The 57,671-nt window shown below is 70.1% G+C and carries 48 protein-coding genes and 3 pseudogenes (1 of these 51 running past the window's edge); 21 read left to right on the top strand and 30 right to left on the bottom strand.

Features of this window, described 5'->3' with window-relative positions; all coding sequences use genetic code 11:
- Positions 1-1,335, top strand: a 1,335-nt coding sequence (locus tag FE633_RS09645) for an outer membrane protein assembly factor BamB family protein (protein WP_171059879.1), incomplete at its 5' end; no start/stop codon positions are given.
- A 79-nt stretch (positions 1,336-1,414) separates the two neighbouring features.
- Here FE633_RS09645 and FE633_RS09650 read toward each other — a convergent pair.
- From FE633_RS09650 to FE633_RS09665, 4 genes are all read right to left on the bottom strand, one after another.
- Positions 1,415-2,008, bottom strand: a complete 594-nt coding sequence (locus FE633_RS09650) for a hypothetical protein (protein WP_138044704.1) — start codon at positions 2,006-2,008, stop codon at positions 1,415-1,417.
- Between the two features lie 94 nt (positions 2,009-2,102).
- Positions 2,103-2,879, bottom strand: a complete 777-nt coding sequence (locus tag FE633_RS09655) for an enoyl-CoA hydratase/isomerase family protein (protein ID WP_138044705.1) — start codon at positions 2,877-2,879, stop codon at positions 2,103-2,105.
- Positions 2,876-3,334, bottom strand: a complete 459-nt coding sequence (locus FE633_RS09660) for a Zn-ribbon domain-containing OB-fold protein (protein WP_138044706.1) — start codon at positions 3,332-3,334, stop codon at positions 2,876-2,878. The genes FE633_RS09655 and FE633_RS09660 overlap by 4 nt, the downstream gene beginning before the upstream one ends.
- A gap of 9 nt (positions 3,335-3,343) precedes the next feature.
- Positions 3,344-4,510, bottom strand: coding sequence for a lipid-transfer protein (locus FE633_RS09665; RefSeq protein WP_138044707.1), 1,167 nt, complete (start codon positions 4,508-4,510; stop codon positions 3,344-3,346).
- Positions 4,511-4,650: 140 nt separating this feature from the next.
- Between FE633_RS09665 and FE633_RS09670 the strand changes: the two genes are divergently transcribed.
- Entirely contained in the window at positions 4,651-6,285 is a 1,635-nt protein-coding gene (locus FE633_RS09670; protein WP_138044708.1) for a FadD3 family acyl-CoA ligase, read from the top strand.
- 167 nt (positions 6,286-6,452) lie between these two features.
- Here the strand turns inward: FE633_RS09670 and FE633_RS09675 are convergent, their stop codons facing one another.
- Positions 6,453-6,674 (bottom strand): hypothetical protein, encoded by a 222-nt coding sequence (locus FE633_RS09675; RefSeq protein WP_138044709.1) that lies wholly within the window; start codon positions 6,672-6,674, stop codon positions 6,453-6,455.
- Between the two features lie 268 nt (positions 6,675-6,942).
- Positions 6,943-9,921 carry an SARP-family global regulator AfsR gene (afsR, locus tag FE633_RS09680; protein WP_138044710.1) on the bottom strand — a complete coding sequence of 993 codons (2,979 nt, stop codon included), beginning with the start codon at positions 9,919-9,921 and terminating at the stop codon, positions 6,943-6,945.
- A 211-nt stretch (positions 9,922-10,132) separates the two neighbouring features.
- Between afsR and FE633_RS09685 the strand changes: the two genes are divergently transcribed.
- The 3 genes from FE633_RS09685 to FE633_RS09695 all read left to right on the top strand — a co-directional run bounded on the left by FE633_RS09685 (position 10,133) and on the right by FE633_RS09695 (position 13,191).
- Positions 10,133-11,365 carry an amidohydrolase family protein gene (locus FE633_RS09685; protein WP_138044864.1) on the top strand — a complete coding sequence of 411 codons (1,233 nt, stop codon included), beginning with the start codon at positions 10,133-10,135 and terminating at the stop codon, positions 11,363-11,365.
- Positions 11,366-11,394: 29 nt separating this feature from the next.
- Positions 11,395-12,297 (top strand): TIGR03619 family F420-dependent LLM class oxidoreductase, encoded by a 903-nt coding sequence (locus FE633_RS09690; protein WP_138044865.1) that lies wholly within the window; start codon positions 11,395-11,397, stop codon positions 12,295-12,297.
- A 135-nt stretch (positions 12,298-12,432) separates the two neighbouring features.
- Entirely contained in the window at positions 12,433-13,191 is a 759-nt protein-coding gene (locus FE633_RS09695) for a response regulator transcription factor (protein ID WP_138044711.1), read from the top strand.
- A gap of 61 nt (positions 13,192-13,252) precedes the next feature.
- Here FE633_RS09695 and FE633_RS09700 read toward each other — a convergent pair whose 3' ends face one another.
- Complete coding sequence (locus tag FE633_RS09700; RefSeq protein ID WP_138044712.1) at positions 13,253-14,044, bottom strand: hypothetical protein; 792 nt, start codon at positions 14,042-14,044, stop codon at positions 13,253-13,255.
- A 76-nt stretch (positions 14,045-14,120) separates the two neighbouring features.
- Positions 14,121-14,858: a hypothetical protein gene (locus tag FE633_RS09705; RefSeq protein ID WP_138044713.1), complete on the bottom strand. Its 738-nt coding sequence runs from the start codon at positions 14,856-14,858 to the stop codon at positions 14,121-14,123.
- Positions 14,859-15,105: 247 nt separating this feature from the next.
- On the opposite strand from FE633_RS09705, the gene FE633_RS09710 reads away from it, so the two are divergent.
- From FE633_RS09710 to FE633_RS09725, 4 genes are all read left to right on the top strand, one after another.
- Positions 15,106-15,861, top strand: a complete 756-nt coding sequence (locus FE633_RS09710) for an SDR family NAD(P)-dependent oxidoreductase (protein WP_138044714.1) — start codon at positions 15,106-15,108, stop codon at positions 15,859-15,861.
- Between the two features lie 114 nt (positions 15,862-15,975).
- Complete coding sequence (locus FE633_RS09715) at positions 15,976-17,094, top strand: LLM class flavin-dependent oxidoreductase (RefSeq protein ID WP_138044715.1); 1,119 nt, start codon at positions 15,976-15,978, stop codon at positions 17,092-17,094.
- 80 nt (positions 17,095-17,174) lie between these two features.
- A complete protein-coding gene (locus tag FE633_RS09720) occupies positions 17,175-18,950 on the top strand; it encodes an N-acyl-D-amino-acid deacylase family protein (RefSeq protein WP_281291162.1) in 1,776 nt (591 codons plus the stop codon).
- Positions 18,951-18,958: 8 nt separating this feature from the next.
- On the top strand, positions 18,959-20,416 hold the full coding sequence (locus FE633_RS09725) for an aldehyde dehydrogenase family protein (RefSeq protein ID WP_138044717.1): 1,458 nt from the start codon (positions 18,959-18,961) through the stop codon (positions 20,414-20,416).
- Between the two features lie 57 nt (positions 20,417-20,473).
- Here the strand turns inward: FE633_RS09725 and FE633_RS09730 are convergent, their stop codons facing one another.
- Positions 20,474-21,418 carry a GlxA family transcriptional regulator gene (locus tag FE633_RS09730; protein ID WP_425473170.1) on the bottom strand — a complete coding sequence of 315 codons (945 nt, stop codon included), beginning with the start codon at positions 21,416-21,418 and terminating at the stop codon, positions 20,474-20,476.
- Positions 21,419-21,616: 198 nt separating this feature from the next.
- Between FE633_RS09730 and FE633_RS09735 the strand changes: the two genes are divergently transcribed.
- Entirely contained in the window at positions 21,617-22,933 is a 1,317-nt protein-coding gene (locus FE633_RS09735) for an MFS transporter (RefSeq protein WP_138044719.1), read from the top strand.
- Here FE633_RS09735 and FE633_RS09740 read toward each other — a convergent pair.
- Both FE633_RS09740 and FE633_RS09745 read right to left on the bottom strand, forming a co-directional pair.
- The gene (locus tag FE633_RS09740) at positions 22,902-23,357 is read right to left on the bottom strand and encodes a LysE family translocator (protein WP_138044720.1); all 456 of its coding nucleotides are present in this window, start codon (positions 23,355-23,357) and stop codon (positions 22,902-22,904) included. The two genes, FE633_RS09735 and FE633_RS09740, sit on opposite strands and share 32 nt — an antisense overlap.
- Before the next feature lie 55 nt (positions 23,358-23,412).
- Complete coding sequence (locus FE633_RS09745) at positions 23,413-23,808, bottom strand: nitroreductase/quinone reductase family protein (protein ID WP_138044721.1); 396 nt, start codon at positions 23,806-23,808, stop codon at positions 23,413-23,415.
- Positions 23,809-24,043: 235 nt separating this feature from the next.
- Here FE633_RS09745 and FE633_RS09750 point away from each other — a divergent pair, with 235 nt between their 5' ends.
- Positions 24,044-24,430, top strand: coding sequence for an SH3 domain-containing protein (locus FE633_RS09750; protein ID WP_138044722.1), 387 nt, complete (start codon positions 24,044-24,046; stop codon positions 24,428-24,430).
- A gap of 335 nt (positions 24,431-24,765) precedes the next feature.
- Here the strand turns inward: FE633_RS09750 and FE633_RS09755 are convergent, their stop codons facing one another.
- On the bottom strand, positions 24,766-26,310 hold the full coding sequence (locus tag FE633_RS09755) for a CehA/McbA family metallohydrolase (protein WP_138044723.1): 1,545 nt from the start codon (positions 26,308-26,310) through the stop codon (positions 24,766-24,768).
- Positions 26,311-26,568: 258 nt separating this feature from the next.
- On the opposite strand from FE633_RS09755, the gene FE633_RS09760 reads away from it, so the two are divergent.
- From FE633_RS09760 to FE633_RS09775, 4 genes are all read left to right on the top strand, one after another.
- Positions 26,569-27,414, top strand: coding sequence for an LLM class F420-dependent oxidoreductase (locus tag FE633_RS09760; RefSeq protein WP_138044724.1), 846 nt, complete (start codon positions 26,569-26,571; stop codon positions 27,412-27,414).
- Between the two features lie 45 nt (positions 27,415-27,459).
- Positions 27,460-30,045, top strand: coding sequence for a bifunctional FO biosynthesis protein CofGH (locus FE633_RS09765; RefSeq protein WP_138044725.1), 2,586 nt, complete (start codon positions 27,460-27,462; stop codon positions 30,043-30,045).
- A 123-nt stretch (positions 30,046-30,168) separates the two neighbouring features.
- A complete protein-coding gene (locus FE633_RS09770; RefSeq protein ID WP_138044726.1) occupies positions 30,169-30,642 on the top strand; it encodes a carboxymuconolactone decarboxylase family protein in 474 nt (157 codons plus the stop codon).
- 95 nt (positions 30,643-30,737) lie between these two features.
- Positions 30,738-31,319: a hypothetical protein gene (locus FE633_RS09775; RefSeq protein WP_138044727.1), complete on the top strand. Its 582-nt coding sequence runs from the start codon at positions 30,738-30,740 to the stop codon at positions 31,317-31,319.
- A gap of 61 nt (positions 31,320-31,380) precedes the next feature.
- On the opposite strand, the gene FE633_RS09780 is transcribed toward FE633_RS09775, so the two are convergent.
- The 3 genes and pseudogenes from FE633_RS09780 to FE633_RS09790 form a co-directional block, all read right to left on the bottom strand.
- A complete protein-coding gene (locus FE633_RS09780; RefSeq protein ID WP_138044728.1) occupies positions 31,381-32,115 on the bottom strand; it encodes an ABC transporter ATP-binding protein in 735 nt (244 codons plus the stop codon).
- 11 nt (positions 32,116-32,126) lie between these two features.
- Positions 32,127-32,711 (bottom strand): hypothetical protein, encoded by a 585-nt coding sequence (locus FE633_RS09785; RefSeq protein WP_138044729.1) that lies wholly within the window; start codon positions 32,709-32,711, stop codon positions 32,127-32,129.
- A 255-nt stretch (positions 32,712-32,966) separates the two neighbouring features.
- A pseudogene (locus FE633_RS09790) lies at positions 32,967-34,997 on the bottom strand (S8 family peptidase); the annotation flags it as partial.
- 174 nt (positions 34,998-35,171) lie between these two features.
- Between FE633_RS09790 and FE633_RS09795 the strand changes: the two are divergent.
- A pseudogene (locus tag FE633_RS09795) lies at positions 35,172-35,465 on the top strand (aldehyde dehydrogenase family protein); the annotation flags it as partial.
- A gap of 71 nt (positions 35,466-35,536) precedes the next feature.
- Here the strand turns inward: FE633_RS09795 and FE633_RS49180 are convergent.
- The 6 genes and pseudogenes from FE633_RS49180 to FE633_RS09830 all read right to left on the bottom strand — a co-directional run.
- Positions 35,537-35,602: pseudogene (locus FE633_RS49180) on the bottom strand (AsnC family transcriptional regulator); the annotation flags it as partial.
- Positions 35,603-36,046: 444 nt separating this feature from the next.
- A complete protein-coding gene (locus FE633_RS09810) occupies positions 36,047-37,018 on the bottom strand; it encodes a succinylglutamate desuccinylase/aspartoacylase family protein (protein ID WP_138044732.1) in 972 nt (323 codons plus the stop codon).
- Between the two features lie 19 nt (positions 37,019-37,037).
- Positions 37,038-38,177 (bottom strand): N-methyl-L-tryptophan oxidase, encoded by a 1,140-nt coding sequence (solA, locus tag FE633_RS09815; protein WP_138044733.1) that lies wholly within the window; start codon positions 38,175-38,177, stop codon positions 37,038-37,040.
- Between the two features lie 234 nt (positions 38,178-38,411).
- Positions 38,412-39,071: a HisA/HisF-related TIM barrel protein gene (locus tag FE633_RS09820; RefSeq protein WP_138044734.1), complete on the bottom strand. Its 660-nt coding sequence runs from the start codon at positions 39,069-39,071 to the stop codon at positions 38,412-38,414.
- Positions 39,072-39,116: 45 nt separating this feature from the next.
- The gene (gene pdxA / locus FE633_RS09825) at positions 39,117-40,106 is read right to left on the bottom strand and encodes a 4-hydroxythreonine-4-phosphate dehydrogenase PdxA (RefSeq protein WP_212747192.1); all 990 of its coding nucleotides are present in this window, start codon (positions 40,104-40,106) and stop codon (positions 39,117-39,119) included.
- Positions 40,103-41,296 (bottom strand): four-carbon acid sugar kinase family protein, encoded by a 1,194-nt coding sequence (locus FE633_RS09830; protein ID WP_138044735.1) that lies wholly within the window; start codon positions 41,294-41,296, stop codon positions 40,103-40,105. The genes pdxA and FE633_RS09830 overlap by 4 nt, the downstream gene beginning before the upstream one ends.
- A 110-nt stretch (positions 41,297-41,406) precedes the next feature.
- Here FE633_RS09830 and FE633_RS09835 point away from each other — a divergent pair, with 110 nt between their 5' ends.
- Positions 41,407-42,309 (top strand): LysR substrate-binding domain-containing protein, encoded by a 903-nt coding sequence (locus FE633_RS09835; protein ID WP_138044736.1) that lies wholly within the window; start codon positions 41,407-41,409, stop codon positions 42,307-42,309.
- Positions 42,310-42,778: 469 nt separating this feature from the next.
- Here FE633_RS09835 and FE633_RS09840 read toward each other — a convergent pair whose 3' ends face one another.
- The 5 genes from FE633_RS09840 to FE633_RS48200 form a co-directional block, all read right to left on the bottom strand.
- Entirely contained in the window at positions 42,779-43,201 is a 423-nt protein-coding gene (locus tag FE633_RS09840; RefSeq protein ID WP_212747193.1) for a hypothetical protein, read from the bottom strand.
- Positions 43,198-45,327, bottom strand: a complete 2,130-nt coding sequence (locus FE633_RS09845; protein WP_246113528.1) for an integrase — start codon at positions 45,325-45,327, stop codon at positions 43,198-43,200. Before FE633_RS09845 ends, FE633_RS09840 begins: the two co-directional genes overlap by 4 nt.
- Positions 45,324-47,072, bottom strand: a complete 1,749-nt coding sequence (locus tag FE633_RS09850; RefSeq protein ID WP_138044737.1) for a hypothetical protein — start codon at positions 47,070-47,072, stop codon at positions 45,324-45,326. Before FE633_RS09850 ends, FE633_RS09845 begins: the two co-directional genes overlap by 4 nt.
- A gap of 61 nt (positions 47,073-47,133) precedes the next feature.
- Entirely contained in the window at positions 47,134-47,862 is a 729-nt protein-coding gene (locus FE633_RS48195) for a hypothetical protein (RefSeq protein WP_246113529.1), read from the bottom strand.
- A complete protein-coding gene (locus FE633_RS48200) occupies positions 47,859-48,629 on the bottom strand; it encodes a site-specific integrase (protein ID WP_246113530.1) in 771 nt (256 codons plus the stop codon). The genes FE633_RS48195 and FE633_RS48200 overlap by 4 nt, the downstream gene beginning before the upstream one ends.
- A gap of 307 nt (positions 48,630-48,936) precedes the next feature.
- Here FE633_RS48200 and FE633_RS49450 point away from each other — a divergent pair, with 307 nt between their 5' ends.
- Positions 48,937-49,320 (top strand): hypothetical protein, encoded by a 384-nt coding sequence (locus tag FE633_RS49450; RefSeq protein ID WP_171059880.1) that lies wholly within the window; start codon positions 48,937-48,939, stop codon positions 49,318-49,320.
- Positions 49,321-49,452: 132 nt separating this feature from the next.
- Here FE633_RS49450 and FE633_RS09865 read toward each other — a convergent pair whose 3' ends face one another.
- Positions 49,453-49,983, bottom strand: coding sequence for a DUF2165 domain-containing protein (locus FE633_RS09865; protein WP_138044738.1), 531 nt, complete (start codon positions 49,981-49,983; stop codon positions 49,453-49,455).
- A 105-nt stretch (positions 49,984-50,088) separates the two neighbouring features.
- On the opposite strand from FE633_RS09865, the gene FE633_RS09870 reads away from it, so the two are divergent.
- Both FE633_RS09870 and FE633_RS09875 read left to right on the top strand, forming a co-directional pair.
- A complete protein-coding gene (locus FE633_RS09870; protein WP_138044739.1) occupies positions 50,089-52,638 on the top strand; it encodes a tetratricopeptide repeat protein in 2,550 nt (849 codons plus the stop codon).
- 168 nt (positions 52,639-52,806) lie between these two features.
- The gene (locus tag FE633_RS09875; RefSeq protein ID WP_138044740.1) at positions 52,807-53,922 is read left to right on the top strand and encodes an ADP-ribosylglycohydrolase family protein; all 1,116 of its coding nucleotides are present in this window, start codon (positions 52,807-52,809) and stop codon (positions 53,920-53,922) included.
- 46 nt (positions 53,923-53,968) lie between these two features.
- Here the strand turns inward: FE633_RS09875 and FE633_RS09880 are convergent, their stop codons facing one another.
- A complete protein-coding gene (locus FE633_RS09880) occupies positions 53,969-55,540 on the bottom strand; it encodes a sodium:solute symporter family protein (protein ID WP_138044741.1) in 1,572 nt (523 codons plus the stop codon).
- 262 nt (positions 55,541-55,802) lie between these two features.
- Positions 55,803-56,588: an SDR family oxidoreductase gene (locus FE633_RS09885; protein WP_138044742.1), complete on the bottom strand. Its 786-nt coding sequence runs from the start codon at positions 56,586-56,588 to the stop codon at positions 55,803-55,805.
- An 80-nt stretch (positions 56,589-56,668) separates the two neighbouring features.
- On the opposite strand from FE633_RS09885, the gene FE633_RS09890 reads away from it, so the two are divergent.
- On the top strand, positions 56,669-57,508 hold the full coding sequence (locus FE633_RS09890) for a hypothetical protein (protein WP_138044743.1): 840 nt from the start codon (positions 56,669-56,671) through the stop codon (positions 57,506-57,508).
- Positions 57,509-57,655: 147 nt separating this feature from the next.
- Here the strand turns inward: FE633_RS09890 and FE633_RS09895 are convergent, their stop codons facing one another.
- On the bottom strand, positions 57,656-57,671 hold the final stretch of the coding sequence (locus FE633_RS09895) for a DUF397 domain-containing protein (protein ID WP_119102032.1). Its footprint extends 185 nt past the window's final position; the window shows 16 of its 201 coding nt (coding positions 186-201); its start codon lies off the right edge, out of view; it ends in the stop codon at positions 57,656-57,658.

The raw sequence follows: 57,671 nt of genomic DNA on the forward strand, positions 1-57,671 counted from the left end.
GCGCCCGACACCGGGCCGGTGCGGCTGGCCGGCGTCCAGGTGCCCATCGGGCCCGGTCCGCGCGTCGCCGACGCCCGGGCCGCCGCCGTGAAGGCACCTCCTCCCGAGGCGGGGCTCGCCGCCTCCTGGTCCCGGCCACGTCCCGGTGTCAACGGCGCCGACCCCGCCGTGGCCGCGCCCGTGGCCGCTCCCGAACCCGATGCCGGCGCGTCCTGGCGGCCGTGGCGCTTCCGCATGTCGAACGATGTGTGGGGCACGCCCGCCGTCGCCGGCGACCTCGTCTACGTCACCTCCTTCGAGGTCCACGCCCTGGACGTGGCCACCGGCCGGCGCCGCTTCAAGACACGGGACGTCGCCTGGTCGATGGCCGTCGCGGACGGCCGTATCCACGCCTCCGACGGACCCACCCTCTTCGCCCTGGACGCCCGCGAGGGCACCGACCTGTGGCGGCTGGCGGCCGACGCCTGGGTGTACTCGCTCAAGGCCGACCACGGCACCGTCGTCACCGGCACCCGCGGCGGCGGCGTACAGGCCTGGGAGGCCTCGGGCGGTCAGAAGCTGTGGGAGATCACCGGAGCCCAGACCGACTTCGAGTCGCCCGAGGCCGGGCCGGTCGTCCAGGACGGCACGGTGTACGTGTGGCAGGACGCCCGCCTGCGCGCCCTCGAAGCGCGCACGGGCGAGGAGCGCTGGTCGTACCCCATCGGCGACGCGGCCTCCTGCGGCGGCGTCCCGGTCCGCCTCACCCAGGCCGACGACGGATACGTGTACGTGTCCGCCGGCACCCGTGTCCTCGCCATCGACATCGCGGGCGGGCACGTCCGCTGGCACTTCGAGGCGCCCGCGGTGTTCCTCAGCCCGCCCACGTTCGCGCCCGGCCCGGCGGTCACGGGCGGCGGGGTCTACCTCGCCGACTACCTCGGCACGGTGTACGCCCTCGACGCCACTGACGGCCGGGACCGCTGGCGCATCGCCACGGAGTCCCGCGCCTCGATCGATCCGGTCCTCGTCTCGGCCGGGCACGTCCACGTGGGCAGCGGCAAGGGCCTCTACACGCTGGACGCCGTCACCGGCACCCCGAAGTGGCGCTTCCAGGCGGGCGGCGAGATCGTGGGCGCACCCGCGGTCTCCGACGGCCGCATCCACTTCGGCTCCACGGACCACCTGCTCTACACCCTGAAGGCCGACGACGGCCGCCTGCGCTGGAAGCTCGCCACCGGCGGCGAGATCACCGGGGCACCGGTCGTCAAGGACGGGGTCGTGTACGCCTGCAGCAAGGACCGGTGCGTGTACGCGCTGGACGCGGAGAAGGGGACGGGGACGGCGCGGACGTAACCGCACCCGGCGCGGCGCCAGGGCCACGGGCTGCGGGGCATCACGTGGCGGGCGGCCGCACGCGGTGGGCGGCCGGGCCTCAGTCGCGGTCCGGCGGCGGTCGCGGCCACGTCTGGGTCGGAGCGTCCTCGTCCGGGCCGCCGGTCGGGCCATCCGGCTCCTCCGGCTCCTCCGGCTCATAGGGCTCATAGGGCTCGCGCTGGTCCACAGGAGTTAGGGGCCCCCTCCGTCCCTTGACGTGTTTGCCGCCTGCGCCGCGCCCGCGCATGAACAGGGCCCCGAGCAGCAGCAGCACCCCGCCTCCGAAGGCGAGCGCCGTTCCAAGGCCAAGCCCGTTCGCTTCCTCGCCCGAGATGGTGAAGCTGCCCTCGACCAGCCCGATCCGGACCATCCACAGAATGGTGAAGCCGAGGACGATCACGCCGGCCACGGCCACCAGCACCCGCAACCGCAGCACCAGCCCGATCAGCGTGATCAGCGCCGCCACCACGAACGGCAGGAAGAGGGAAGCGAACAGCTCGGCGCTGACGTTCGTGATTCCGGTCCCGGTGACCAGATCCTCGAGGCGGTAGTACTGACCGTCACGGCCGTTGTACCAGGCCTGGAAGGGGCTCCATACGGCGGCCGCCGCTCCGACGAGAGCGAGTACCTGCCCGAGTACGTTGCGGACCATACGCGGACCTCCGTTTTTCCCGGCTCCCGCTCCAGACGCTACGCCGGGCGGACGGCCCCCGCCATGCGACGGTTACTGTCCGTGACTCACGGGATCACCGAACCCGGAAGCCGGAACGGCGCGTACGGAAGAGTTCCGCCTGCCGCTCGCCCGGCAGATTGCCGAGCGAGACGAGCTGCGGCGCGTACGTGAGCGCATGGGCGCGCGCCGCCTCCTTCGCCGCCCAGAGAGCTCGTACCGTGCCCTGGACGGCCTCGGGCGGATGGGAAGCGATGACGGCGGCCGCTTCCCGGGCCGCGTCCAGCGCCCCGCCGGGCGCGGTGAGCTCGGACACGAGCCCGATCTCGTACGCCCGTCGCGCCGAGATCCGTTCGGCCGACCCCATCAGGGCCATCCGCGCGACCTCCCCGAACGGCATCCGCTGCGCCATGTAGACCGACTCGTACGCGCTGACCATGCCGTACGTCGTATGCGGATCGAAGAAGGCGGCCGTTTCGTCGGCGACGACGAACTCGCTCTCGCCCAGCAGATAGAAGGCCCCGCCACAGGCCATCCCGTGCACGGCGGCGATGACGGGCTTCCACAGGTCGTTCGCCTTGGGCCCGATCGTGTCGAGCGGATCGTCCACCATGTACGGCGAGTTGGGCTGCCGCACCTCGACGCTCCGGTCGAGCCCCGTGCAGAAGGCCCGCTCGCCGGCGCCTGTGATGACGACCGCGCGGATGGCGTCGTCGAACCTGAACTCCCGCCAGGCGGTGGTCAGTTCGGCGGCCATGTCGAGGTCGATCGCGTTGAGTTTCGCGGGCCGGTCGAGGGTGAGCACGGCGACGCCGGTGTCCTTGTCGGTGGCGATACGGAGGGAGGGGGTCATGGCCGCTCCAGTACCCACTGCGGCAGCGGCAGCCCCGTGCCGTCTCCGCCGTCTCCACCGTGTCCGCCGTCTCCGAAGACGACCTGCACTTTGGCGCCGATCCGAAGGCGCTCCGCCGGAACGGAGTTCAGCGGGGCGCCGGGCCCGCTGACGAGATTCCCGACCAGCCGAATCCGAGGGGCCTCCGCCAGCTCGACCACGATGACGCCGTACGGGGCCTGTTCGGCGTAGTCGGGAAGGAGCGGCGGATGCGGGACGACGTACGACCAGATACGCCCCTTTCCGCTCATCCTCCGCCACTCACTCTCGAAGGACTGGCAGTGTGGGCAGCAGGGGCGGGGAGGGAAGCGGAGCTCGCCGCAGTCCTGCCGGGCGCAGGCCTGGATGCGCAGTTCGCCCCGGGCGGCGTACTCCCAGAAGGGGGCGCCGTCGTCGTCCACGATCGGTGTCAGCATGGCAGCTCGTCAGCTCCTCAGGAGTAGGGCGGATGTCGGCACGCCCTCGCCCGCCGTGACCAGGCAGGTCGCGGCGTCCGGGATCTGGGCGGTGCTGGTGCCGCGCAACTGCTTCACGCCCTCGTTGATGAGGTTGAAGCCATGGACGTATGCCTCGGAGAGCCCGCCTCCGCTGGTGTTGACCGGGAGCCGTCCGCCGATTTCGAGGGCGCCGCCTTCGGTGAAGGCCCCGCCCTCGCCCCTGCCGCAGAAGCCGTACCCCTCCAGGGAGAGCGGGATGAGTGCGGTGAAGGCGTCGTACAGCTGGGCGACGTCCACGTCGCCCGGCGCGAAGTCGGCGTGTTTCCACAGGTGTCGGGCCGCGGTCCAGGCCGGGCCGGTGAGCGGGTCGTCGTTCCAGTAGTTGACCATGCCGTGGTGCTGGGCGGGCAGGCCCTGGGCGGCGGAGTGGACGTACACCGGTGGGCGCCGGCAGTCGCGGGCCCGTTCCTTCGACACGATCACGCAGGCCAACGCACCGTCCGTCTCCAGGCAGTTGTCGAAGAGGCAGAGGGGTTCGCTGATCCAGCGGGACGTCATGTACATCTCGCGGGTGAGCGGGCGCTCGTACATGATCGCGGCGGGGTTCTGGTTGGCCCGGTTCCGGCAGGCGAGGGCGACGTTGAACAAGTGATCCCGGGTGGCGCCGTACTCGTGCATGTAGCGGCGGGTGAGCATGGCGATCTCGTCGGCGGGGCGGAGCAGCCCGAAGGGGCGGGTCCACTGGGCCGGGGTGGGCAGTTGGACGGTGGTGTTCTTCCACGGCCGTGGGCCGGAGCCCCGCTTCCGCGACCGCCAGGCGACACCGACCGTGGCCTGCCCGCCGGCGATGGCGGTGGCGAGATGGGCGACGGTGGCGCAGGAACCGCCGCCGCCGTACCCCACTTTGCTGAAGAAGGTGAGATCGCCGGCGCCGATGGACTTGGCCAGCTCGACCTCGTCCGTCTCCTCCATGGTGTAGGAGGCGAACGCGTCGACTTCGCTCGGGGCGATCCCGGCGTCGTCGAGCGCGGCGAGAACGGCACGGCAGGCCAATGTCTTCTCGGACTCCGGGAGTTGCTTGGCGAAGGTGGTCTGACCGATTCCGACGATGGCCGTCGCGTCCTTGAGTCCCGCGAGTCCTGCGAGTCCTGCCATGGGCACGCACCTCCGCTGTTGGAGTCCGCACTGCTGACAGTGCGTCAGGGTACAGCTAATCTGACGGTCAGTCAGCTAGTGGTGGGTTGTGGCGGTGGTGGCGGTAGCGGTGTGTGAGCCCATCGGAAGGGAGGCGCGCGATGCGCGAGGACTTGGTGCGCGAGGACCTGGTGCGCGGGGACTTGGAGTGGGGGAGCATCCCGGGGCTGGTCCGGTCGGCGGCCGAGCGGTACGGCGATACCGAGGCGGTCGTGGACGGGCGTACGCGCGTCTCGTACGCGGAGTTGGGCGCGCGCGTGGAGCGGGCCGCGGCGGCATGCATCGCAGGCGGTGTCCAGGCCGGCGACCGGGTCGCGATCTGGGCACCGAACTCGCTGGACTGGATCGTCTCCGCGCTGGGCGCGGTGTCCGCCGGGGCGGTGCTCGTGCCGCTGAACACGCGCTTCAAGGGGACGGAGGCGGCGTACGTCCTGTCGCGCAGCCGAGCGCGGCTGCTCTTCGTGACCGGTACGTTCCTGGGGACGTCGTACGTGGCGTCCTTGCGGCGGGCCGCCGCGGAGGGACCGGGCGCCGGGCCTCTGCCGGGCCTTCCCCATCTGGAGCAGGTGGTGGTGCTGTCCGACGACGCGCCGCCGGACTTCCGCACCTGGAAGGACTTCCTGGCCGACGGAGACGGAGTCGCCGACGCGGTGGTGCGCAACCGCTCGATGGCCCTGTCGCCGGGCTCCCCTTCGGACATCATCTTCACCTCGGGCACGACCGGCCGTCCCAAGGGCGCCGTGATCACGCACGCGCAGACCCTGCGCGCGTACGCCATCTGGTCCGACCTTGCGGGCCTGCGCGAGGGCGATCGCTATCTGATCGTGAACCCCTTCTTCCACACCTTCGGCTACAAGGCGGGCGTGGTGGCCTGCCTGATGCGGGGCGCGACGATGATCCCGCAGCCGGTGTTCAACGTGGACACGGCGCTGGCGAACATAGCCTCGGAGCGGATCTCGGTCCTGCCCGGCCCACCGACGCTCCACCAGTCCCTCCTGGACCACCCGTCCCGTGACGCGTACGACCTCTCGGCGCTGCGGCTGGTGGTGACGGGCGCGGCCGTCGTCCCGCTCCAACTGGTGGAGCGGCTACGGACGGAACTCGGCGTGGGGACGGTCCTGACCGCGTACGGCCTCTCGGAGGCCGGCGGCATCGTCACGATGTGCCGACGCGGGGACGACGCGTCGGTGATCGCGTCGACGTCCGGCCGGGCGATTCCGGACACGGAGGTGAAGGTGGTTTCCGCGTCCGGGAATCCGGTCCCCGTCGGCTCGCCGGGAGAGGTCCTGGTCAGCGGCTTCAACGTCATGAGGGAGTACTTCGAAGCCCCCACCGAGACGGCCGAGGCGATCACTCCGGACGGCTGGCTGCGCACGGGCGACGTCGGCGTCCTGGACTCCGCGGGCAACCTCCGTATCACCGACCGGATCAAGGACATGTTCATCGTCGGCGGCTTCAACGCCTACCCGGCGGAGATAGAGCAACTACTGCTCCTGCACCCCGGGGTGGCCGACGCGGCGGTGATCGGGGTGCCCGATCCGCGGCTGGGCGAGGTCGGGAAGGCGTTCGTGGTGCGGCGACCGGGGGCGGTGACGACCGCCGACGACCTGATCGCCTGGTCCCGCCGCGAGATGGCGAACTACAAGGTGCCGAGGACGGTGGAGTTCGTGAGCGAACTACCGCGCAACGCGAGCGGAAAGGTGGTCAAGGGAGAGCTGCGCTCCGGCTGTTCCTGAGGCGACGGACTCAACGAACGTGGCCTGTACGGAGCTTGGTGAGCGCGGTGCGGATCTCCTCGACCATCCCTTACGCGCCGTGAGTGCGACAAGCCTCGGCCGCGGCGGCTCCCCCTCCGCGCCGCCGCGGCCGATCCCCGTCGGGATGAAGGTCTTTACCTGGCGTCCTAGCCCTTCGCGGGCGGCGTGGGCATCGGGTTGTCCATCGTCTTGATGGTGTCGTCGGCGGGCGGCGTCGGCATGGGGTTGTCCAGCGTGCTGACGCCCGAGCCCTCCGCGGGCGGGGTGGGCATCGGGTTGTCCATCGTCTTGACGGTGTCCTTGGCCGACCCCTCGGGCATGGGATTGTCCTGCGGTGTGGCGTCCACGTCCGTGTTCTTGTCGCTCATACCTTCAGTTCCTCCGCTGTGGTGACGAGTCAGGAACGCCCGCCCGGAGACTCCCCCGAGGGCCGCCGGACGGGCGTCTGGAGCCGCACACTAACCCGTTGGCTCCTGGTCAGACCGTCTGCCCCCCGACGCGACGGTGTGACAGGTAAGAGAGTGTCGGACGGCGATAAACGAATGCTGAACGTCCGCAAATGCCTGCTGAGAGGCCCGAGGCCCGAGCCCGAGGCCCGAGGCCCGAGGCCCGAGGCCCGAGCCCGAGGCCCGTCGCTCACGCCGCGGCGGCAGGCGTGAGCAGAGCGCGTACCTCGTCGGCCTCCGGGGCGCCGTTCTCCTCGTACAGGTTGAGCGCCTCGCGCCAGCAGGCCCTGGCCCGGTCCACCTGTCCCAGTTCGGAGAGCGCCCGTCCCAGGAGCGTCAGGACGCTGCCCCGCATCCGGTCACCGCCGATGCACCCCAGCGCGAGAGCCTGTTCGGCGTGCTGGGCCGCTTGTGCGGGGCGGCGGGCGGCCAGGTGGACTTCGGCGATCCGGAAGTGGGTGGTCCCCTCCCAGAGCCGCTGCCGGTGGTCACTGAGGATGCACAGGGCGTCGGAGAACTGACTGAGAGCTTCGGAGTGACGGCCGGCCCTGGTCAGGGCGACCCCCAAGGCGTAGTGGCTGTTTGCGAGGCGCACCGTCCTGCCGAACTCGGCGTGTGCCGCGACGCCGCGCCGCGCGATCTCGACTGCCTTGGTGACGTTGCCCATGCCCAGGTGGGCACGGGAGAGGTTGCACAGGCTGGTCGCTTCGAAGGGCCGGTTGCCGGCCGCCCGCAAACCCTCTATGGCCTGGTCGAAGAAGACCTTGCCGTCCGCGTACCGGCCCTGGTGCAGGCAGATGAGGCCCCGGTTGTTGGCCACCCAGCTGATGGCGGTCGCATCCTGCGCGGAGCCCGCGAGTTCCATGGCCGACCGCGCCTGCTCCTCGGCCTGTTGAATCGGGCCGGAGACCAGGAGGACATCGGTGAGGATCGTCCGCGCCCTGCCTTCCGCCCGGACGTCTCCCGCGGCCCGCGTGGCCTCGCACATCGCCCTGGCCGTCGTCTCGTACTGGTACGAGTTGGCCCCCGACTCGGTCAGGTCCTTGGACGCCCAGAGCAGGTCCACCGCCCGCCGCAGCCGGTCCGTGCCGGCGGACTGCCGTACGCAGGCCAGCAGCGGAGCCGCCTCGGTGTACAGCCAGTCCAGGGCGGCGGCTCCCTCGGTGAATCGCAGACCCGCGTGCTCCGTCGGCTCCAGATGATCCACCAGCCGGTCTCCCGGCCGCTCCATCGCGTAGACCCTGGCGGCCGTGGCCAGGTAGAAGTCCAGCAACCGGGACATCGCCGCGTCCCGCTCGCCGGGCGGCCGCTCATCTCTCTCCGCACACGCACGCGCGTAGAGTCGGACCAAGTCGTGGTAGCGATAGCGGCCCGGAGCCGCGGACTCCAGCAGCGAGGTGTCGACCAGCGACTCCAGCAAGTCCTCGGTGTCGTCCGGCGGAAGGTCCAGTACGGCCGCGGCCGCGGCGAGCGAGATGTCCGGTCCGTCGGCCAGCCCCAGCAACCGGAAGGCCCGGGCCTGCGCGGGCTCCAACTGCCCGTAGCCGAGCTCGAACGTCGCCTTGACCGCCAGATCGCCCGCCTGCAGCTCGTCGAGCCGACGCCGCTCGTCCGCCAGCTTGGCCGCGAGCACCGAGACGGTCCACGTCCGCCGGGACGCGAGGCGGGACGCCGCGATGCGGATGGCGAGCGGCAGGAAACCGCACGCCGCGACCACGTCCAGCGCGGCCTTCCGTTCGGAGGCCACCCGTTCCTCGCCCACGATCTTCGTGAAGAGCTGGAGCGCCTCCTCGGGGGACATCACGTCCAGGTCGACCAGTTGAGCCCCCTCCAGGTCCACCATCCGTACGCGCGACGTCACCAGTGCCGCGCACCCCTCCATCCCGGGCAGCAGCGGCCGTACCTGGGCCGCGTCGCGCGCGTTGTCCAGCAGCACCAGCACCCGCCGCCCGTCCAGGGTCGAGCGGTACAGCGCCGCCCGCTCCTCAAGCGAGTCGGGAATCGCCGAGTCCGCCGTGCCCAGGGCTCGGAGGAAAGAGCCCAGTACCGTCTCCGGCTCGGCCGCGCGCGCTCCCGCCCCCTGGAGGTCCACGTACAGCTGACCGTCGGGGAACGAGCCCCGCGCCTGGTGCGCCACGTGCACCGCCAGCGTCGTCTTTCCCACGCCTCCTATGCCGGCCAGCGCCGACACCGCCATCACCCGGCCCCCGGCCGCGGAGGTCGCCGACAGCACCTCGATCAGCTCGGCCACGAAAGACGCCCGCCCGGTGAAGTCCGGGACGGTCGCGGGAAGTTGCGCCGGCTTCACGGGGGCGGCCGCGGGCTCCGCGACCGGCGCCGACGGTTCCGCGAGCCCCGGGTCCGCCTGCAGGATCCGCTGCTGGAGCTCCGTCAGGCCGGGCCGCGGGTCGACCCCCAGCTCGTCCGCCAGCAGGCGCCGCGTGTCCGCGTACACGGCCAGCGCCTCCGCCTGCCGCCCGCTGCGGTACAGCGCGAGCATCAGCAGCTCCCGCAACCGCTCGCGCAGCGGATGAGCCGCCGTCAGAGCGGTGAGTTCCGAGATCGCCTCCGCGTGGCAGCCCTGTTCCAGATCCATGTCGAGCCGGGACTCGACGAGTTGAAGCCGCCACTCGTCCAGCCGGGTCCGCTGGGTGTCCGCGTACGGCCCGGGGACGTTCGCCAGCACCTCCCCGTCCCACAGGCTCAGCACCTTGTTGATGAGCGCTCGCGCATGACAGAGATCCCCGGCGTTGCGCGCCTTCTCGGCGTCCGCCGCCAGTTCCTGGGCCAGGGCGAGATCGAGGGCCCCGTCAGCGAGCGACCGGATCGCGTAGCCGCCCGATTCGCTGACCAGAACACCGGAGCCGAGGACCTTCCGCAGGCGCGAGGCGTACGTACGGACGGCGGCCAGTGCCTGCGACGGGGGCTCGTCGCCCCAGAGCGCGTCGATCAGTTCCGAGGCCGTGGCCGTACGGCCCTCGCGCAGGAGCAGGGCCGCGAGCAGAGCACGCTGCTGGGGGGAACCGGTGGGCAGGCTCTCCGCCCCGCGCCAGGCACGCACCGGTCCGAGCACGCTGAAGCGGAGCGGTGCCGATTTCTCGGAACCCCACTGCTCCGGTTCCCCCGGGTCCGGTACGCGCGGGTCTGGTACGCGCGGTACGCCGTCCATCGCTGCCCCCCTGCCCGACTGTCATGACAACCAGGCCAGTTTGCCTTGTTCACGGCGGATGCGTCAGCCGTGGGTAATGGTGATCACAGGCCGCCACGCCATGTTCCGGAACGCCTCACAAGGTCCACACACAGTCGGCGCAACCCGGAGACCGTCATCCAGAGAGCTGACGGACCGTCAGATCAGCGCTACCGTAAGCCGCATGGAGACCATGGAGACCTTCCCGAAGATCATCTCGGTGGACGACCACACGGTGGAGCCCCCCCACGTCTGGCGGGACCGGCTCCCGTCGAAGTACCAGGACCGAGGACCGAGGATCGTCCGCGCACCGCTCAGGGAAATGTCCTTCCTGGGAGGCAAGTTCGCTCCCGTGATGGGCAACCCCGGAGAGGACGGCCCCATCGGCGACTGGTGGGTCTACGAGGACCTGCACCGTCCCCTCACCCGCCTCGACACCGCCGTCGGCTACGACAGGGACGAGATCAAGCTCGAAGTGATCACGTACGAGCAGATGCGGCCGGGTTCGTACGACGTCCCGCAGCGCCTCGCCGACATGGACGTCAACCACGTCCAGTCCGCCGTCTGCTTCCCCACCTTCCCCCGCTTCTGCGGCCAGACCTTCACCGAGGCGAAGGACCGCGAACTGGCGCTGCTGTCCGTACGCGCCTACAACGACTGGATGGTGGAGGAGTGGTGCGGCCCGCAGGCCCGAGGCCGCCTCATCCCCCTGACCCTCATCCCGCTGTGGGACGCCGAACTGGCGGCGGCCGAGGTGCGGCGCAACGCCGCCCGCGGAGTACGGGCGGTCGCCTTCTCCGAGATACCTCCGCACCTCGGACTGCCCTCCGTCCACACGGACGACTGGGATCCGTTCCTCGCCGCCTGCGACGAGACCGGAACGGTCATCGCCATGCACATCGGGTCGAGCAGCCGGATGCCCTCCACCTCCGCGGACGCACCGCCCGCCGTCGGCTCCACCATCACCTTCGCCAACTGCTGTTTCTCGATGGTGGACTGGCTGATGAGCGGCAAGTTCGAGCGCTTCCCGAACCTGAAGGTCATGTACGCGGAAGGGCAGATCGGCTGGATCCCCTACATCCTCGAGCGGGCGGACGTGGTGTGGGAGGAGAACCGCGGGTGGGGCGGCGTCGCCGACAAGGTGCACCGCCCCCCGTCCGAACTCTTCGCCGACCATGTGTACGGCTGCTTCTTCGACGACGCGTTCGGCCTGCGCAACCTCGACTCCATCGGCGTCGGGAACGTGTTGTACGAGACCGACTACCCCCACTCCGACTCCACCTGGCCGAAGTCCCGCGAGGTCGGCGAGGCCCAGATGGGGCACCTGGACGCCGACGTGGTCGACCGGATCGTACGGCGCAACGCCATCGAGCTGCTGGGGCTGACGAAGGACGGCCGGTGGGCCGGACCGGGCGGTGCCCGGTGAGCCCGGGCGACAGGTCACTGCTGTACGGGATGCAGCTCCCGGTCCAGTCGCAGAGCACCCTCTACGCCGAGGGGTGGGAGGCGGCCGCCGGTCCGGACGACCTCGTCGAGATCGCGCGCACCGCCGACCGCTCCGGCTTCGCGTACCTCGCGAGCTGCGACCACGTCGCCATCCCGCGCCGCCTCGCTGCCGCCATGAGCACCGTCTGGTACGACCCCGTGGCCACGCTCGCCTTCCTCGCCGCGGCCACCGAGCGCGTCCGGCTGCTCAGTCACGTCGCCGTCGTCGGGCTCCGCCACCCCCTCGTCACCGCCAAGCAGTACGCGACCCTCGACCACCTGTCGAGCGGCCGCCTGATCCTCGGGGTCGGCGCCGGACACGTACCGGAGGAGTTCGAGGCGCTCGGAGCCGACTTCGAGCGGCGGGGGTTCGTGCTCGACGAGACCATCGACGCGCTGCGTTCCGCCCTCGGACGCGATGAATTCCCGGAGCACCACGGGAAGTTGTACGACTTCGAAGGGCTCGGGCAGCGGCCCCGGCCCGCGCAGGTCAGGGTCCCCGTCTGGGTCGGCGGCTCCTCGCCCGCCGCGGTGCGCCGGGCCGCGGTGAAGGGGGACGGGTGGCTGCCGCAGGGGGACCCGCGCGATCGGCTGCCGGAGCAGATCGCCCGGCTGAAGCGGCTGCGGGAGGAGGCGGGCATCGCCGAGCCCGCCGTCGTCGGCGCCGTCACCGAGCCGCTGTACGTGGGGGAGCCGGGGTGGCACGTCGGCCGCCGCACCCTCGCCGGCCACCCCGAAGCGCTCGCCGAGTCGCTGCGCGCGTACCGGGCGATGGGGGTCCATCAGATCCAGGTCCGGTTCCGGTCCCGGAGCCTGAGCGAACTCACGGACCAGATGGCCGCGTTCGGCGCCGAAGTGGCCCCGCACCTTTAGGGTCGGACCGGCTCCGACTGGGCCTTTGGGAAACCTGTCTGACAGGGCTGACGAGATCTCGTTGAAACTTTGAACAGGGTGCGAGGTGGGTCACGTATGTACTGGCGTCATGGTCTCTGAGGAAGGACACGCGGCATGCGATCCTCCAGGCGCGCCGGCACAGCGAATCGCTCTCCCGTTCTCACCGCTCCGGATGACGCGTCCCGCAGACTGACCGTCGCCCTCGCGTGTGCCGAGGGCGACTGGCCGCACCGCGACTGGCCGAGCGCGGACGATCCGTACGTGGGCCGTGCGTTGTTCACGCCCCCTCCTCACCAGGCGCTGCGTGACCTTGCCGGTGCCGCGGACGAGGGGGCCGAAGCCGCCGCCGCGGACGTCGTGGTGCTGCGCTGCGAGGACCCCGCTGATGCCTTCCCCAAGTTACTCACCGCTATGGGTGACATGAACGCTTCAGTCATCGTGATCAGCCCCCGACGGGACACCGACAGCATCCTCGAGGTCTTCCGTGGCGGAGCCGGCTATCTGGTCGAGGGCGATTACTGCACCTGCATGCTCTCCGCGGCGGTCACGGGCGCAGTGATCGGCCACACCTATCTCTCGCCGGCGGCGTGTGCGGCCCTCAGAGAGGGGGCCCAGCGCATGGCCGAACCGCCAGCCGACGCCCTGGAACGGCTGCGGTCCACGCTCTCGCCGCGCGAGCGGCAGATCATGGAGTTACTGTCGACCGGCCTGGGCGCCCAGGAGATCGGGATGCGGTTGCGGCTGTCCGAGAAGACGGTCCGCAACAACCTCAGCAACATCTACGCCAAGCTGGACGCCAGGGGCAGCACGGACGCGGTGCTGCGGTGGCTGGGAGCCGCGCACGACGACTCCCTGGGATCGACCGCAGGCTGACGTGGCGTTGACGTGGCGTGCACGGAAGAAGCCCCCGCGTGCGGCGCGGGGGCCGGTCCCGCTACGGTGCCGGGATCTCGGACAGCGGGATCTCGACGTCCGTGACGTTCTCGCCGCCCTCGTCGAAGCCGGGTTCCGTCCTGAGGCTCTGCGTCGAGTTCTGGATACCGCGGGCCTCGGGAGTCCCGCACTTCACGTTGCGCAGCCAGAGCCGGCCGTCAGGGGTGCCGTTCTGCAGGAGCTGCGGATAGAAGACATGCACGCTCGTGCCGCCTTCCTTGGGGGAGAAGAACACCTTCTGGCCGTTCTGCTCCTCCTTGTACGTGGCCCTGAGGAATCCGCTCACGTCCGTGCGCTTCTCCGACCACATGAAGAACCCGAGGTGGTCGGCCTTAACGGTGTCGGTCCTTGAGAAATCGAATCCGGTCCCCGTGTCATCACGCTCGAGGTTGAATTCCGACGTGTTGAACTTGGCGCCGACTTCGAAGAACGAGTTCCCCAGCTTTGAATCGGCGGCGGCGACGAATCCGTCTTCGAGCGTGACGGACCTCACCACCGACGCGGACACGCTGAAGTTCTTCGTGGCGGCGGTCGTGGAACCGCAGTTGTCGGTCACGGTGGAAACGCGCTTGTTGGGCCCCAGGCTGTTCCTCTTGTTCTGGACGTCGACGAATTCACAGTTGTCCAGCTTGGCGGAGTTCTCGGCGCAGTCCTTGGTCACCTCGGAGGGGGTGGCGGCACCCGCTTGGTTCATCAGCGGAACGGCCACCGCGGCGGCCACCACCGGGGCCAGCACGAGGGTGATGCGCTTCTTCCTGCTCCGGTGATTTCCCTTGCGGCCGGTGCGTGTCATGGTGCGTCTCCTTGAGGGGGGAGTGTGGGGAGTTGGGTGGTGGAGAGATGCGGGGGAGTGGGGTGACCGGGGGCCGTCAGCAGTCGGTCAGTACGGGCTTGGCCGTCCCGTCCGCGATTCCGGGTGCGCCGGCGGCTCCTGGCAGAACGGCGGGTCCCTCGACGACTTCCGACGCCACGAAGTTCTTCTCGGGGCTGGGGTTGGTGGCGAAGCCGCCCGGGTCGGCATCGATCCTCACTCGCCATTCGCCCGTCATGCGCTGCATCTTCGGCGTGAACTCCATGTGGAGGATCTTGCCGGCCGGGACTTCCCTCGTTTCCGTGTCGCCGGCGGTCACCGTCCTGAGGGTCAGGTCGGTCGTTCCCTTGTGCTTGAGCCAGGACCCGCTCAGAGCGCCGAAGAGGCCTCCACCGGCCCCCTGTTGTGTCGCGGTGTACTTGCCCTGGCCCTGACCCACGGTCGCCTTCCAGGTGATCTCGACCTTGGACGGCTCGGTGGCGTTCGGCTCGCAGTTCGGGAAGTCGATCGAGGCCTTCTCCTTGGGGCCGTCGAAGGTCTCGAACTTCGTCTCTACGTAATCGCAGTTGTCGGCCGCGAAACCGTCCGCGAAGGCGCCCCCGAAATCACTCACCGACTGCTTCTTACCGTTGAGCACTGCGGACCTTTCGCACATCGAGATGATCTGCTCGGGCGTCTTCTTCTCCTCGGCGGCGTTCGCCGACGGCAGCAGGGTGATGACCGCTGCACCGGTGGCGAGGGCGGACCCGATGGCGACGAGTCGGACCTTCTTGTTCTTCAGGGCCCTCTTGGCCATGTCTTGCTCCGTCCTTGGCGGCTTCTTTGCCTTGCGGGGAATGGATTATTGGTCGGGGCGGGAAGCGGCAACAGAGTCAAATGTCCCTACTGGCCAGTTGGTTGACGTGTGCAGTGCGACACACACCGAACCCGTCACCCCTTGTCTGACGGTCCGTCAGCTACGACCATGGGTGTCCTCGTCAGATGCGTGACGATGCCTCAGAAAGGGCGTCCACCACGCGTCCACACCTCTGAAGGAGAGACCCATGGGCAAGCTCGACGGGCGTGTCGTCCTCGTCACCGGCGCCGCGCGTGGCCAGGGCGAGCAGGAGGCGCGGCTCTTCGTCGCGGAGGGCGCGCAGGTCGTCGTCGCGGACGTACTCGACGATCAGGGGGAGAAGCTGGCCAAGGAGTTGGGGGCGCTCTACGTCCACCTGGACGTGAGCCGTGAGGAGGACTGGGCGGCCGCGGTGGCCGCCGCCAAGGATGCGTACGGCCGGGTCGACGGACTCGTCAACAACGCCGGCGTCCTGCGCTTCAACTCCCTCGTCGACACCCCCCTCGACGAGTTCATGCAGGTCGTACACGTCAATCAGGTCGGCGTCTTCCTCGGTGTCAAGACCCTGGCTCCCGAGATCGAGGCGGCCGGCGGCGGGACCATCGTCAACACCGCCTCGTACACGGGGATGACGGGCATGGCGTACGTCGGCGCGTACGCCGCCACCAAGCACGCGATCGTCGGCCTCACCCGCGTGGCCGCACTGGAGCTGGCCCGCAAGGGCATCCGTGTCAACGCGGTCTGCCCCGGCGCCATCGACACCGCGATGACCGATCCGGGCGACGACGCGTCCGCCGAGGCCGTCGACAAGCTCTACCGCAAGCGCGTCCCGCTCGGCCGCATCGGCCGGCCCGAGGAGGTCGCCCGGCTCGCGCTCTTCCTGTCCAGCGAGGACTCCTCGTACATCACCGGGCAGCCGTTCGTGATCGACGGAGGCTGGCTGGCCGGAGTGAGCCTCATCTGACGGCACGTCAGCTATTGACGCTCCACGGGGTCGGTGGAACAGTCGGCCGTATCGAAGATCTGACGCTCTGTCAGAAATACTTGTGCGGACCTGACCGTGGGACGGTGAACCTCCTTGGAATTCGGGCTCTTTGTACAGGGATACGTGGGCAAGCGAGCCGAGAGCGACCCGCTCGCCGAGCACAAGGCGCTGATGGAGGAGACCGAGTACGTCATCCAGGCGGACAAGTCCGGCTTCAAGTACGCCTGGGCGTCCGAGCACCACTTCCTGGAGGAGTACTCGCACCTCTCCGCCAACGACGTCTTCCTGGGCTATCTGGCCCACGCGACCGACCGCATCCACCTCGGCTCGGGCATCTTCAACCCGCTGGCCCAGGTCAACCACCCCGTGAAGGTCGCCGAGAAGGTCGCCATGCTCGACCACCTCAGTGAGGGACGCTTCGAGTTCGGGTCCGGGCGCGGCGCCGGCTCGCACGAGATCCTCGGCTTCCTGCCCGGCATCACCGACATGAACCACACCAAGGAGATCTGGGAAGAGACCATCGCCGAGTTCCCGAAGATGTGGCTCCAGGAGGAGTACACCGGGTTCCAGGGCAAGCACTGGTCGCTGCCGCCGCGCAAGGTCCTGCCCAAGCCGTACGGGAAGTCGCACCCGGCCATGTGGTACGCCGCCGGCTCGCCGCCCTCGTACGCGATGGCGGCCCGCAAGGGCCTCGGGGTGCTCGGCTTCAGCGTGCAGAAGGTGTCCGACATGGAGTGGGTGCTGGAGCAGTACAAGACGGCGATCGTCGAGGCCCAGCCGGTCGGGGACTTCGTCAACGACAACGTGATGGTGACGTCGACGGCGATCTGCGCGCCGACGCACCAGGAGGCGGTCCGGATCGCGGCCGGCGGAGGTCTGCACTACCTCCAGTCCCTCCTCTTCCGCTACCACGACACCTTCCCGCGCCCCGAGGGCGTCCCGGTGTGGCCGGAGACGCTGCCCGAGTTCACCGAGGAGATCATCGAAGTCCTCATCGCCGAGGAGCTGTTGATCTGCGGGGACCCGGACGAGGTGCTGACGCAGTGCAAGCGGTGGGAGCAGGCGGGCGCCGATCAGTTGTCCTTCGGCATGCCGATCGGGATCTCGCGCGAGGACACGCTGCAGACGATCAGGCTGGTCGGTGAGCATGTGATTCCGAAGATCGACACGGATCCGGTACACCGTACCTCGCGGTTCCGAGGGGCTGCCTGAGGTTCGGTTGGCGGCTACGCGTCGGTTGTGGCTGGTCGCGCCCGCGCGGCGGAGCCGCAGATTCACACGGCCCCGCGCCCCTGAGGGGCGCGTCCAACGCACCGGAAGTCAAGGAGGCACGCTCCATGCTCGATCACGTCATCAAAGGCGCGACCGTCGTCGACGGGACGGGCGCGCCCCGCTGCACCGCCGATGTGGGGATACGCAACGGGCGGATCGCGGCCATCGGTACCGTCACCGAGGAGTCCCGTACCACCGAGGACGCGACCGGGCTCGTGCTCGCCCCCGGCTTCGTCGACCCTCACACGCACTACGACGCCCAGCTCTTCTGGGATCCGTACGCGACGCCGTCACTGAACCACGGCGTGACGACGGTCGCGGGTGGCAACTGTGGTTTCACGCTGGCCCCGTTGAACCCCTCCCGCCCCGAAGACGCCGACTACACACGGCGGATGATGTCCAAGGTCGAGGGCATGTCGCTGGTCGCGCTGGAGGAGGGCGCGCCCTGGAGCTGGCGCACCTTCGGGGAGTACCTCGACGCCCTGGAGGGGCGGATCGCCGTCAACGCCGGCTTCATGGTGGGGCACTGCGCGCTGCGGCGGTATGTGATGGGTCCGGACGCGGTGGGCGGGCAGCCGTCGCCGGAGCAACTCGACGCGATGGTGGGGTTGTTGAGGGAGGCGATGGACGCGGGTGCCTGGGGACTGTCCACCACCCAGTCGACCTCGCACTCCGACGGCGACGGAAAGCCGGTCGCGTCCCGCCATGCGAAACCCGCCGAACTGCTGGCGCTCTCGCGGGCCGTCGGCGAGCACGAGGGCACCCAGATCGAGGCCATCGTGGCGGGCTGCCTGGACCAGTTCAGCGACGACGAGATCGACCTCTTCGTGGAGATGACCGCGTCCGCGGGCCGCCCTCTGAACTGGAATGTGCTCACGATCGACGCGTCGGTGCCCGAACGCGTACCGAGGCAACTGGAGGCGAGCGAGCGCGCCCGCAAGTCCGGCGGCCGGATCGTCGCGCTGACGATGCCGATCCTCACACCGATGAACATGTCGCTGGGCACGTTCTGCGCGCTGAACCTGATCCCCGGGTGGGGACCGATCCTGGGCCTGCCCGTTCCGGAGAGGATCGCGAAGTTGCGCGACCCGGACGTCCGGGCCGAGATGCTCCGGCACGCGAGCTCCAAGGAGGCGGGCGTCTTCCGGCGCCTGACCAACTTCGGCCGGTACGTCATCGGCGACACCTACAGCGCCGCGAACGAGGGCCTGACCGGCCGGGTCGTACAGGACATCGCGGCCGAGCGAGGGCAGGAGCCCTTCGAGTGCCTGGTCGAGATCTGTGCGGCGGACGACCTCCGTACGGTTCTGTGGCCGATGCCCACCGACAACGACCCCGACTCCTGGGCGCTGCGCGCCGAGACCTGGCGGCACGAGGACGTCCTGCTGGGCGGCTCGGACGCGGGCGCGCACCTGGACCGTATGTGCGGTGCCCCGTACACCACCCGCTTCCTCGGGGACTGTCTGCGCGGCCGGAAGCTGGTGTCGCTGGAGCAGGCGGTGAGGATGCTGACGGACGACCCGGCACAGCTCTTCGGCCTCCGTGACCGGGGACGCGTCCAGGAGGGCTTCCATGCGGATCTGGTCCTCTTCGACCCGGAACGGATCGACGCCGGCAAGGCCACCCTGGTGCACGACCTGCCGGGAGACAGCCCGCGGCTGGACTCCAGGGCGATCGGGGTGCGGGCGGTCTGGGTCAACGGGGTGGAGGCGATCCGGGACGACGTGGTGACGGGCGCCGTACCGGGCAGGGTGCTCCGCTCCGGGCGGGACACGAGGACGGTGAGCACGAGGTGACACCGAAGGTGCCCGATCGTCAGGGGCTGTTCATCGGCGGCTCGTGGGTCGAGCCGGACGGCGGGCACTACGAGGTGATCGACCCGGCGAGCGAGGGTGTCGTCGGGTGGGCGCCGGAGGCCTCGCGGGACCAGGTGCACGCGGCCGCCGCCGCGGCCCGCGAGGCCTTCGGCCCGTGGTCGCGCACACCCGCTGAGGAACGGGCGGCGATCCTGGCCCGCACGGCGGAGCACATCCAGCGCCACATGGTCCCGTACGCCGACCTCGCCCAGGCCGAGAGTGGGGCCACGACCGGTACGGCGCGCGGGATGCAGGTGGCGGTCGCGGCGTCCCGCTTCAAGCGGTACGCGAAGGGCGCGCTGGAACCCGTCGAACAGCCCCTGCCCCCGCAGATCAACGAGGCGGGCCCGTTCGGCGCGGCGACGGTGATGGGCGCCCTGGCCGTACGTCAGCCCGTGGGCGTCGTCACCTGCGTCACCTCGTACAACAACCCCTGGGCGAATCCGGCCGGCAAGATCGCCCCGGCCCTGGCGATGGGCAACACGGTGGTGGTCAAACCCGCCCCCCAGGACCCGCTGTCGGTCTACCGGATGGCGGAGGCCCTGGAGGCGGCGGGCGCCCCGCCGGGCGTGGTGAACGTCGTGTCCGGCTCGCGTCCGGAGGCCGGCGAGGCCGCGGTCGACTCGCCCGATGTGGACATGGTGAGCTTCACCGGTTCGACGGCCGTCGGGCAGCGCATCGCCGAGGTGTGCGGGCGCGGCATGAAACGCCAGCTGATGGAGCTGGGCGGCAAGGGCGCGGCGGTCGTCTTCGACGACGCGGACCTGGAGTCCGCGGTGCGGGGGATCGGGACGACGTTCTCGTTCTACAGCGGCCAGATCTGCACGGCGCCGACGAGGGTCCTGGCGCAGCGGGGCGTGTACGACCGGCTGGTCGACCAACTCGCCGCCTGTACCGGCTACTTGAAGGTGGGCGACCCGCGCGCCGAGGGCACGGTCGTCGGCCCGGTGATCTCGGCGGCGCACCGGGAGCGGATCGAGTCCTACGTGGAGCTGGGGCGGAAGGAAGGGGCACGCGTGGTCGTGGGCGGCGAGCGACCGCCGCACGGCACGGGCTTCTACGTCGCCCCCACCCTCCTCGCGGACTGCACGAACGACATGCGGGTCGCCCGTGAGGAGATCTTCGGCCCGGTCGTGGTCGTCATCCCCTTCGACGAGGAGGACGAGGGCGTCACCCTCGCCAACGACTCCGACTACGGCCTGATCGACTACGTCTGGTCGGGGGACGTGGCGAGGGCGTTCCGCGTGGCACGCCGACTCAGGGCCGGCGGCGTGGGCGTCAACACCGTCGGACGCAACATGGAGGCACCGTTCGGCGGCTTCAAGAGGAGCGGGGTGGGCCGGGACGTCGGCTCCTACGCGCTGCACGCGTACAGCGAGGTGCAGGCGATCGTCTGGCCGGGGTGAGGGCGGCCGTGCGGTCGGGGTGAGAGCGGCAACGCGGCTGGTGCGGGGCGTGCTCTGTCATGATGCGCCGCGGTACGTGCGGCGGTACGCGGCCGGAGTGGTGCCCAGGATGCGGCGGAAGTGCAGGCGCAGACCGTCACCCGTGCCCAGGCCACTGCGTTCGGCGATGGTGTCGACCAACAGGTCGGTGGTTTCGAGGAGTTCGCGTGCCCGGGCGACGCGCTGCTGGTTGAGCCACTTCAGCGGGGTGGTGCCCACCTCGCGGGCGAAGTGCCGTTCGAAGGTGCGCACGCTCATTTCGGCCCGGTCCGCCAACTCGGCGATGGTGAGCGGCAGATCCAGCCGGGCTATCGCCCAGTCCAGTACGGGAGCGAGCCCCTTGGCGGGCGGCGTGGCGGCGGTTTTCGGCCGGGAGTACTGGGCCTGGTCGCCCTCGCGGTGCGGGGCCACGACCATGCGGCGGCCGACCTCGGCAGCAGCCGCCGTGCCGTAGTCGCGGCGGACGATGTGCAGGCACAGGTCGATGGCCGCCGCGGTGCCGGCGCTGGTGAGGATGTCGCCGTCGTCGACGTACAGGGCACGTTCGTTGACGCGGACGCGCGGGTGACGACGGCGCAGCTCGTCCGCGTACATCCAGTGTGTGGCTGCCTCGCGGCCGTCCAGCAGCCCGGCGGCCGCCAGGACGAACGCGCCGGAGCACAGGGAGGCGACGCGGGCGCCGCGGGCATGGGCCGCGCGCAGCGCGTCGAGGAGGGCGGCCGGGGGCTCGTAGCCGTTCATGAGGCAGGCCGGGACGATGACGAGGTCCGCGGCGGCGAGCGTGTCGAGGCCGTGCTCACTCTCCAGCCGCAGGCCGCCCGGAGCGTGCTGGACCCCCGGTGCGGTCCCGCAGAGCGCGAGGTCGTACCACGGGGGCGCGTCACTGCCGTTCGGCTGCCCGAACACCGCGCAGGGCACGGCCAGTTCGAAGAGCGAGGACTCTTCGAGGAGCGCGACGGCCACCCGGATCGGAGCCGTGGGGACGGGATCCTTCGGCCGCTGTGTTTCCCGGTTGCGAGGCATGGCGTAAATCTAGGGGACCCTGACGTTTCCGTCACTGGTTGGCCGTCTTCTCGGGCCGGATGCTGAGGCAGACCGAGATCGGATCGCTCACGCACACCGACACCCAGGGACGAGCTCCGGAAGACGGAAGGCGCAGCCATGACACACGGACAGACGCACGAACAGACACGCGAGCCGACCCATGAGCCGACACACGAACACGGGAGGCGGGAGGGGGCGGCGCTGCCACCGCAGTGGCGGATGGGCCTCGCGGGGGTGGCGGCGATCGGCGTCACCTTCGGCTTCGCACGCTACGGATACGGACTCTTCCTGCCGGAGTTCCGGCGCGAGTTCGGGCTGTCGGTATCGCTGATGGGGTTGATCGGCAGCGCCACGTACCTGGGATATGTGGCGGCACTCGTGCTGGTCGGCGCGCTGGTCTCACGGGTCGGCCCGCGCCCGCTGGTGGTCGTCGGCGGGCTGTCCGCGACCACCGGGATGGGGCTCGTGGCCTTCGCCCGCACACCGGCGACACTGACCGCCGGACTGATCCTTGCCGGTACGAGCTCCGGGTGGGCCTGGGCGCCGTACTCGGACGCGGTGGACCGGATGGTGCCGCCGGGCCGGCGCGAGCGCGTCATGGGCGTGATCGCGAGTGGCACGGCCTTCGCGGTCGTCGTCGCCGGCCCTCTGGCGCTGGTCGCTCAGGGCGCGCGCTGGCGGTATGCGTGGCTGGCCTTCGCGGCGGCCGCCCTGGTCACGACGCTCTACAACGCGCGCGTCCTGCCCGGCGGAGCGCATCGTTCGGCCGCCGCCGGCACGGGAGGCGTACGGTTCGAAGCCCGGTGGTTCGCCCGCCGCCCGGCCGTCCCGCTCTTCCTGACCGCGCTGTCGTACGGGCTGGTCGGTGCCGTCTACTGGGCCTTCGCGGTCGAGGTGATCTCCAGCGAGGCCGGCACGAACGCCGCCACGGCTCCGCTGTTCTGGACCTTGATGGGCCTGACGGGCACGGCGGGGGCGCTGACGGGGAGCGCGATCGCGCGGTACGGCCTGCGACGCGTCCACGCTCTGATCTTCGCGGGCATCGCCACCGCGGTCGCCCTGCTCGGCGCCGCGCCGGGCGCACTCGCGGCCGTCACGCTCTCGGCGGTGCTCTACGGACCGTGCTTCATGGCGGGCTCGGGCCTGCTCGCGGTATGGAGCTACCGGGTCTTCCCCGACCAGCCGTCGACCGGCTTCAGCGTCACGGTCCTCTGCCTCGGCGTGGGCACGGTCACCGGTCCGGCCGTGCTGGGCCTCTTCAGCGACGCGTACGGCCTGCGCGCGGCGTTCCTCGCCACCGCGGCCGCCGCGGCCCTGACCCTCCTGGTCCGGCCGGCCGCTCCTGGCAGGACGGTGAGCCGGAGCCGGGCGCGGACGCGAGAACCTGTGGGTGGCGGTGATGCTAGTCCTTCCGCCCGGTCGCGGCGACGGTGACGCCGAGGCCCACCATGGTGGGTCCGCCGACTCCGCCGACCAGGGAGAGGCGCCGCGGTGACCGGGCGAACCAGCCTCGTGCGGTGGCCGCGACCAGTCCCCAGACGCTGTCGGACGCCAGCGCGGCCTGCAGCGCACCCCGTTGTCGCCACGCCTTGACCCCCAGGTACATCAGGTAGGCGGCACCGGCCAGTTTCAGTGCCGTGAAGACGACGACCGAGCGCTCCACGACGGAACCGATGCCCAGCGCCACGGCAACGACGAGCACGTACGCGCCGATCGTGTTCCCCACGACGGTGGTCAGCGCGGCGCGGCGTCCCTGCGCCAGGGCCCGCCCGATCACGAACAGCACGCTGGGGCCGGGGACCACGATCAGCAGGAATGACATGGCCGCGAAGGCGAGCAGTCGGTCGGTGGACACCATGAAGCCCATGCAACACGGGGAGTTCCCGCCACCGCACCCGCTTTTTTGGAGCGCGTCAATCCTCGAGATCCACCCGCACCGTCAGCAGATTCGTCCCCACCAGCCGGACCGCCGTGCTGTTCAGGCGGGGCAGCTTGCGCATGCGGGCGATCGGGTCGTCGTCGGGGAGGACGTAGGCGGTCCCGGTGTGCCAGCGCCTGCCGATGCGCACGCGCACTCTCGGATTCGCCCGGATGTTGCGGATGTACTGGGACTTCTCGCCGTACTCGGAGACCAGCCAGAAGGAGTCGCCGACGCGGCGGCCGCCCACCGGGGTGCGGCGGGGGAGGCCGGATGTGCGGCCGGTGGTCTCCAGGAGCGTGTGGAGCGGTACGTGGCGCGTGATCGGGTTGACGATGTGGCGTTGGAGCGTGGTGACGGCTCGGTACTTGAGGTCGTGGTAACGCGACATCGGCTGTTCGCTCCCTCTGGGTGCGTCGACTGCGGTCGTGGCGTCGTGCCCGGCTCATCAGGGTGTAGCACACGATCGAGGGACGACGCTGTTGGCCCATCCCCCTCTTCGCGGAGTGCATGTCCGACGCGCAGTTGAGTGACGCAGGTCACATCAGGCGCTGTCGTATGGAACGGTCCTGCCGGTCGTGTCCCAGGGGCAAGGACGCACGGAAACGACCAACGGGGAGAACCACATGAACGTACGTACCGCCCTTGCCGGAGCGGCGGCAGCCGCGGCCGTGGTGGCCGCGGGCGTCGTCACCGCAGGGCCCGCCGCGGCCGCCGACACGGGAGCGCAGGCCACGTACACGGTCTGGGCGACGGACGTGAACGTCCGCGAGAACCCGAACGACCGCGCCACCTGCGACAACAACCCCTCACCCGCCAACTGCCCGGTCATCGCCGGGAAGTTGCAGCCGAACGAGCCCTTCGAGGCGGTCTGCCAGAACCAGGGGCAGGTCGTCGGCGGCAACGAGTGGTGGGTGCTCGCGGAGCGTGGCGGCCTGCTCGGGTGGATCGCCGGCCACTACGTAGACCACCCGGCCGACAAGCTGCCGGACGTTCCCGAATGCGGGATGTGAAGCGGCGGGGGATGAGCCAGAAGGCCGCCGTTCTGGCCGGTGTCGCGACGGCCGCGGCCGTCGCGTTCACGGGGCCGTCGGCCATGGCGGCGGACCTTCAGCCCGCCGGCTCCGTGTCCGCCCAGGCCAAGGATGGCGCCGGGCAGCTGGTGGACGCAGGTCGAGAAGCCGGGCGGCAGCGACAGCCTGTTCATCAGCAACGTCTACCTGGTCGGCGGGGAGAAGACCGAGGGGATCCCCGACTGCTGAGGGCCGCCGGCGGCCGGTGACGGGTACTGGCTGATGCGCGAGAGCGGGGTCCGTTGGTACGGGCCCCGCTTCGCGCGCCGTGACCCCTAACGCCCCAGGAAGATCGGGTTCGTGAACGCCGCCAACGGGCCCGGCAGGGACGTGATCGCCGCCTCGTGGCGGAGTTCCGCACGTACGTACGCCGCGTACTGGGCCGTCGTCCGCCATTCGACCGTGCCCGAGCCGGAGACCGGGAGGACGGGGCTCGTGTGCAGGACGCCCTGGTCCGTGACGAAACGGGCGGTGCAGCGGGGCGCGCCCGTCACTTCCAGGCGGACCGTGACGGGGTCGTCGCGGTCCACCCTCAACCGGCCGCCGATACCCGCGTGTTCGCCCTTCGGGCCGGACGCGGTGAAGGTGAGCGAGACCGACTTGGACTCGGCGATGTACGAGCGGCCGGCGCGCAGGCCCTCCTGGATGGCCTCGCGGGTCAGGTCGTCGGCGAGGACGACCGTCTGCGGGGATCCGACGGGGTCGGGATCGCGGTGGGCGTCGCTGTTGCCCATCGCCGGAATCCAGTCGCGGCCGCCTTGGACCGACGCCACGAGCATGCTGTCCCAGTCCGCCAGTGACACCTCGTCGTCGGGCGTGTACGGACCGTTCCACACCTCCACCACGTCCGCCTCGCCGAAGCCGAACTTCCAGTTGCAGCCGACGCAGGTGGCGTGCGGGTGGGCCGGGACGACCAGACCTCCCGCCTGGCGGATCTGCCGCGCGTACTTGCCGAAACGGTTGTCGCGGGCCCGGTAGCGCCAGTCCACGAACGTGCCGGGCTCCGTGCCCAGCGCGACGACATGACCGTTCCTCGTCGTCACCTCCTCGCCCAGCATGATCAGCAGTTCGCCGTCGGGATGAGGGCCCGCCTGGTCCGCCCAATGGGCGTGCGCCGAATGGGTGTTGTGCTCGGAGGAGTTGATGAAGTCCAGGCCCGCGGCGCGCGCGAGGGCCGCGATCTCGGCCGGGGTGCGACGGCCGTCCGAGTACCAGGAGTGCAGGTGGCAGTCGCCGCGGTACCAGGCGCGGCCGCGCCCCTTGGCGCGCGAGGGCGGGTACGTCGGCTTCACGACCGTGCCCTGCTCGCCGTACGTGAGCGTGATGGTGATCTCGTACGAGAGTCCCTGCGGGGCCACCGTGTAGGGGCCCAGCGCGATGTACCAGGTGCCCTCGCGGACGGGCCCGGGGATATAGCCCGGCGTGGCGTCGTCGGCGCGGATGAAGAACTCCGTGCGCGCCCCGCCGGACCAGCCCCTGAAGCCCTTGCCGCCCAGTTCCGTACCGCGCTGGTCGAACATGCCGATGTCCAGCGCGTTGCCCGCGGTGCCGGCCGGGACGGAGGGCTTGTCGTAGGTGTACGCGACCTTGATCTCCCGTACGCCGTCCGGGACTTCGACCGGCAGATAGACGAAGTCCGGCGAGCCGGTCGGCAGCGTGCCGCGCACCGTTCTCGTCTCCTGGTTGCCCGCCGCACCGGCGGCTGCGTCGGCGTCGGCGTCTTTCGAGAAGCTCACGCTTCCCAACGTAAGCGCGGCGGCGGCTCCCGTCACGAACAGGGCGCGTCTGCCCACTGCGTATCCGTGGTCGTCCTCGCACATGCTGCTGCTCCCGGGGTGTCGGGTGACATGGGTGGTGCAGGGTCGTGCAGGGTGATGCAGGGGTGGCACGGTCAACCCTGGTATTCAGCCGTGAACTGCGGTGCAAGAAAAGGGAATCGACAGCTTTCGTTCAGTCGGAGCCGCGCGGAGCCCCCGGCGGCGTACGAGGTCGTCCCCGGCGGCCGCGACCACCAGTACGGTCAGTCCAAGCCGTCCAAGCCGTCCAAGCAGTCCAAGCCGTTCACAGAGAGGTCGCCGATGCGGATCTCGACCACGATCTTCCTCACCGACGAGACGATCAGCCCCACCCGGCTGGCCCGCGAGTTGGAGCAGCGCGGCTTCGCCGGGCTGTATCTGCCCGAGCACACGCACATCCCGGTCGAGCGGACGACGCCGTATCCCGCGGGAGGCGAGCTGCCGCCCGAGTACGGCCGCACGCTCGACCCCTTCGTCGCGCTCGGTCAGGCGGCGGCGGTCACCACGGCCCTCGGTCTCGGCACCGGCATCACCCTCGTCGCCCAGCACGACCCCATCGACCTCGCCAAGCAGATCGCGACGCTCGACCACCTCTCCGGCGGCCGCTTCACACTCGGTGTCGGATTCGGCTGGAACGTGGAGGAGGCCGCCGACCACGGCGTCGACTGGCGTACGCGGCGGGAGCTGACCCGGGACCGGATGGCGCTGATGCGGGCGCTGTGGTCGGCGCAGCCGACGGCGTACGAGGGGGAGTTCGGGTCCGTACGAGCCAGTCACGCGTACCCCAAACCCGTACAGGAGCCGCGCGGGCCGGTCGTCGGGCCGCGGACCCTCATCGGGGGCGCGGCCGGGCCGAAGCTCTTCTCCCACATCAGTGAGTACGCGGACGGCTGGCTGCCGATCGGCGGTCGCGGACTGACCGAGTCGGTGCCGGCCCTGCGCTCCGCCTGGGCCGAGGCGGGCCGCGACCCCGAGGCGCTCCAGGTCGTGCCGTACGCCGTGCTGCCCAGCCCCGGCAAGCTCGCGCACTACGCGGACCTGGGCATCGAGGAGGTCGTGCTGCAGCTGCCGCCCGCGGAGGAGGCGGACGTACTGCGCGTGCTGGACGACTACGCGAAATACGTGTGACGCGGCACCCACAGGACCTGATCAATACGATCGTATGCTCGAAGAATGACGACTTCCGCGAGCTCCGGAACCGGGCCCACCGCGAACGCCATGCGGCGGGCCCTCAAACGCGCCCGCGACGGCGTCGCGCTCGATGCCGCCGAGGCGGCCGTGCTGCTCCAGGCGCGCGGGGAGGACCTGGACGACCTCGCCGCGTCCGCCGGGCGGGTGCGGGACGCGGGCCTGGCGGCGGCGGGCCGGCCGGGGATCATCACGTACTCGAAGAGCGTCTTCATCCCGCTCACCCGGCTGTGCCGCGACAAGTGTCACTACTGCACCTTCGTCACCGTGCCCGGCAAGCTGCGCCGGGCCGGGCACGGGATGTTCATGTCCCCGGACGAGGTGCTCGACATCGCCCGGCGCGGTGCCGAACTCGGCTGCAAGGAAGCCCTGATCACCCTCGGCGACAAGCCCGAGGACCGCTGGCCGGAGGCGCGCGAGTGGCTGGACGCGGAGGGGTACGACGACACCATCGCGTACGTACGGGCGATTTCGATCCGCATCCTGGAGGAGACGGGGCTGCTGCCCCACCTGAACCCGGGTGTCATGTCGTGGACCGACTTCCAGCGGCTCAAGCCCGTCGCGCCCAGCATGGGGATGATGCTGGAGACGACCGCGACGCGGCTGTGGTCCGAGCCGGGAGGCCCGCACCACGGGTCGCCCGACAAGGAGCCGGCGGTGCGGCTGCGCGTGCTGGAGGACGCGGGGCGGTCCTCCGTCCCCTTCACCAGCGGGCTGCTGATCGGGATCGGGGAGACGTACGAGGAGCGGGCGGAGTCGCTGTTCGCGCTGCGCCGCGTCGCGCGTGCGTACCACGGCATCCAGGAGCTGATCATCCAGAACTTCCGCGCCAAGCCGGACACGGCGATGCGCGGGATGCCGGACGCGGAGCTGGACGACCTGGTCGCGACGGTCGCCGTCGCCCGGCACATCATGGGGCCGAGCGCCTGCCTCCAGGCTCCGCCGAATCTCGTCGACAGCGAGTACGGGCGGCTCATCGGCGCCGGGATCGACGACTGGGGCGGGGTCTCGCCGCTGACCATCGACCATGTGAACCCCGAGCGGCCCTGGCCGCAGATCGAGCAGCTCGCCGAACAGTCGGCGGCCGCGGGCTTCGAGCTGCGTGAACGGCTGTGCGTGTACCCGGAGTTCGTACAGCGGGGCGAGCCGTGGCTGGATCCGCGGCTGCTGCCGCACGTACGGGCGCTGGCGGATTCCGGGACCGGCCTGGCGAACCCCGATTCCGTCGTCCGGGGCCGTCCCTGGCAGGAGCCGGACGAGGTGTTCACGGCGTCGGGTCGTACCGATCTGCACCACACCATCGACACCGACGGCCGTACGTCCGACCGCCGTGACGACTTCGACGCCGTCTACGGCGACTGGGAGGCGCTGCGGGAGGCCGCGGCGCCCGGCATGGTGCCGCAGCGGATCGACACGGACGTGCGCGCGGCGCTCGCGACGGCGGCCGACGACCCGACCCGGCTGACCGACGACGAGGCCCTGGCGCTGCTGCACGCGGACGGCCCGGCGCTGGACGCGCTGTGCTCGGTGGCGGACGACGTCCGCAAGTCGATGGTCGGCGACGACGTCACGTACATCGTCACCCGGAACATCAACTTCACCAACGTCTGCTACACCGGCTGCCGTTTCTGCGCCTTCGCGCAGCGCCGTACCGACGCCGACGCGTACACGCTCTCCCTGGACCAGGTCGCCGACCGTGCCCAACAGGCTTGGGACGTGGGCGCGGTGGAGGTCTGCATGCAGGGCGGGATCCACCCCGACCTGCCCGGCACCGCCTACTTCGACATCGCGCGCGCGGTGAAGGAGCGGGTGCCGGGAATGCATGTGCACGCCTTCTCACCGATGGAGGTCGTGAACGGCGCGACGCGCACGGGGATGTCGATCCGCGAGTGGCTGACCGCCGCGAAGGAGGCGGGCCTCGGCTCCATACCCGGCACGGCGGCCGAGATCCTCGACGACGAGGTCCGCTGGGTGCTGACGAAGGGCAAGCTGCCCACGGCGACCTGGATCGAGGTGGTGTCCACCGCGCACGAGCTGGGCATCCGCTCGTCCTCGACGATGATGTACGGGCACGTGGACCAGCCCCGTCACTGGCTGGGCCACTTCCGCACACTCGCCCGCATCCAGCAACAGACGGGCGGCTTCACGGAGTTCGTGACCCTCCCGTTCATCCACACCAACGCGCCGGTGTACCTGGCGGGCATCGCACGCCCCGGCCCGACGACACGTGACAACCGCGCGGTCACGGCCATGGCCCGCCTCCTCCTCCACCCCCACATCCCCAACATCCAGACCAGCTGGGTGAAGCTGGGCGCGGAGGGCGCGGCCGACATGCTCCGCTCGGGAGCCAACGACCTCGGCGGCACCCTGATGGAGGAGACCATCTCCCGTATGGCGGGCTCCAGTTACGGCTCCTACAAGTCCGTCAAGGACCTGATCGCGGTCGCGGAGGCGGCAGGACGTCCGGCGAAGCCGCGGACGACGCTGTACGGGGAGGTGACGGAGGAGCGCCGGCGAGCGGCCGCCGTGTCCGACGGACACCTGCCGGAGCTGTTGCCCGTGCTGGAGTGACAGGAGCCGCGATCATTGCCGCTGGGTGGAGAATGTGACCCAGATCACATTCACTGTGCTGTCACATCTCTCCGGGCCGTTCCGTCGGTGCTGTGTAACCGTCGAAACGGCAAGGAGATCACCATGGACGCTCGTCTCAACTACTACGGCAACCCCGTCGCGGCCAAGTTCGCGAGGTACATCAACTCGGCGGGCAAGGTCGTGTCGGACTCGACCCTGCCGGCCACGACGCAGGAGCTGGTGAAGATCCGCGCCAGCCAGATCAACGGCTGCGGCTTCTGCACCGACATGCACACCAAAGACGCCGCGCACGCCGGGGAAACGTCGGTGCGCCTGAATCTGATCGCGGCCTGGCGGGAGGCGAAGGTCTTCACCGAAGCCGAGCGGGCCGCCCTGGAACTGACGGAACAGGGCACCCGTATCGCCGACGCCGCCGGCGGTGTCACGGACGAGGTCTGGGCGAATGCCGCCAAGCACCATGACGAGGACCAGCTCGCCGCGCTGGTGTCCCTCATCGCCCTCATCAACGCCTACAACCGCATGAACGTCATCGTCCAGCAGCCCGCCGGCGACTACCAGCCCGGCCAGTTCGGGTAACCAGCATCGGGCGGGCTGCGCACGAAACGTATCGAGGGCCCTGGCGCAACCGCGCCAGGGCCCTCGATACTCCTTCAACGCTTGATGGAGGTGGAATGTCCAGCGGGACAGGTACGAGGACTTACTTCTCGGGATACGGCGAACGCGTCATCCCCTTGCCGAAGGAACTCCGCCGACGTCCGGTGGTGATCGAGACATGGGGCTGGATCGCGAGCCTGGGATTCGAGGTCATCGGCGTCACGGAACCGCGCGGGCGGTATACGGAACGAGGCCTCGGTTCCTCGGGGATCGGGCGGGAGAGAGGGCACATCCTGCTCGCGCCCGGCGAGTGCGAGTCCGTGCGGATCCAGCGCGGCTGGAACATGCGCGGACGGTGGAAGATCAGGTTTCTGGATGCGATGTCCGTCGGGGAGCTGCCCAGGGAGGCCAAAGGCGGCGTCTCACGGGTGTTCCAGCGCCCCGAGCCGGGGACCCGGCTTGCCGTGGAGTTCGGCGACCTGGGCGGGCGGCTCGCGATCTACAACGAGCAGGGCCGGTGCGTGCGGGTGCTCTGCGGGCGCAGCAATCGATTCAGGGATGTCGTCGTGGTGCCGGACGCGGCCGGGGTGCTGGCGGTCGAGGGAGAGAACCTGAAGTGGGGGTCGATGCACCGCTGGTCGCTGAAGGTGCAGCCGTAGGGGTCATGACCCCGCGCCGCCCAAGCGGGAAAGCACATCGGCTTGGACGACATCGTTCCCCCTACGGGTGGGCGGAGGCTTCGGCGTACGCGGTCTCCGCGCGCCGCTCGGGGCGAGTCTCGACGGGGGCGAGGTTCAGGAACTCTTCGGTGGATCCCGTGAAGGTGACGCGGCCGTCGTTGACGACAGTGACTTGATCGGCCTCCTCGGCGAGGTCGGCGATGTCATGGGTGGACATCAGCACCCGGACGTCGCTGGTGGCGAGGCTGAGAATCAGGTCGCGGAACACACGTCGCTGGGTGGGGTCCATGCCTGCGGTCGGCTCGTCCAGAAGCAGGATGTGCGCACCATGGACGAGAGCTGAGGCGACACCGACACGGCGGAGCTGGCCTCCGGAGAGTTTCTTCGTCCTGACGTCAGCGTGTTCTTTCATCTTCACTCGGTCCAGGGCCGTGACGGCAGCGTCCCACGCGTCACCACGGTTCATGCCTTTGAGCCAGCCGGTGTAGGCGACCTGTTCACGGGCAGTGAGCCCGGCCATGGCGGTGATGGTCTGTGGCATCCATGCGACCTGAGAGAGGAAGCGCCGGTCGCGGGAGGTGTGGGAGCCGAGGCGGACGGCGCCACTGGTGGGCTGGTTCAGGCCACAAGCGAGCTTGAGCATGGTCGACTTGCCTGCGCCGTTGGGGCCGAGGAGCAGCGTGAACCCGTCGGGCACGGAGTAGGAGAAGTGGCTCAGGACGCGGCGCGCGTTACGTCCGTAGGAGAACGACACCTTGTCCAACTGGAGTGTCATGGAAGGGCCTTTCACGTCGTGCGGGGGCGCATGAGGAGATGAGCCGCCAAACCGGCGGCGAAGCACACGAATGCCTCGACGAGCGCGGGGATGCTGGCGGCGGGGTGCTCGAGGACGGACCAGAAACGGGGGCGGCGATAGGCATCACTTCCGGCGAACACCGAGAGGAACACCCATCCCACGGCGACACCGGCCGCCGCCTGTGGGACAAACCTGAGCGCGAGGAGCATCAGGCCGGCCAGGAATGCGACGTTGCGGCCGACGCCGCGTGCCGCATCGTCACCGGTCAGTACTCCGACGGTGAGGCCGGCGAGCATGGCGAAACAGACGGTGGCCAGGACGAGAACCGCGTCATAGCGGCGCACCGGTCGCTGCGACAGGTTCTCCGCCTCGTGCAGGCGCTGGGTGAGGCAGTAGTGCAGCGGGGCGACGACGATGAGTGGCACGAACGTGAGGAAGCGCACGACGTTGGTGCCGCTGGCCAGGGACGGCAGCATCGCGGTCCATTGATAGGCGAGGGCGAGGACGATCGCGAACGCGAGGGACATGGGGAGGAGGACGGTGGGGATGCGCCGCGCGTGGAGCCACCAGATCATGACTCCTCCTTCCCTGTGGCGAGGCGGCATGCCTTCGTACGTTCGGCGTCGTACCAGGCACCCTGACTGTCCAACGGCAGGCGCAGGGCTTTGCGTTGGCGCTCACCGGCCTTCTCCAGCACCTCGTCGAGGTTCTCTATGTCTTGGTTGCCCTTGAGATGCGCCCGCAGGACACGTTCACCGCCGGCGTGATGGGAGACCCACAGCCTGACGGCGTAGGCGTTGACGATGTAGGCCGACTCCTTGGCCGCCCCGATCCTCGTCCGGGACGCCGTACTGCTCGAAGGAAAGGCCCCACTTGGCGTTGTCGAGCGCGGAGAGGTGGAGCGTGCGGGTGCGCGGGAGCTTCTGCGGGCGGGGGATCGGGGAGATGCCGCCGAGTTCCGGGAAGTAGCCGGCCGCGCTGAGGCCGCCCTCCTTGCCCGCGGCCGAAGCACCCATGCCGACCTTCACCGTGGCGAGGTCGGCGGCCTTGAGGTGCTTGCGGTAACCCGTCGCGAGCTTCTTCGTCTTGCCGCCGAGCAGCACGTCGTACTCGGTGTCGGCGCCCTTGGCCCAGACGCCGATCCACTGCTGGTTCAGCGCGCCGGTGGTGACCTCGGGGCCGAGATGCGCGGTACGGAGACCGTCGAACGTGTTGACGTCCACGCCCGTTTCGATGTTGTAGCCCTCACCCGCGTACCAGTACCGCGGCGCCACGAACCGCGGCTCGGCCGCGCTGTCCGGCACGGTGATGTCGACCGGCTTCGCGGCGCGCGTGTCGACCGTCACGGTCATGTCCTCGGTGACGTCCAGCTTCGGCTGGACCAGCCAGTCGGTGCCCTTCCCGGAGTCCTCGGGGTCCACGGAGACCGTCGTGTCGAAGAGGTAAGTGCCCTTCGGCAGGCGGATCTTGGACGTGCCCGAGGGGTCGTACAGCTCGCGGAAACGGGCCTCGTCACGGACCGTGACGCCGGACAGGAACGACGAGTAGTGCGGTGTGGGCTTCCCGTCCCGGCCGAGGAACCTCAGCGTCACGTCGTACGCCTCGGCCTCGCGCAGCACCGTGGCCGCCGTACGGACGGACTGGTCGCCGCCGGTCGCCACCACATACGCCGAGTAAGCGCCGTCGAGCGTGCCGCCCAGCTTCGTGTTCGCGGTCAGGTCCACGGAGGCCTCGCCGCCCGCCGGGACGGTAAGCGTCTTCGCGCCGAGGACGAAGAAAGCGACCGGTGCGGGCCGGCCCGCCGGATCGGTCGCCGTCACCGCGAGGCTCAGCGTGGCGTCCCTGGTGCCGAGGTTCCGGTACGTGACCTTCTTGGTGACCGGGGTGTCGTCGGTGTGCGGCCACTGCTGGGTGCCGAAATTCAGGGAGGCCGGGTCGGCGACCACGGTCTGTGCGATGGCCGCGTCGACGACGATGCGGCCCGAACCCTGTTGGTATGGCGTGTACTTGCCGTCCCTGGTGGAGCCGGTCAGCGCGCCCTTGAGCTCGGTGTACGTCCACTGCGGGTGCTGCTGCTTCAGGATCGCCGCCGCGCCCGCGACGTGCGGGGTCGCCATCGACGTACCGGAGATGGTCAGGTAGCCGTCCGGCTTCTGGCCGACCTCCTGCTCGATGACGCTGCCCGGGGCCGCGGCGGCGGTGATGTCCACGCCGGGCGCGGTGACGTCCGGCTTGACGGCGCCGTCACCGACGCGCGGACCGCGGCCGGACGAGTCGGCGAGTTGGTCGTCGCCGTCGACGGAGCCGACGGTGAGCGCGGCCTCCGCGCTGCCGGGCGAGTCGACGGTCGCCTCCCCGGACTCGCCGGAGTTGCCCGCGGCGATGGTGAAGAGAACGCCCTTCTCGTCGGAGAGGCGGTTGACCGTGGCTTCGAGCGGGTCGAGCCCGGGGGTGTCTTCGCCGCCCAGGCTGAGGTTGACGACATCGGCGCCCTGCTCGGCGGCCCATTCGATTCCGCCGATGATGCCCGAGTCGTCGCCGTAGCCGGTGTCGTCGAGCACCTTGCCGTTGAGTACCTTCGCGCCCGGCGCTACGCCCCTGTACTTGCCCGCGGACTTGGCGCCCGTACCGGCCGCGATGGACGCGACATGCGTGCCGTGGCCGAACTTGTCGGTCGTGTCGGCGGCCTGGGTGAAATTCTTGGCAGCGATCACCTGGTCCTCGAGATCGGGATGGGATGTGTCGATTCCCGTGTCCAGTACGGCGATCTTGATGCCTTTGCCGTCGTAGCCCGTCGCCCAGGCCTTGTCCGCGCCGATCTGCGGAACGGACTTGTCGAGGTCGGCCTTGCGGACCCCGTCGGGCGATGCCGTTCCCTGTCAAGTTCAGCGTGTTGAGGACCAAGCGCCGAACTTGCCGTTCTGTTACTCCTGCAGGAAGACACCCAACCCGACCGACGGCTAAGCGAGTCGGTGACGCGAGGGTGGCGGGCGCACTGCGTCCGTGCTGAAGCGCCCGCGGACTCGAGGCTCGCCATGGGCCTCGGGGGCAACGCCCCGGTCATCGTCATGGACGACGCCGACCTGGACGAGGCCGTGGCCTCATGTGTCTCCGGCGCGTTCTGGGCCGCGGGCCAGAACTGCATCGGCACCCAGCGGATCCTCATCGCCCACCAGGTCTACGAGCGCTTCCGCGACGCCTTCGTCGCCCGCACCAAGCTGCTGCGCGTCGGCGACCCCCTCGACGAGAGCACCGACGTCGGCCCCATGATCACCCATGAGGCCGCGGCCGCCACCCGGGCCAAGGTCGACACGGCGGTGGCCGAGGGCGCGGTACTGCTGCCCAGGCGTTCGATGCGCTGGCGCACCGCATTGCGGGACAGCAGCACCTTGCCGGCCAAGTCCGAGTGCGAGATGCGGGCGTTGCGGGTCAGCTCGGCGATGATCTTCTCGTCGATGGTGTCCACAGTGGACCGTCTCCTTCGCGAATCGGTCAAGGTCGCAAACCCCCGCGGCAAGAGTCTCCGGCGCGACCGGGTGCCGGAGGCGAGGCCGTGGCGGCGGGCCTTCAGCAGGCCACCGCTCCGGTCGAAGCGGACCAGGCTGGTCGCGGAGCTTCTTGCGCTGTGCCTGTCGCGGTGGCCGGCTTGACGCCGGTCACCTTGACGGACGGTGTGGCGACACCGAGTTGAGCCGCGAGTCCACTCCTACCAGCGCTTGGTGACGGCCGCTTCGTTCTTCAGCCACCAGTCGATGTCCGTGTCGAAGCCCTTGTCGTAGTGGTTGGGCGCACCGGCGAGTGCGTTGCGCTCGTCCTCCGTGAGCTGGCGTAGGCCACTATGGAGGACGGGTTCGACGGGAAGGCAGGCTCACTGGGATGGAGACGGTTCAGTGGGCGGGCATGAGGCCCGTCAGTCGTGGGGGGCGGCGATGGCGGCGAGGTGCGTGCCGGGGCGCACGGTCAGCCCGTTCATGTTGTAGATGATCTTTCCGGTGGAGACGGCGGCGACCTTGTGCTCGGCGCCGTCGACCGGGTCGATGATGCGGCCGATGGTCTGCCCCTCGGTCACCTCGTCGCCGGTGACGGCGTCGGGGTACCAGAGGCCTGCGGCCGGAGATTCGACCTCGCCCGTCCAGATCCAGTCGCGCGGCTGCACGGTCACCGGTGCGAGGTGCTGCGGCGCCTCGATGACGCCGAGGTGGTGCAGGATCCGGTACAGGGCGTCGAGCAGCCTGTTGACGGTGGCGGGGTCGCGGTCGCCGAGTTGGCCGGTCTCGACGAGGATCGCGGGGATGCCCTGCCGGTTCGCGGCGGCGTGGCTGTTGCCGTCGGCCGCGCTGGTGCCGAAGATGACCCGCTCGTATCCGACCGCGTGGGCCATCCCCCTGTTCTTAGCGTTGAGCTCGTCGTCGGAGGTCAGGCGGTAGCCGACGAAGTCGAGCAGGTGTTGGTCGATGCCGCCGCTGTGCAGGTCGATGTAGGCGTCGGCGCCGTCGATCAGGTGCTCGAACAGCCAGGCCGCCATGCGGTCGGTGGGGCCGCCGTCCTTGTCGCCGGGGAAGACGCGGTTGATGTTGACGCCGTCCAGCGGGGAGATGTTGAGCCGGCCCCCGTAGACGGCCGGGGGATTGGCCACCGGGCAGATCACCACCTGGCCGGCGACATCGTCCGGTTCCAGCAGCCCGGCCAGGCGGGTGGTGGCGTCGACGGGGATGAACTCGCCGCCGTGGACACCCCCGGTGATCACCACCCTGGGGCCCGGGCGGGAGCCGTTGACGAGGATCAGGGGCACCTCCACGGTCGTGGTGCCGAGGTCGGCGGGCAGGCTCCCGCGGGTCTTCCGGCCGGGCTCGGCCCTCAGCGCGCCGATGGTCAGGGTCATGGGTTTCCTCATTTCTGACTCAGGCCGCGGAGCGGCCGCTTGTGGTGATGAAGTCGATCGGCTGGGAGGTGCGGCCCTCCAGGGCGAGGTCCGCGGCGATGTCGCCCATGGCGGGCGATATCTTGAAGCCCTGACCGGAGAAGCCGGCCAGCAGGACGATGTCGTCGCAGCCCGGCAGGGGGCCGACCAGCGGGCGGGTGCTGTCGGTGTAGCCCTCCATGAAGACGGACAGGCGCACCGGGTCGGGGTTCAGGCCGGGCAGGTGGCGTCGCACCGCCGTGGTGAAGGCCTCCAGTTCTTCCGGTGCGACGGTCCGGTTCAGGCGGTTCGGATCGTCCACGGGCTTGTGGTGGGGCTGGGGCAGGCCCAGCTTGACCGTCAGGCCGTCCGGGGACGGGATGCCGTAGAAGGGGATGTCGCCGCAGCGGATGAAGGCGGGACGCTCGGCGTCTGCCGGGTGGTCCTCGTGGGGCAGGAACCAGGCGCTGATCGCGCGGTAGACGCTCACTTCCCACGGCAGGTCGGGCAGCAGGTCGCCGACCCACGGGCCGGGGGTGACGACCGCGGCGTCGAAGCGCTCGGTGTCGGTGTCGGTGCGGATCTCCACGCCTCCCCCGGCGACGGGAGTGACTTCCCGCACCGGGGTGTAGCGGCGGATCCGGGCGCCCAGTTCCTCGGCGCGCCGGGCCGTGGTCTGGACCGTCAGCTCGGGGCGGATGAAGCCCGCGTGGGAGTCGAGGACCACCAGGTCGCCGTCGTCGACGCGGAACTGCGGGAAGCGCTTGGCCATCGCCTCGGTGTCGATCACCTCGTGGTCGAGGCCGTGCTCGGCGATGCCGTCCATGACGGTACGTATCTCGGGGTCGTCGGCCGGTCCCATGACCAGGGCTCCGGTCAGGCGGCGCAGTTCCCGCCCGGTCTCCGCCTGCAGCTGTTTCCAGAGGGCGTCGGCGTGCCGGACGAGCGGCACATAGCGGCCGTCGTGGGTCTGCACGCTGCGAAAGACCCGGGTCTCGCCGCCTGCGGCGCTGCGGTCGTGGCCGGGTGCGTAGCGGTCGTAGCCGACGACCTCGGCGCCGCGGGCCGCCAGCCGCCAGGCGGCCTGGCTGCCCATCGTTCCGACGCCGACGACGGCGACGCGCTTCCTCGCGGCTGACACAGGACTTTCCTTTCGTATCGCCGAGCCGCAAGCTGGGCCCGAGCGTGAGGACGCTTGGGGGCGACGTGGAGGGGGCGCACCGTTGGGGCCCCCAACCCACCCATGTGCCACATTGTGGCATGACGTGCTATTATCCGGCACAGAGAATGGCAGCGGCTTACGGGGCAGTCAATAGGTCCGAAACGGTGACCGCTCCGCTCCGCCATCCTTCAAAGTTCCTGGGGACGGCTCTGGCTACAGACCCACCACGGGGGCCAGTTGGGATCGGAGGGTGCCGGCGTGGGGCTGCAGGGTGCCGTCGAAGGCGGCGGATCCGATGGTGAAGGCGTCGGCTCCGGCTGAGGCGAGCGCCTGTATCTGGTCGGTGCTGGTGATGGAGCCGGCGACGACCAGGCGGCCGGTGGTGGCGGCGCGGGCGGCGCGGACCAGGTCGAGAGGGTCGGCGTCGGTGGCGCGGTACGCGAGGAGGTCGACGCCGGCGCAGCCGGCGGCCTCCGCTCGTCGGCAGTCATCGGCGATGCGGTCCGGGGTGCCGCCGAGGCGGGTGGGGTGCCCCAGGGGTTCTCCGGCGAAGGGCAGGTAACCGATGGATGTGCCGTGCAGGAGGTGGAGGGTCTCCTCGATCCAGGTGCCGCCCATCAGCCAGTCGACGCCGAGTTCGGTGGCCGTCCGTACGGAGGCAAGAGCCTGGTCCCGGTGGGTACTGACGACTTCCAGGTAGGTGGTGGCGCCCATATTTTTGATGCGGGTGTGGAGCTTGGCGAGGGTGTCGGGGTCCACACCGATGTCTTTGAATCCGATGTGGGTGATGCCGAGATCCTCGATGGTGTCGAGGACCTCGAGGCAGTCGGTGACGGTGCGGTCGTCGCGGGTCAGCATGAAGATGAAGTCCATGGTGTCCTTCTGTTTCCTGTTCCGGGGCTGACGGGGGTCGGTGGGTCAGGGACGGTCCGGTACCCCTGAGGACAGGCGGTCTGCCTGGGTCAGGGCGGCGAGCAGGCTGGTGTGGTCGGCCGTGCCGGAGCCGGCGATGTCGAAGGCGGTGCCGTGGTCGACGCTGGTGCGGACGAAGGGCAGGCCGATGGTGATGTTGACGCCGTGCTCGATGCCGAGGTACTTGACGGGGATGAGGCCCTGGTCGTGGTACTGGGCGACCACGGCGTCGAAGGCTCCGGCGCGGGCGCGCATGAAGACGGTGTCGGCGGGCCAGGGCCCGCTCGCCTCGATGCCTTCGCTCTGCGCGGCTTCGATGGCGGGGGCGATGATGTCCAGGTCCTCGCGGCCGAAGAGGCCGTTCTCCCCCGCGTGGGGGTTGAGGCCGGCGACGGCGATACGGGGCGCGGACAGGCCGCCGCGCTGGAGTGTGCGGTGGGTGAGGCGGATGATGTCGAGTACGCGGGGAGTGGTGATCGCGTCGATCGCGGTGCGCAGTGACTGGTGCACGGTGACCAGGACGGTCCGCAGTTCGTCGGTGGCCATCATCATCGCGTAGTCCGTGGTGCCGGACAGGGCGGCGAGGATCTCGGTGTGTCCGGGGTAGGGGACGCCGGACAGGCGCAGTGCTTCCTTGTTGATCGGCGCGGTCACCAGGGCCCGTATCTCGTGGGCCATCGCGAGCTCGATACCGCGGCGCACGTACTCGAAGGACGCCGCTCCGGCGCGGGCGTCGAGGGTGCCCCAGGGCAGGTCGGCCGGAAGGCTGTCCTCGGCAAGGACGTCCACCGTGCCGGCTGCGAACTTCGCCTCGTCGACCGATGAGATGGGGCGGAGTGCGAGGTCAGTGTCGGCGATCTTGTTGGCGCGGTCGAGGACATCCATGTCGCCGATGACGACGACGGGCACGGTACGCCGGGGGTCGGCGCACGCTTTGAGGGTGATCTCGGGGCCGATTCCGCAGGGGTCGCCCATGGTGATGGCGATCGGGGTCATACGTGCTCTCCTGGGTCGAGGGGATGTCGGATGAGGTGGCACAGGCGCAGGAGCATGGCGTCGTCGCCGAAGCCGCCTGCCTTGATCAGTACGGGAAGGGGGAGCCGGCCGGTCAGGGATCCGCGGACGACGCCGGGTTCGGGTTCGTCGAGTAGGTCGATGCCGGTGGCGCCGAGGGGCTGGAGCACGGTGGTGGCCGTTTCTCCCCCGGTGATGACGAGTGCGTCGACCGTGTGGTCCTCGGCCAGCGCCTGGACGACGGCGGCCTGGGAGCGGGCGAGTGCCTGGGCGGTCTGTGGTGTGTGGCGTTCATCAGGTGTCCGCAGGGTGAGGACGGGGGTCGTCAGGCCTCGCAGCGTCTGAACGGCCGGGGCCGGATCGACGCCGACGGTGACACCCTGGACGTCCCCGCTGCCGTGCAGCTCGGCCAACTGCCGTCGGGTCGCCGGGTTGGTGCTGCCGACCACGACCAGTGGACGTCTGGCCGGGGCGGGCTGTGACGCAGCGGTGCCCGTGGCGCGTGCGCACCTTCGGGCCAGGGCGGCCGCCAGACCCGGGGAGCCGACCCACAGCACCTCGTCGAGCTGCGGCACCGCTGCCACCAGACGGTCGAGGTCGCTGTCCTCGGCGGCGGAGCAGACGATCAGATCGCCGTTCCCGATACGTTCGGGCAACTCATCTGCCCGGTCCGGCCGCCCGAGAACGGCCTCCGGGAACAGCGTGGCAAGGTCCGAGCACCGCACGGGGTGCGCCGGGTCGCGGGCATAGTCGCTCTCGTGGACCGGTACGCCCCGCACGTACTGGACGCCCTCCACCGTGACCCTGCCCTCCGCGGGGAAGGCCGGAGCCATGACGACGGCCCGCCGTCGCGACCCCGCCCAGGCGGCCCGGACCTCCGCCGCGACATGACCGCGCAGGGTGGAATCCACCGTCTTGAACAGCAGCTCGGAGCCGGCGAACAGGCCGGCCGCCCGCCGGGTGGACGAAGCGGCGGCCTCCTCGTCCAGCATCCGGCTCCCGAGGTCGACCGCGGTCACACCCACGGCGTGCCGTGGAAGGCTCGCTGGGGGCGTGAGCAGGATCCGGGCGTCGTGACCAGTCCGGCGGAACGGCGCTGCACCGTCCCCGGCACTGGTGAGGTCGTCCGCCAGGATGGCGATCCCCCGCCGCACGTCATCGCGGAACGTCATGCTCCACCCCTCCGTCAGCCGCTCGTTTCTGTGACGGGGTCAATAGTCGTTGAGGTGAAGAAGCAGGACAAACGATTCATTCTCACAGGACCTGTGAGTAAAGTTCACTCATGCGATGGCCGTCCCTTCCTCCTCTGAACACGCTGCTGCCCTTCGAAGCGACAGTCCGGCACGCGAGCATGACCGCGGCGGCCCGGGAACTGCACGTCACGCACGGCGCGGTGAGCCGACAGATCCAGAATCTGGAACGGTCCCTTGGAATATCACTGTTCGAGCGGCAGACACGCGCCCTGCGTCCGACCCCTCAGGCTCGCCAGCTGGCGGCCGTCGTACGGGACGCGCTCGATCAGATCGATGCGGCAGCCCGGCAGATCTCACCCCGCACACCCACAGGACCGCTCACCCTCTCGTGTGAGCCCACACTCCTGATGCGATGGCTCATTCCCCAGCTGCCCGATCTGGCCGTGAACGTGCCGGACGTCGCCGTACACCTGTCCGCAGGCGGCGGCCCCGTCTTTTTCGAGAGGGACAACATCGACCTCGCGATCCGCCGGGACGACTTCCCCTTCCCCGAAGAGGCAAGCCGGACCCGCCTGTTCGCCGAACGGATCGGCCCCGTGTGCCGACCCGATCTCGCGACCCGTCTGACCGGCGCCGCCGGCGTGTCGCAGGTGACTCTTCTGCACACCGGCACACGACCGCAGGCGTGGGACGACTGGCGGCGAATCACCGGCATGAGAGCAGAGTCCGCCTCCCAGCAGACCCTGGAGCACTTCTATCTGACCCTCCAGGCCGCCGCGGCCGGCGTCGGGGTCGCCATCGCCCCGTATGCCGTCGCCCGCGACGACCTGGAGCGAGGACAACTCGTCGCACCCTTCGGTTTCGTCCCCGACGGCACCAGCTACCACCTCCTCAGCCGTCAATCACCCGAGCAGGACGGACGTGTCCGCCGCCTGACGGCATGGCTGCGGGCCAAGACGAGCCAGCTCGAAAACGACCCCGATCCAGTGTGACCACTGGACTGACAGCACCTTCGTTGCTTGGGGTCCCGTCAGGTTGCTGCCCGCAGCAAATACCGGATCTGCTGCGGCAGATCCCCTATCGCCATCATCGCGACCTGCGGCGGAAGATTCCGGCCGCCGGGGGGTGAGGCACACGCATTCCCTGCGCCGGTAGTACGGCATGGTGCGGCCAGTCGACAGGAGCGGCGTGGACACCGAGGCCCCCTTCCCGCGCGGCTCTCGTACCGTCAGCCGAGAACCGGACACGCGGGCGAGTGCACGCTCCGCACACATCGGCTGCCAGCGTGAGCCCGTAACTCGGAACGGTGGGAGGGCACATGGCGAAACTGCTCCTGTGAGACATAAATCTGACGGACCCACTTGTGCAGCGTGGCTGTGCACTGACTCGGCCGCGGCCGCCTCTGCCGAGGATCGCACTACGCCGTCTTGCGGCCTCAGGTGAGCCTGCCTGCTCATGATGTCAGCTGGGCTGGGGCGGGATGTACTGGACGGGAAGGACATGGACGGCCGGGTCGGGGGCCCACAGCAGCCCGCGCAGCTGCTGGTTTTCCAAGGTCAGTTGGTTGACCACCCGCACCAGCCCTTCAACATCGGCCCGGAGTTGTTCGAGCTCGGCTTTGTCCTTCTCGCGGAGTTCCTTGAGCCGTACGACCTGTTTGCGGAGCCGGGTCTCGGCGTCCGTGGATTGTCCGCGTTCTTTGACCTTGGCGTAGAACTCGTTCTTCAGATCGAGGTGGCGCTGGGTGAGGGCGTTGCGAGGGACGCCGGCCTCGATGGCGAGAGCCACGATGGTCAGGGCCCCGTTGGAGCGCTCGGGCTGGCCGGTCAGGATGCGGTCCATGGCGGCGCGGATGCGGTCGCGCTCGTCTGCTGCTCCGCTCACGGTGTGGGGTCCTTCAGGGTGATCCGGGTGCGGTCGTGGGCGTCGGCGATGCCGCGTAGGCGGTCGGCGTGGTCGCGTAGCCGTTCGCTGATCGGCTGGGGCACGTGTGTGGCCTGTTTGTCGAGGGTGTCGGCGCGGTCGCGCAGCGCTGTGGCGTGGTGGTCAGTGCGGACGATGTTGCCGCAGCGGGGCACGCAGTGATCGAGCCGTGGGGTATCGCGTATGGCGGTGCGGTGGCACAGGGCCTGTTCCCGCTTGTAGTGGCACAGCAGGAGCGCCTGCGGGTTGTCGTACAGCATGGCGTCGTCGTTGGCGAGGAGGCGGCGGGCGGTGGTGGCGTTGACGGCGGTGCCCTCGAAGCGCGGGGCGCGGGCGGCTGTCTTGATGGCGCGCCGGGCGGCCGGGCCGGAGAGGCCGCCGCCGGACTGGAGGTCGTCGTTGAGGTCGGCGACGGTGTCGGCGACGGCGCGGACGGTTTCGATGTCGATCAGTTCGTGGATGCCGTCGCGGCTGCGTGCGGCGTAGCCCTCGGAGACCAGTGCGGTGCGTAGGTGGCCGTACTGGATGGCGAGAGCGACGAGCCCGCCCGGGCGGCGGGCGATGTGCCAGGCCAGGGTGCGGCGGAAGCGCCTGGTGCCGACCGCTCCGTGTGGGTCGGGCGGGATGACCTCGCTGGGCAGGTGGTGGCGGGCGGCTTCGGCGTTGGCCCAGGTGACGAAGTCCTCGATCCGCACGCGCAGGGCGGGTGAGCGCAGGGAGCCGGTGCTGGGTCCGGCCATGGCGCCGTGCACGGCGTGGCTGAACAGCAGCTCGCCGGGTTCGACCATGTGCTCCAGTACGCGGATGGCGTTGACGACGGGGGTGATGGCCACCCAGGGGACGGCGCGCTCGCGTCCGGCGGAGTGGTGGTTGCCGTGCTCGTCGGTGGCGTTCTTGTACTCGTGGCCGTAGATCAGGTGTCGGCCGATGCGGCCGGAGGCGTCGGGCTCGGGATCCGGGCAGCAGCCGTGGCGCAGCCCGAGCACCTCGCCCGGGCGCATCCCGGTGAGGTAGGCGATGACGATGAAGCACGCGGTGACCAGCAGCCGGATCAGTCGCGGCGTCTCGGCGAAGTCGAGGGCCTCGCGCCACGGGCGCCCGGCGATCCGGCCGGTGATGGGAGTAGGTAGCGTGCAGGGGCCGGGCCGCTGCGCGGCCGCGGTCACCAGGCCGTGGCGCTCGACGTACAGGGCGACTTGGTGGCGGGAGGCGCCGGTCAGGCCGCCGACGTAGTAGCGGGCGAAGCCGTACCCCTCGCGGCCCTTGAGCCGGACGGCGGGCAGCGGTGCCCGGGCGGCAACGAGCGGATCCAGGTACGCCTTGAGGGCGGCCTGGCCGGCAGGAGTGCTGGGGATCGTCCGGCCGGTCTCCGCCAGCCGCTTTGTGTCGGTGTGCCCGGCGAGGATGTCGTCGGCGAGGTCGTCGACCATGCGCAGGGCCCAGACCAGCAGCGGCCCCATGGTCTCTTCGGCCAGTGGCTCGCTGGCGTTCTCCCCGCTGCCGGCGGAGGAGACGGCCGGGAGGTAGTCGTCGGCACCGAGTTCGTCCCACGGCGGCCGGGCGACGCCGACGGGGCGGGCGGAGAGCTGGTCGAACGCCCACAGGCGGGTGAGGGTGCCGAGGATCTCCAGCACACGCTCCCGGCTGGAGTCGGCGGCGAGCAGGTGCTGGTCGTAGGCGGTCCAGACGGCGGTGGTGCACTGGGCGAGCGAGGTCAGCCCGCGTTCCTCGAGCCAGGCCGCCAGGTACATCCACTGCCGTACCGCCTCGGTCAGGTCACCCAGGCTGACGCGAGCCCGCAGCCGGGTGGCGCGTTCGGCCAGGAAGGTGGGCCGCAACTCACCGTTGATCATGGTCCAGGCAACCAGCCGGAGTTCGTCCCGGAAGGCCACGGGGCATTGACGCCAGCGGATGCTGGCCTTGTGGCGGCTGGGGTTCTCCGTCAGCGCCGCCAACGGCCAGATCCAGTCCGCGTAGCGGCCGTTGATGTGCGCGTGCATGGGCAGGACACGGTGCGGCAGCACGATGGGTGTGTCCGGTGTGGGCATCGGCAGGATGTAGGGATCGTGGTGGGCTGCGGTGGTCACGCGTCGAGCACTCCGGTCAGCAGGCAGTCGATGAGATCACGGTCGGCGTCGGTGACGCAGGCCAGGGCCTGCGCCCAGACCGGCTCCCCGAGGCGGCGCTTGAGGTCCTCAAGCCGGGCGTGGGCCTCGCCCCAGTCGGCCTCCCACACCGTCGGCGGCTGGGCCGAGCGCAGGTGGTTCAGCGCCCGGTGCAGATGGGCCAGGCGCGCATGGTGGCCGGGGTGGATGCGGGCGTTGGGGCAGCCCAGGCACAGCAGGAACGAGGCACGGCAGCCCTTGCCCGGCCTGGTGAAGGGGCTGTGCTCGTAGTCATGGCAGTCCGCCGTCGCGGTCTCCCGGTCGTCGGTGTCCGGTTCGGCGCGGACTTCGGCGACCAGGACTGCCTGGCGAGCGCGCGCGGCGGCGTCCTCGGCGCCGGCCGCGATGATGTCCGCGGCCTCCTGCTGCACCCGTTGGTCGACCAGCACGTAGTCACGGTCATGGGTGGCCTGGCTGTTCTGCCCGGGCTCGCGCCGCACCAGCGCATTGACCGTGCGCCGCCCGCGGCGGAAGGGCGAACCATTCAGTCCTTCGGCCCGGGCCCAGGCGCTGCCAGCGCTATCGATCACGCCGAACCGGAAGAGTCCGACCGGTGGGTGGTGATCTGAGGTGGTGATGGCGTGCCCACCCTGCGCCCAGCGCCACACAATCAGCAGGTCGGTGCCGGGCGCGAGGTCCTCGACGACGGCACGCGCGAAGCGGGTGGCCTGCAGGGCTTCGGTGATCAGCCGTCCCGGGGAGCCGGCTCCGTCGTCGGTGACGTTGCGGCTCTCGAAGTAGCGGCCGCCGCCGCGCCGGTACTTCACCACAGGGATGCGGTACGTCGGCTGCCCGTCCTCCCCGGGGTCGGGGCTGGCCTTGGGGACCTTGGCCTGGTGGATCACGGACAGGTTCCAGCCGAACTCGGCCATCAGCAGCACCCCCAGGGCCGCGGCCTCCAGCCGGGACAGGAACAGCCGCTGCCAGGTCGCGGCCGGGCTGGTGTTGCCCAGAACGCGATGGAACCGCCAGACCGGATTCCGTGCCCCCTTCGCGCTGACCCGGCGCGGGATGTCGCCCGTGCGGGCCAGAGAGTCGAGAGCCTCGCCGAGAATGAAGACGTGGCTGCCCGGCGCGAAGGCGCCCGCCCGCCACCGCTCCAGGTGCGCCGCGTTGTCATTGATACGCAGCAACGCGGCGCGGAAGGTACGCCTCGCCGCCCGCTTGATGCGGTCGAACTCATCCTCGCTGTAGGACTGCGTCTTACTCTTCGGCCGTTGGGTGCGCACGGCCAGCTCGTCCGCAACGGGCCCGCTCGCCAGCCGGGCGTCTTGACGCAGCAGGCTGCCGACCCGGGTTATGGCGTTGTGGCCGCCCGCCGTGCCCGCCTGGCTCAGCCGCCACTGCTTGACCTGCGCTGTGGTCAGCTCCTCCACGTCCCTAGGCGGCCGCTCGAGCCCGGACAGCAACGCGGTGAACTTCTCCAGAAGCTGGAACATCAGTCTCGACGAGCGGTGACTACCCCACCGGTTCGGGGTACACCGCGCGGCAAACAGCACGGCGAGGGAGCGCTGCATCGGCTCGGCGACCAGCAGCCTCGCGAAGTCGTACGCCCGCACCCGGCCATTGCGGTCGACGTGCCGTACGACGAGCCCGCCCGGATCCAGGGGTTCGGGGCGTGAGTGGTCGCCTGGGGGCAGGGACGCCCGGCGTCCGCGTCGGCTCACGCCACACCCCCGAAGGGGTCGAGGCGGTCGTCGAGGTCCTGGATGCCCTCCGACTCCCGGGCTATCCGTGCAAAGACCTTATCCAGCTCCGGCATCGGCGCCTGATCCGGATCGCCGTCGGCCGTGGCCAGCATCGCCCGCAACTGCAGATCGGCCACCGGCGCGAGGTAGATGTCAACGGTGGTCTGCCGCGAGGCGTGCCCAGCAGGTTCTGCACCATGAACCACGGATCCCCGTACAGCAGACGGAAGTCCCGCCGCTCGGCCGGACTCAGCCCGAACCGCCGGTCCATCAGGTAGTTGAGCACCACGAGCATGTAGAGGGCGAACGAGTGCCGTGCCGAGTGCGGCGTCGCGTACGGCGCGAAGACCTGATGCGGATCCATCCCCAAGTACTTTGGCGGCGTCAGCACCTTCGCGCACCGCTGGTTCGCCGTACGGAACACGCCGTCCCAGGAATGCGGCCGAAACGGCATCCCCTGCTCGTTCAGCCACAGCCACAACGGCTCCAGACCATGCGGCCCCTCAGAGAACAGCATCATCCGCTCGCGCACGGACAGCAGATTCAACTCCCGCTCCCCAGCAACGCCACGCTGATCGCGCCACCGCACCTTCGGCTTCAATCCGCGCGTCACCTCGGTCACCAGCCGCAGCTGAGCAAGCCGCTCGTACCGGCCGGCCTGCTGGGCCTTGCGAACCACCCAGGCTCGCGAGGAATCGACGTACGCCTCGACGTCGCCGAGCGCATCGGCGGCGACATAGAACGTCCGGGGCCTCTTCGACCGGGTCACGGCCGCGGCCACCTTCCCCCGGTAGTACCGGCCCCGCCGATCCGCCGCACGGGCAGCTCGAACGTCAGCAGCGACCCGCCTTCGCCTCGCCGAAGCCCGGACGACGTCAGCAGCCGCACGAAGGCCACGTTCCGGTCCTCCAGCCGACCCACCCAGCCCGGCTGCGGAATACCCCCGCGTGTGTGGCCGCGCAGGCCGACGTTGACCCACTTCCGCCACGTCCGCGGCGTCAACCAGTGCACGTTGCTCGGCCGGACGTCCTTCGGCGCCGCCTCCGGCACCGAGATCACCTCGCCGTTGCGCCCCACGATCTGCCGCACGAGCAACGGACTGCGCACCAGGTGTCCATCACGGACAGCCCACCGGAACAGGCTGGCGAACGCGGCCAGTTCACGCCCCCACTTCGACCCGCCAACCCGGCTCGGATTCCCCTCCGCCCTCCGCCGCCAATGCTCATAGTCCTCCAGATCCCTCGACGTCGCCTCCAGCCAGCCCCGCCCGCGCTTCCACAAGAACGTCAGCAGCAGGGCGATGTCCGCGGTGTAGTTGCGGCGGGTCTCCTCCTCGTAGCGGCGGAAGGTACCGGACTGGCCGTACAGGCTAAGGAGGGGATCTACCCGATGATCTGGCGACAGGAAGATAGGGTCGCCGGCCATCACGCCCACCGCGTCCTCGCGAGACGGCAGGTCCTCCCATCCCTCGACGACACTGCCCCGAACTCCACCCCGCACCGCGTCCGACGGTACCCAGAACACGCGCCAACTCACCGCTAGTGCACCCTTCTTGATTGGCTTCAACACGCCAATTCAATAGGGAAGTGCAAGAGGCCGCTTTCGCGGTGGCGCCCCCGTCGTCGGTGACCGCCGCCCACAGCTCGGCGGCGTCCTGCTTGGGTGTCGTGACCGCTTGGGCGTTGAGGGACTTCAGAGTCCGGCGGACCGTGGTGTCACCGGCCTCGCGTACGTCCGCTTTCGCCGCCCTGGCGGGGCCCCGGTAGCCGACGATGACCTTCAGGCCCTGCTGCTGGGACTTCCGGGTCGCCGCCGTGCTCAACTCCGTGACGTCGAACAGCCGTTGGTCGAGCTTGCCGGTGGCGATCAGGCGCGCGGCGTCGGCGGGAACGACGAGCGTCCGGCCGCCCACCGTCTGCGTACGAACGGCTATTTTCTCGCGGCCCTCGGCCCGCTCGATGCCGACGACGCGCCCCTTGGCGTCGACGGCCACGCGGTCGCCGGTGATCAGGGTGATGCGGCGTTTGGACGTGGACGGGGACGCGGACACGGCGGTGGCTGTGTGGAAGCCTCCACCGTCTGCGTCTGCGTCTGCGTCTGCGTCTGCGTCTGCGTCTCCGCCGACGCCGGGCCGGCCATTCCGGCCGCCAGTGCCGCGGTCGCCGCCATGGCGACCGCGGCCACGCACGTTCTCTTCGTTCGACTGCTCGTTCGGCCGCTCACTTGACTGTGCAAGTCTCCCCCTGGAGATGAGGGTCCCTGCCGAACGCGCTGGACAGGGACGGCAGTTGATACGACTCCGGTGACGCGAGTGACCAACTGAAGAGTTGAGACCAGGGGGAGAGATCCGTCAGGAGCGCTAGTCCGTAGTCCCTGAGGCGGAGTCGGGCGTCGGGCGGCCGAAGGGGAGATGGATGATCAGCAGGACGATCCCGCTCAGCGTGAACACCCGCATCGCCGCGTCGAGTCCGTTCCAGTCGTCCGACTGCCACATGGAGAACCACTCGCCGCCTATGCCGATGAAGCCGGCGCCGAAGAGGAGCATGAGCATCAACAGGCCGAGGGTGGAGAGCCGCCGGGCGCGGGTGTGCCTGCGGCGGACCCACGACCAGGTGCCCGCGATCAGGACGAGCGCGGCGATCGTCTCCCACGCGATGATCGCGATGTACGCCGCGTCCTGGATGCCCTTGGACTCGATGGCCCGCCACATCAGGTCGTCGTCCTTGAAGGTCGTGTCCATGGCCAGTACATGCCGTACGAACTGCTGGTTGGTGCCGAAATCCGTGATGTTCCCGAAGGCGACAAGGGTGATGTAGAGGGCGACCGTGGCCGTGAGGAGGGTCGCGGTGAGAGTGAGACCTGTGGAATGTGTGGTGCGTGTGGCTGCCATGGTTTGACTATTGCCCCGACTGACCGGTGAACCCCAGGCGTTTTTACGCGAGTTCGGCGAGACTTGGCCTCGGTGTGGCCGAGAAGTGACGGAGGGGGCGGACGGATGGGGCGCGCGCGGCCGTCGATGCAGCGGCTGATCAGGGAGCGCAGGCGGCAAGGTTTCGTCGGCCGGGTTGCCGAGCGCGCGGCGTTCCGGGCGAACTTCGATCTGCCGCCGGAGGACGAACGGCACCGGTTCCTGTTCCACGTGCACGGCAACACCGGGGTCGGAAAGACCTTTCTCGTACGGCAGTTGGAACAGATCGCCCAGGAGCGCGGGGCGCTCACCGCGTACGTCGACGAGGCGGTCGGGAGCGTGCCGGAGGCGATGGCGGCGCTGAGCACCCAGTTCGCCCGCCAAGGCCACCGCTTCAAGGAACTCGACCGGATGCTGGCCGCGCATCGCGAGCGACGGCACGCTGCGGAGTCGGCGGCCGTGGCGATGCTGGACCCCGAGCCGGGGCCCGAGGCGTCGTCCGCGTCGTCCCCGTCGCCCGCGCCGTCCGCCGGAAGCATGGCCGTGGCGCGGGCGGGCCTGGTGGGTCTCGGGCTGGTGCCCGGCGTCGGAGCGTTCGCCGGAGCGATCGACCCGGCACAACTCGCCCAGGGCGCCGACCGGGTGCGGGCGGCGATCAGCGCGCGCCTGGGCAACGCGGAGGACGTGCAGCTCGTCCTGGCGCCCGAGCGGGTGCTGACGCCCGTGCTGCTCAAAGAGCTGACCGAGGTCTGTGGCGAGGCACCCTGGACCGTCCTGTTCTTCGACACGTACGAGCGGACCGGCCCCTTCCTCGACGGCTGGCTGCACGACGTGATGACCACGGACCGGCACGGTGACCTCCCGGCGAACGTCGTGGTCGTCACGGCCGGCCAGCGCCCCTTCGACACGGCCCGCTGGGGCGGCCTCGCCGACTTCGTGACGGACCTACCGCTGTCGCCCTTCACGGAGTCCGAGGCGCGGGGCCTGCTCGCGGACAAGGGGGTGGTCGCGGAGCCGGTCGTCGAGGAGGTGCTGCGACTGACCGGCGGGCTGCCGGTGCTGGTGTCGACCCTGGCGCAGGCGCGCCCGGCCGATCCCGATGACGTCGGCGATCCGAGCGCCACCGCCGTCGAACGCTTTCTGAAGTGGGAGCAGGATCCGGTACGCCGTGCCGTGGCCCTCGCCTGTGCGTTGCCCCGGCGGCTGGACGCCGATGTGTTCCGGGCGGCCGTTGAGTGCGCGGAGGAGGAGGCCGAGGAACTGTTCGCGTGGCTGCGGGAGTTGCCGTTCGTCAGCGATCGTGGGGATCGGCTGCAGTACCACGATGTCGTACGGGCGCCGATGCTGCGCCTGCAGCGGCTGCGGTCGCCCCGAGGGTGGGAGGAGCGGCACCAGCGGTTGGCCGAGGTGTTCGCACAGTGGCGGGCGGAGGCCGAGGACGGCCGGGACGCCGAGGAGCTGTGGGCGGACGAAAGGTGGCGGGAGCTGCGGCTGGCGGAGTCGTACCACCTGCTGTGTGCGGGGTCGCGGACCGCGCTGCCCTCTGTGTTGCGGGACTTCGTCGACGCCTGCGACGTGGGTGATGTCACCGCTCAGCGGTGGGCACAGGCCCTGGTGGAGGCGGGGGACGACGCGGCTCTGCAGGCCGTCGGCCAGTGGGGACGCGACCTGTCGGAGGCGCTCGTGGAGGGGGAGCGTGGGATGTTCGCCGCGCTCGGGATGTTGCTGAACCGGGCCGGGCTCGACGAGCAGGCCCAGGCGTGGGCCCGGACGGTGCGGGGCGAAGTCCTGCTGGACAGCGGAGCGTACGAGCAGGCGCTCGTGGAGTTCGAGTGGGCCACGGCGCTCGATCCGGAACTGGTGCGGGCGTATCGCGGCAGAGCCTTCACCCACAGTGGGCTGGACGACTTCGACGCGGCGATCGCAGAGCTGGACCGGATGCTCGTGCTTCAGCCCTACGACGGGTGGACGTTCTCTCTACGCGGCGAGTACCTGCGGATCGTGGGACGGGATGCCGAGGCGATCGCGGACCTGGACCGAGGCATCGAACTCGAGCCATCACGGGAGTTCGCCTGGGCCTCCAGGGGTGCCACCCGGCTCCGTATGGGCCACCTCGACGAAGCCCTCACGGACTTGAACCGGGCCTTGGACCTCAAATCGGACTACGTCTGGGCCCTGGCGCGACGGGCTCGTGTCTGGCGCGCCCGCGGCGACACCGTGCGCCAGTTCGCAGACCTCGACCATGCGCTGGCCACGCAGCCCGACTGGGCCTGGGGGCTCTGCGAGCGAGGAGACGCCCACCGCGCCGTGGGCCGCCACGGCGAAGCCCTCGCCGACTACGACCGCGCACTCGAACTGGACACCGCGTACGCGTCGGCGTACGCGAGCCGCGGGGCCCTGCTGCGCGAGCTGGAGCGCCCCGAGGAGGCGCTCGCGGATCTGGACAAGGCCGTGGAACTGAGGCCGGAGTACGCGTGGGCCCTGGGGCACCGCGCGGCCGTACACCTCCGACTGGGCGCATTCGAACAGGCGTTGGCCGATGCCGGACGCGCCCTCGCCCTGAGCCCCGGCGACACCTGGATCCGGGATGTCCACGGCCGGGTCACCGAAGCCGCACAGGCGCAGCACACGGAGTAGCGCATCCGGTGGTATGAGTAAAAGTGTTCATTTGGGCCACCGCTCGCAAACCGTTCCGGCCGTCAACCGCCTGTTCCCGTTCGATTACAGTGCTCGACTGACGGCGGTGTGGGACGTGAGCCGTACGGGACGGGATCGGGATCCGGAGCGGGATCGGAGGAGGCCTCAGTGGGTGCGACGTCCGGTGCCGTCTGGGGCCGTGTCGAGCAACAGGACTTCCGTAGCCGGGTGCGGGGCACACTGCTCGGTGCGGCCGTCGGGGACGCGCTGGGCTCGCCGGTCGGCGGCCTCTCGATGGACGAGATCCGCGAGGCGCACGGCGCCGAGGGGCTCGTCGACATGACCTTCGGGCACGGCAGACGCGGCGCCATCTCGCATCTGACCCAGCTCACGCTGTTCACGCTCGACGGGCTCATACGCGCCCAGGTGCGCCGGGACACGGGCGCCTGGCATCCGCCGACCGATCTGCACCGCGCGTATCGGCGGTGGTCCGCCACACAGCACGACTGGGGGCCGGACGAGCGCCGCAAGGAAGACGGGTGGCTGGCCCTCGAGGAGTGGATGTACGCGCGCCGCGACCCCGCCCGCGCCTGCCTGATCGGCCTCGCCGACGAGACGATGGGCACGCTGGACGCCCCCAAGAACCCGGACGAGCGGGGCGTCGAGGCCGCCGCCCGCTCCGCGCCCTTCGGGCTGCTCGTCGGCTGGGAGCCACAGCTGGTGATGCAGCTCGCCGTCGAGTGCGCGGCGCAGACCCACGGCCACCCCACGGCCTACCTGGCGGCGGGCGCGTACGCCGTGATCGTGCACGGGCTCGCCCGCGGCGAGAGCCTCGACGCCGCCGTGCAGCGCTCGCTTCAACTGCTTGCCGCGCGGCCGGGGCAGCAGCCCGTGGCGGACGCGCTGCAGTACGCACTGGGGGCCGTACGACGCGGGATGCCGACGCCGTCCCGGGTCGAGGAGCTGGCCGGGGCCGGTACGGCGGACGGGCTGCTGTCGGTCGCCGTGTACTGCGCGCTGGTCGGCGAGGACGTCCGTCAGGGGCTGTGCCTCGCGGTGAACCACGGCGGTCCGTCGGGCGCCGCCGGCGCCCTCACCGGCGCCCTGCTGGGTGCCCTGCACGGCGAGACGGCCCTCCCGCCGGCCTGGCTGGCCGAACTGGAGGGCCGTCCCACGATGCTTGTCCTCGCCGACGACTTCGCGATGGAGATGACCCAGGGCCCCGCACTGCACGGCCCGGGCGGCTCCTCACCCGGGTGGCTGGCTCGGTACCCGCGGGCTTGAGGAGCAGCAGGCCGACGCAGCGAACCCTGCGGGCTTGAGGAGCCGGTCAGTCCTTGGCCCGCGAGCTCACCGCGTCCTCCACCGGACCCGCCGGAGTCGGAATCGCCGCCGCGGCCGCTCCGTCCCCGTCCGTGTTGATCTGTTCGATGATCGCGAGCCGCTCCGGGGTGTCCTCCGGCTTCAGGAAGCCGATGAGGATGTACAGGACCAGGGAGACGGCCAGCGGGATCGACACCTGGTACTCGAGCGGGACGCCGCCGTCGACGTTCCAGTTGATCGGATAGTTGACCAGCCAGAAGGCGAACAGACCCGAGGCCCAGCTGGTGAGCGCGGCGGTCGGTCCGGACCGGCGGAACGGGCGCAGCAGGCCGAGCATCATCGGGATGGCCATCGGACCCATGAGACCGGCGACCCACTTGATCACGACCGTGATGATGTCCTTGAACGCGGGGGAGTTGACCTGCGTGGCCGCCGCCATGGACAGGCCGAGGAACACGACGGTCGTTACGCGGGCGACGCGCAGACCCTGCCCCTCGCTCCACGCCCGCGCCCTGCGCCAGATCACGGGCGCGCAGTCCCGGGTGAACACGGCCGCGATCGCGTTGGCGTCGGAGGAGCACATGGCCATGGTGTGCGAGAAGAAGCCGACGATGACCAGGCCCAGCAGACCGTGCGGCAACAGCTGTTCGGTCATCAGGCCGTAGGAGTCCGAGCCGTCGGTCTTCTGCGACTCCACCAGCAGCGGTGACATCCACATGGGGAAGAACAGGACCACCGGCCACACCAGCCAGAGGATCGCCGAGAGTCGCGCCGAGCGCTCCGCCTCGTAGGGGGTGGCGGTGGCCATGTAGCGCTGGGCCTGGTTGAGCATGCCGCCGTTGTACTCGAAGAGCTTGATGAACAGGAAGGCGAGCAGGAAGATCGTTCCGTACGGACCGACCAACGGCTCGCCGTGCCCCTTGAGTTCCGGCCGGTCCCATACGCCGAAGAAGCCGCCGTAGTCGCCGAGCTTCGTCACGACGGCGATGAACATCGCGACACCGGCCAGCAACTGGATGACGAACTGGCCCAGTTCGGTCAGCGCGTCCGCCCACAGACCGCCGATGGTGCAGTAGACGGCCGTGATGCCACCGGTGATGAGGATGCCCTGGTTGAGCGAGACGCCGGTGAAGACGGAGAGCAGCGTGGCGATCGCGGCCCACTTCGCTCCCACGTCCACGATCTTCAGCAGCATGCCGGACCAGGCGAGGGCCTGTTGGGTCTGCAGGTTGTAACGGCTCTTCAGATACTCGAGCGGGGACGCCACATGCAGCCGTGAGCGCAGCCGGTTGATGCGCGGCGCGAACAGCTTCGACCCGATGGCGATGCCCAGCGCGATCGGGAAGGACCAGGTCACGAAGGACGTCACGCCGTAGGTGTAGGCGATGCCCGCGTATCCGGTGAACATCACCGCGCTGTAGCCGGACATGTGGTGCGAGATGCCGGAGAGCCACCACGGCATCTTTCCGCCGGCCGTGAAGAAGTCGGAAACGTTGTCCACACGTTTGTGGGACCAGATACCGATCGCGACCATCACGCCGAAGTAGCCGATGAGCACGGCCCAGTCCAGACCGTTCATATGCGCCCTCCCGGAGTCCGCCTTGTGAACTGCGCTGACGTGCATGACACTTCGCCAGCGCAGGCAAGAGCGCCCCAGAGCAGGCCTATGCAGCCGCGAAGTGCCCGCTCATCGTGGGTTCGAGGGGGTGGCGGCGACAACAGCTGGTACGGTCAAGGGGAAGTAAAAATGTTCGCCTTGGTGACCTCTGTTCACATCCATGACCGGTCGGCGTGGTTGCCCGAGACGGTTCGAGGCGGCTCAAGATGACTTCATGCGTGCCCTAGCGCATCAATTCACCCGCGTTCACCAGCAATGACTGCCCGGTGATCGCCCGCGCCCGATCGGACGCCAGGAACACGGCGGCGTCCGCCACGTCCCCGTCGGTGGCCAGTTCGGGCAGAGCCATCCGGCTGGTGAGCCTCTCCAGAATCTCTGCCTCCGGTACGCCCTCTGTATGCGCCGAGAATTGGACAAAGGCCTCCACGGGAGGGCCCCACATCCAGCCAGGCAGAACGGAGTTGACCCGTATTCGATACGGTCCCAACTCCCTTGCCAGCGAGTACATCGCGCTCGTCAGCGCGCCCTTCGAGGCCGCGTACGCCGCCTGCCGCACCTGCGTGGGAGCGGCCACCGACGACTGCGTACCGATGATGACGACCGATCCGCCGCGCACCTTCAGCGCGGGCAGGCAGGCACGCGTCATCCGCAGCGTGCCGAGCAGGTTGACCTCGATGACGGATTGCCAGGTGGCGAAATCCGCATCCTCCAGGCCGCCGAAGTAGCTGTCCCATGCGGCGACATGGACGACGGCGTCGATCCGCCCGAACCGCTCCCGGGCCAGCGCCGCGAGGGCCTCGCACTGCCCCTCGTCGGTGATGTCCGTGGCCCGGTACGCCGTGTGCGCGCCGTCGGGGTCGAGTTCGGCCGCGGCCTTGGCGAGATTCGCCTCCGTGCGCGCCCCGAGCACGGCGTGGCCCCCGTCGCGCACGACCGCCGCCGCGACCTGGTGACCGAGCCCGGCGCCAACCCCGGAGACGACGACGGTCTTGTCCACGAGCAGTGACATACGCGGCCTCCCCGGTATGGCGCATTGTCTGACGGAGCGTCAGAGTATGGGCGTCCGCCGGAGGAAGGAAGGGGAGCGACGTGAGTGAGGAGACCCGCAGCGAGGTGTACGCGGAGCTGGCCGCCGTGGGCCCGTACGGTGTTCACCCGGGCCACGCCCTGATCACCATGGTCGAACCGCACCCGGGTCATGAGTACGCGTACAACCGCTGGTACGAGGACGACCACTACTACGCCGGTGCGATGGCGATGCCCTGGATGTACGCCGGCCGCCGCTGGGTCGCCACCCGCGATCTCCAACTCCTGCGCTATCCCGAGAAGTCGGCGGTCGCCCAGCCGGTCACCACCGGCTGCTACATCACGACTTACTGGGTCACCGACGGCCGTTACGACGACCACATGAAGTGGACGGTGGGGATCAACAAGCGGCTCAACCGCGACGGCAGGGTCTATCAGGACCGTACGCACGTCTTCACGGCCTTCCAGGACCACGAGGCGACGGTGTACCGCGACGGGGCGGCGGGCCCTCGCGACTTCCACGCCCTCGACCACCCCTACGCGGGCCTGGTGGTCGAGGTCATCGACGCGGAAGGGCCGGAGCAGCGGGGCGAGTTGCTGGAGTGGCTGCGCGCCAGGCATCTGCCGAAGCTGCTCGTGGGCTCCCCTTCCGCGATGGTCACGATCTTCCGGCCGACACCGCTTCCCGGCGACCGCATGTCGTACGTGAAGCAGGTCGAAGGGGTCGATACGCGGCTGACGTTGCTGTGGTTCCTGGAGGCGGATCCGCGGGAGTGCTGGGAGGAGTACTTCTCGGGGCTGGACGAGCCGGTGGCGGAAGGAGGCTGGGGGAGGGTCGAGTTGGTGGCCCCGTTCATCCCGACGATGCCGGGAACGGACCGATACGTCGACCGTCTCCGCTGACGGACGCGATACCGGGCCCGGGGGGAGGGGCTTCAAGGCCGAGCCCCCTCGGCCGGGACGGCGGGCCAGTCGAGAGGGCTCATTCCAAGGTGCTGCCAAGGTACTGCCAGGTGCCTGTGAAGTTGTTGATCGAGGCATGGGCCAGGATCAGACGGCCTCTTGG

The sequence above is a fragment of the Streptomyces montanus genome (assembly GCF_005786655.1).
GTDB lineage: Bacteria > Actinomycetota > Actinomycetes > Streptomycetales > Streptomycetaceae > Streptomyces > Streptomyces sporangiiformans.

Bases quoted from the DNA above. Each gene is read 5' to 3' on its own strand.
- FE633_RS09650 (WP_138044704.1), bottom strand. From the start codon at position 2,008: ATGGTCCGCAACGTACTCGGGCAGGTACTCGCTCTCGTCGGAGCGGCG.
- FE633_RS09655 (WP_138044705.1), bottom strand. From the start codon at position 2,879: ATGACCCCCTCCCTCCGTATCGCCACCGACAAGGACACCGGCGTCGCC.
- FE633_RS09660 (WP_138044706.1), bottom strand. From the start codon at position 3,334: ATGCTGACACCGATCGTGGACGACGACGGCGCCCCCTTCTGGGAGTAC.
- FE633_RS09665 (WP_138044707.1), bottom strand. From the start codon at position 4,510: ATGGCAGGACTCGCAGGACTCGCGGGACTCAAGGACGCGACGGCCATC.
- FE633_RS09670 (WP_138044708.1), top strand. From the start codon at position 4,651: ATGCGCGAGGACTTGGTGCGCGAGGACCTGGTGCGCGGGGACTTGGAG.
- FE633_RS09675 (WP_138044709.1), bottom strand. From the start codon at position 6,674: ATGAGCGACAAGAACACGGACGTGGACGCCACACCGCAGGACAATCCC.
- afsR (WP_138044710.1), bottom strand. From the start codon at position 9,921: ATGGACGGCGTACCGCGCGTACCAGACCCGCGCGTACCGGACCCGGGG.
- FE633_RS09685 (WP_138044864.1), top strand. From the start codon at position 10,133: ATGGAGACCTTCCCGAAGATCATCTCGGTGGACGACCACACGGTGGAG.
- FE633_RS09690 (WP_138044865.1), top strand. From the start codon at position 11,395: ATGCAGCTCCCGGTCCAGTCGCAGAGCACCCTCTACGCCGAGGGGTGG.
- FE633_RS09695 (WP_138044711.1), top strand. From the start codon at position 12,433: ATGCGATCCTCCAGGCGCGCCGGCACAGCGAATCGCTCTCCCGTTCTC.
- FE633_RS09700 (WP_138044712.1), bottom strand. From the start codon at position 14,044: ATGACACGCACCGGCCGCAAGGGAAATCACCGGAGCAGGAAGAAGCGC.
- FE633_RS09705 (WP_138044713.1), bottom strand. From the start codon at position 14,858: ATGGCCAAGAGGGCCCTGAAGAACAAGAAGGTCCGACTCGTCGCCATC.
- FE633_RS09710 (WP_138044714.1), top strand. From the start codon at position 15,106: ATGGGCAAGCTCGACGGGCGTGTCGTCCTCGTCACCGGCGCCGCGCGT.
- FE633_RS09735 (WP_138044719.1), top strand. From the start codon at position 21,617: ATGACACACGGACAGACGCACGAACAGACACGCGAGCCGACCCATGAG.
- FE633_RS09740 (WP_138044720.1), bottom strand. From the start codon at position 23,357: ATGGTGTCCACCGACCGACTGCTCGCCTTCGCGGCCATGTCATTCCTG.
- FE633_RS09745 (WP_138044721.1), bottom strand. From the start codon at position 23,808: ATGTCGCGTTACCACGACCTCAAGTACCGAGCCGTCACCACGCTCCAA.
- FE633_RS09750 (WP_138044722.1), top strand. From the start codon at position 24,044: ATGAACGTACGTACCGCCCTTGCCGGAGCGGCGGCAGCCGCGGCCGTG.
- FE633_RS09755 (WP_138044723.1), bottom strand. From the start codon at position 26,310: ATGTGCGAGGACGACCACGGATACGCAGTGGGCAGACGCGCCCTGTTC.
- FE633_RS09760 (WP_138044724.1), top strand. From the start codon at position 26,569: ATGCGGATCTCGACCACGATCTTCCTCACCGACGAGACGATCAGCCCC.
- FE633_RS09765 (WP_138044725.1), top strand. From the start codon at position 27,460: ATGACGACTTCCGCGAGCTCCGGAACCGGGCCCACCGCGAACGCCATG.
- FE633_RS09770 (WP_138044726.1), top strand. From the start codon at position 30,169: ATGGACGCTCGTCTCAACTACTACGGCAACCCCGTCGCGGCCAAGTTC.
- FE633_RS09775 (WP_138044727.1), top strand. From the start codon at position 30,738: ATGTCCAGCGGGACAGGTACGAGGACTTACTTCTCGGGATACGGCGAA.
- FE633_RS09780 (WP_138044728.1), bottom strand. From the start codon at position 32,115: ATGACACTCCAGTTGGACAAGGTGTCGTTCTCCTACGGACGTAACGCG.
- FE633_RS09785 (WP_138044729.1), bottom strand. From the start codon at position 32,711: ATGATCTGGTGGCTCCACGCGCGGCGCATCCCCACCGTCCTCCTCCCC.
- FE633_RS09810 (WP_138044732.1), bottom strand. From the start codon at position 37,018: ATGACCCTGACCATCGGCGCGCTGAGGGCCGAGCCCGGCCGGAAGACC.
- FE633_RS09820 (WP_138044734.1), bottom strand. From the start codon at position 39,071: ATGGACTTCATCTTCATGCTGACCCGCGACGACCGCACCGTCACCGAC.
- pdxA (WP_212747192.1), bottom strand. From the start codon at position 40,106: ATGACCCCGATCGCCATCACCATGGGCGACCCCTGCGGAATCGGCCCC.
- FE633_RS09830 (WP_138044735.1), bottom strand. From the start codon at position 41,296: ATGACGTTCCGCGATGACGTGCGGCGGGGGATCGCCATCCTGGCGGAC.
- FE633_RS09835 (WP_138044736.1), top strand. From the start codon at position 41,407: ATGCGATGGCCGTCCCTTCCTCCTCTGAACACGCTGCTGCCCTTCGAA.
- FE633_RS09865 (WP_138044738.1), bottom strand. From the start codon at position 49,983: ATGGCAGCCACACGCACCACACATTCCACAGGTCTCACTCTCACCGCG.
- FE633_RS09870 (WP_138044739.1), top strand. From the start codon at position 50,089: ATGGGGCGCGCGCGGCCGTCGATGCAGCGGCTGATCAGGGAGCGCAGG.
- FE633_RS09880 (WP_138044741.1), bottom strand. From the start codon at position 55,540: ATGAACGGTCTGGACTGGGCCGTGCTCATCGGCTACTTCGGCGTGATG.
- FE633_RS09885 (WP_138044742.1), bottom strand. From the start codon at position 56,588: ATGTCACTGCTCGTGGACAAGACCGTCGTCGTCTCCGGGGTTGGCGCC.